A 55,678-nucleotide genomic window follows, 5' to 3' on the forward strand; every position below is an offset into this window, starting at 1 on the left:
GAAGAAAACGGTGTCCACTGGCTGCACTGATATCACATGTCGTGATGTTTGTTATTTATAATGATGATTATATTTATATCACTCGCGAATGCATGATGAGCCTCGTCAACAATATGATTCACGAGGTTCATCATGAAACAGTCCATGCAACAAAGCGCCATCGTTTGGCCAGAAGCGTATCTGCCGGGCACCACCGACAACTTTGCCTCCAATGAAATTATCGTTAGCGGCCTGACAGCCAAACAGATCTGGGCGCAGCTTGATGACACTACGCTGTGGCCTACCTATTACAGCAACGTCGCCGATATTCACTTCCACGACGGCAGCGGCCCGCGACTTAGCGCCAACGCCCGTTTCCGTTTTTCTACCTTCGGTTTCCCGATTGAAGCGCAAATCACGGAATATGTGCCGCCGGCTGATGGCCAGGCCGCGCGTATTGCCTGGCACGGTTGGGCTGAAGGGGATGCCACCACGCGTCTCGACGTGATCCACGCCTGGCTGTTTGAAGATTTACCGGGCGATCGCGTGCGTATTCTGACCCAGGAATCACAGATTGGCGTTCCGGCGCAGGAGCTGGCGCGCACCCTGCCGAATCCAATGATTAATGGTCATCAGGAATGGATTAGCGGGTTGGTCACATCGGCGCGCAGCGAGTAATTCAGTCGCCCGAATAGGTTGCAGCACCTATCCGGGCCGCTGAGAAAATGCAATACCGCGACGGCAGTTGCCAAAACGTTAAATACGTCACATCTAAAATGTTACACTGCGTGACTTTTCTACAAAAATATCTCGCAGGTAACAAAAATGAGTGAACATATCGAAGAAAAACCTCGCGCTGAGGGCGTCACGCGGCCCAACTGGTCGGCGGTTTTTGCCGTGGCGTTTTGCGTCGCCTGCCTGATTACCGTTGAGTTTTTACCGGTGAGCCTGCTTACGCCGATGGCGCAGGACCTGGGGATTTCTGAGGGCGTGGCCGGGCAGTCGGTCACCGTTACGGCGTTCGTCGCCATGTTCGCCAGCCTGTTTATTACCCAGGCGATCGGTGCCACTAACCGCCGCTACGTGGTGATCCTGTTTTCCATCCTGCTCACGCTCTCTTGTCTGCTGGTGTCGTTCTCCAACTCATTCACGCTGCTGCTGTTAGGCCGCGCTTGTCTGGGGCTGGCGCTGGGCGGGTTCTGGGCCATGTCGGCGTCGTTGACCATGCGTCTGGTGCCGGCGCGGACGGTGCCGAAAGCGCTGTCGGTGATATTTGGCGCGGTGTCGATTGCGCTGGTGATCGCCGCACCGCTGGGCAGCTTTTTAGGCGGCATTATCGGCTGGCGCAACGTCTTTAACGGTGCGGCAGTGATGGGCGTGCTGTGTACGATTTGGGTGCTCAAAGCCCTGCCTTCGTTGCCGGGTGAACCCGCACACCAGAAACAAAACATGTTCAGCCTGCTCCAGCGTCCCGGCGTGATGGCCGGAATGATCGCCATCTTCATGTCGTTCGCCGGGCAGTTTGCCTTCTTCACTTATATCCGCCCGGTATATATGAATCTGGCCGGATTTGATGTCGATGGCTTGACGCTGGTGCTGCTGAGTTTTGGTATTGCCAGCTTTGTCGGTACTTCGTTCTCGTCGGTCATTCTCAAGCGTTCGGTCAAGCTGGCGCTGGCAGGGGCCCCTTTCGTACTGGCTTTGAGTGCGCTGGTGCTGGTGCTGTGGGGCAGCGATAAAGTGGTAGCGGCGGGTATTGCCATTATCTGGGGGCTGGCGTTTGCGCTGGTGCCGGTAGGCTGGTCAACGTGGATCACCCGCTCGCTGGCCGATCAGGCGGAAAAAGCCGGCTCTATTCAGGTTGCGGTCATTCAGTTGGCGAATACCTGCGGCGCGGCGGTGGGCGGTTTTGCGTTAGATCGCCTGGGCCTGGTTTCACCGCTTATTCTCTCCGGTACATTGATGCTGCTCACCGCGCTGCTGGTGACCGTTAAGGTGAAGATTAAGGCTTAGTGCTGAGCGGCTAACCTTGCGAGCGCTTTATCCAGCCTGCAGCATTATTGCCCGGCAGGCTGGATAAAAGCCGCATTTACGGGCGCTCGCCCTTCGCCAGGCGGGTGTTAATCTCCGCAATCACGCCCGGTAAATCCGCCAGCGAATCCACCACATAGTGCGCCCCTGCGGCGTAGAGTTTCCCGGCTGCGTGCTCGCGGCGGGTGGCAATCTCCTCCGCCGTCATCGCCTGAAATTCCTCCCATGTAGCCCCAAATTCATTGCCGGATAGCGCCAGACCCACGCTCCACATCCCAGCATTCAGCCCCTCGGCAATGCCCGGTGCGGCGTCATCAACCTTCACGCAGTGGGCAACGGAATCAACGCCCAGCGCGATGACGTTTTGCAGCGCCATCCATGGGCCTGGACGGCCACCGGCGGCGAGGTCATCTGTGGCCACCCAGTGGTCCGGCGCATAGCCGTGCTGCGCTGCGGCAGGCACCAGTTTTTCCATTACCGCCCGCGGATAGCCGGAACAGGAGCCAATTTTGATGCTATCAGCGCGTAGTGCGGCGATTGTGTCGACAACACCCGCAATCGGCGCAGAAAAATCAACGACTTTGGCGATTTGCAGCGGCATAAAGGTCGCATAGATGGTATCGATATCTTCTGCCGTCATCGAACGGCCAAATTTGGCCTGCCAGCGCGCATCCACGGCCGGAAGTTTTCCCAGCGCTTCAATATGCTGCCATTTTCCCAGTCCCATCGGCACCCGCGCCTCAGCAAGGGTGATTTCCACATCAAATGCCCGACGAAAGGCTTCGACAAAGATTTGCGTCGGCGCAAAGGAGCCAAAGTCTACGGTGGTACCGGCCCAGTCGAGGATCACTGCAGTAATACGGTTCATAACGGCTCCTTATTTTGTCCAGTACATGGCATTTTTGACGGCGGTGAGCAGGGCGGAGATATCCGCATCGTAGACTTCGCCAATGTTGCCAATGCGGAAGCAATCGCTTTGCGACACTTTGCCTGGATAGATAACAAAACCCTGTTCTTTCAGTAAGCGGTAGAACTCTTTGAAGCGATACTGTGGGCTCTCCGGCGAATAAAACGCGGTGATGATCGGCGAATGCAGCTCATCGTCCAGTAGGGTGTTAAAACCCAGTTCGCGCATCCCGGCAACAAGTCGGCGCTGGTTTTGCTGGTAACGCTGATGGCGTGCGGAAACGCCGCCTTCGTCGGCCAGTTCTTTGAGTGCCTGGGCGAACGCCAGCACGGTGTGCGTCGGCGAGGTAAAGCGCCACTTGCCGTGGTTATCCTCCATACAGCGCCATTGGGCGTAGAGATCCAGCGACAGGGAACGCGAGCGGCCTTTGCATTCAGCCAGTTTATCCGCACGGGCGATCACGAAGGCAAAGCCCGGCACGCCCTGAATACATTTGTTGGCGGAGCTGATCAGATAGTCGATATTCAGCGCGGCAATATCCATCGGGATGCCGCCGAAGCTGCTCATGGCATCAACGATATAGGTTTTGCCGTACCGCTGAGCCAGCGCGCCAACCTCGGCGATCGGGTTGAGCATCCCGGTGGTGGTCTCACTGTGGACCATGGCAATATGCGTGATGGCGCGATCGGACTGCAAAATGGCCTCGATGGCCGCGACGTCAGGGCGATCGACTTCCCCACAATCATAGGCGTGGTGGGCAATATCCATCATCGTGGCCATCTCGACCATCCGGGCACCGTATGCGCCGTTGCTGACAATCAAAACCTTATCCTGCGGCGCAAGCGTGCTGCCCAGCACGGCTTCAACGGCATAGCTGCCGCTGCCCTGTAACAGCACCGAGGTGTAGCCTGCCGCTTTGGTGGCGAGCGACGTGAGCTGATGGCGGATCTCTTCAACCACGCCAAGGTTGTAATCGTCATCCCAGGTACAGCTGTCGAACAGCATCGCTTCTTTCACGGTGCGTGAGGTGGTCAATGGGCCAGGAGTCAGCAGCAGATAGTTACGCGAAGTCATGTTATTTACCTTTGGTCTATACCAGATTTGCATTTATCATGACGATCTTTCCGGCAAACGGTCAAAGGAAAAATGGCGCTGCAACAAAAAATTCATCTATCAGCGCCATCCTTCAGGCAGCATCTACGCGAGTGGTACGAAGGATTTGGCGGATTTATCTGTATAATGACGACAGGAAAAGTGACAGCGAGCGAGCATGAAATCTATCCCGGGCGATATTCCCCAGTACCTGCTAATCAAGGCGCAGCTGCAGGCGCGCATTCAGAGCGGTGCATTAAAAAGCGGCGATAAGCTGCCGTCTGAACGCGAACTGTGCGCGATCTTCAACACCACGCGCATTACGATTCGTGAAAGCCTGGCGCAGCTCGAATCCAGCGGGCTCATCTGGCGCGCCGATCGCCGCGGCTGGTTTGTGACGCCTGAGCGTCTGTGGCTGGATCCGACCCAGAACACCAACTTCCATAAGCTGTGCCGCGAACAGGGACGTGAGCCGAAAACCGCGTTGTTGAGCGGGCAGTTGACCACCGTGCCGGTCGAGGTGATGGAGCCGCTGCAATTGCAGCCGTTTGATCAAATCTATCTGCTGACGCGCCTGCGCTACGCCGATGGCCGCGCGGTTTGCTACTGTGAAAACCACTGCCTGCCAGCCCGCGTGCCGGAGCTGCTGCAGTACGATCTCAACGGCAGCCTGACCGAGGTGTATGAGGCCAACTACAACCTTGTCTATACCAGCATGCACCTGTCGTTTTATCCGACCGCGATGCCCGCGCAGGCCGCACAGGCGCTGGGCGTAATGGAAGGACGCCCGGCGCTGCTGCTGCGCCGCCTCAACTACGATCAGCATGGCCGTGTGCTCGATCTGGATATTGAGTACTGGCGTCACGACAGCCTGCGCATCGAGGTCGATACCCACTGAAAAAACCGGGGGAGCGGCACGCTCCTTCGGTGACATTCTGCACTTTTCTTCCCCCTTTCATCGTTTTGTCATAATCGGCGTTTAGCGTAAAAAGCAAATCTGGTATAGGCCAGAAAACAAAACATACGCTACGAGGCTATTACGATGAAACTCTCCCGACTTGCTCTGCTGTCTGTTTTTGCGCTCGCCAGCGCCCCTTCCTGGGCGGAATCGGTGGTTACGGTCTACTCCATCGATGGTTTGCACGATGGCGATAACAGCTGGTATCAGACGCAGTTTGACGCATTCACCAAAGCGACCGGCATTACCGTGCGCTACGTCGAAGGCGGCGGTGGCGTGGTGGTTGAGCGTCTGGCTAAAGAGCGCACCAATCCGCAGGCCGATGTGCTGGTCACCGCGCCGCCGTTTATTCAGCGAGCAGCGGCGGAAAAGCTGCTGGCGAACTTTAAAACCGAATCCGCCGCATCGATTCCAGGCGCGAACGATGCCTATTCCCCGCTGGTGAAGAACTATCTGAGTTTTATCTACAACGACAAACTGCTAAAAGCAGCGCCGGCTAACTGGCAGGAATTGCTCGACGGCAAATACAAAAACAAACTGCAATACTCCACGCCGGGCCAGGCGGCAGACGGCACCGCGGTGATGCTGCAGGCTTTCCACAGTTTTGGCAGCAAAGAGGCCGGGTTTGATTATCTGGGTAAGCTGCAGGCCAATAACGTCGGGCCATCGGCGTCAACCGGCAAACTGACCGCGTTGGTTAACAAGGGTGAACTGTACGTGGCCAACGGCGATCTGCAGATGAACCTGGCGCAAATGGAACGTAACCCTAACGTGAAGATCTTCTGGCCAGCCAACGACAAAGGCGAGCGCAGCGCGCTGGCGATCCCTTACGTGATTGGCTTAGTCCAGGGTGCGCCTGAGAGCGAAAACGGTAAAAAGCTGATTAACTTCCTGCTGAGCAAAGAGGCGCAAACCAGCGTCAGCGCGCTCTCCTGGGGGATGCCGGTACGCAGCGACGTGGCGCCGGAAGATGCTCACTACAAAGCGGCGACCGCAGCGCTTGCGGGCGTGCAAAGCTGGCAGCCAAACTGGGATGAGGTCGCAGTATCACTGTCGTCTGATATCGCCCAATGGCACAAAGCGACCGACAGCGAGTAAGCCTGATGCTGATGAAAACGACCGCCGCTCACTCCTCTGCACTGCAGGGGACATCGGGGATTATCCTCGACTCGCTGCGCGTGGCGTATCACGGCAACGTGGTACTCAAACCGCTCTCTTTAACCATTGAGCCCGGGGAAGTGCTGGCGCTGATTGGCCCCTCAGGTTCCGGAAAAACCACGGTACTGCGTGCGGTGGCGGGGTTTGCCCAGCCGGCGGGCGGTCGTATTTTGATTGGTGATACGGATGTCACCCATCTGCCGCCCTACAAACGCGGCCTGGCGATGGTGGTACAAAACTACGCACTGTTTCCTCATCTCAAAGTGGAGGATAACGTCGCGTTTGGCCTGCGGGCGCAGAAGCAGCCTAAAGCGTTGATCAATGAACGCGTGGTGCAGGCGCTCAAAACGGTAGGGATGAGCGATTACGCCACGCGCTATCCGCATCAGCTTTCCGGTGGGCAGCAGCAGCGCGTGGCGATTGCCCGCGCTATTGCCGTGCGCCCGCGCGTGCTGCTGCTGGATGAGCCGCTCTCCGCGCTGGATGCGCAAATTCGCCACAACATGGTGGAAGAAATTGCCCGCCTGCACCGGGAAATGCCGGAATTAACCATTCTTTACGTCACCCATGATCAAACGGAAGCGCTTACGCTTGCCGACAAAATCGGCATTATGAAAGACGGTTCGATGATTGCTCACGGTGAAACCCGTGCGCTGTACCAGCATCCGCCTAACCGCTTTGCCGCTGAATTCCTCGGACGAGCCAATATTCTTTCCGCTACCGCGCTGGGCATCAGCGATGCGCCTGGGCTGGTGGATGTAAGCTGCGGCGGCGCGGTGATTCGCGCATTTAGCCAGGGCAGCCATCACGGTTATAACAAACTGCTGTGCATTCGCCCGCAGCATATGAGCCTGACGCCGCGTTCGGCCAACAGCAATCGCTTCAACGCCACCCTGCAATCGGTGCACTGGCAGGGGGATTTAACCCATCTGCTGTGCGATGTTGGTGGGGAATCGGTCCGTATCGTGATGACCCATGTGAACCCGCTGCCGCAGGCCGGTGACCGGCTGGCGCTGTGGTTTGAGCCTGATGATGCTGTCCTGATTGAGGTATAACGATGTCGCTCACTCTGACGCTGGAAAAATCGACCCCGCTTTTGCGCCCGTTCCTGTGGCTGTCTCTGCCGCTGCTGGTGCTGGCAACGCTGTTCTTCTGGCCGCTGTCGCTAATTGTCGAGCAGGCGCTACGCGATAACAGCGGCAATATCGGCCTGCAAACCTTCTGGCAGGTGATGGAGTCGAAACGCTTTATGGCGGCGTTGATGAATACGCTGCAAATTGCGCTGCTGGCGACCGCCGGATGCTTAGTACTGGGCAGCGTGCTGTCGCTGATCCTGGTGTTTATTCCGTTTCCCGGCAGCGATCTGATTGGCCGGGTAGTCGATACCTTTATTGCGCTACCGACCTTTTTAATCACCCTGGCGTTCACTTTCATCTATGGCTCGGCGGGGCTGCTGAACGGCGCGTTGATGAGCCTGTTTGATTTCGAACTGCCGCCGGTCAACTTTCTTTACTCCATGCAGGGGGTGATCCTGGCGGAGATTACCGTGTTTACGCCGCTGGTGATGCGCCCGCTGATGGCCGCATTGCGGCAAATCGATAAAAGCCAGCTGGAGGCTGCCAGCATTCTTGGCGCTCACCCGCTGCGGGTGATTGCGCAGGTCATTTTCCCTGCGGCGCTGCCGGCGCTGTTGGCCGGCGGCAGCCTGTGCCTGCTGCTGACGACCAACGAATTCGGCATTGTGCTGTTTATTGGTGCCAAAGGCGTGAACACTCTACCGATGATGGTTTACAGCAAAGCGATTTTGGAGTCTGACTACAGCGTCGCCTGCATGATTGCGTTAATGAATATTCTGCTGTCGCTGGGGCTGTTCGCACTGTATCGACTGGCGGCATCACGCAGCGGGAAAAGGAGCTAACCATGTTGATTTGGTCACGCAAAGGGCGCGTTGCGGCGGGAGCGGTGGCGACGACGCTGTTTGCCATCTTCTTTTTGCTGCCGCTGGCGGTGATTTTAATGTCCAGCCTTAGCCAGCAGTGGAGCGGGATTTTGCCGAGCGGCTTCACGTTCATCCATTTCGTCAATGCCTTCCGCGGCGCCGCGTGGGATGCGCTCTTTTCCAGTTTGCTTATCGGTTTTTGTGCCAGCCTGTTCGCGCTCGTTTGTGGCGTATGGGCGGCGCTGGCGCTGCGTCAGTACGGCGTGAAGGCACAGCGCTGGCTGAGTATGCTGTTTTATCTGCCAAGTGCCATTCCTTCCGTTTCCGTCGGGCTGGGAATTTTGGTGGCGTTTAGCCAAGGGCCACTGCAAATGAACGGCACGCTATGGATTGTGCTGACGGCGCATTTCGTACTGGTATCGGCTTTCACGTTCAGTAACGTCTCAACCGGGCTGGCACGCGTGTCGGCGGATATTGAAAACGTAGCCTCAAGCCTCGGTGCTTCGCCGTGGTATCGTCTGCGGCACGTGACGTTACCGCTGTTGATGCCGTGGATGATGTCGGCGCTGGCGCTGAGCCTCTCGCTGTCGATGGGGGAACTGGGGGCGACGGTCATGATTTATCCGCCGGGGTGGACCACGCTTCCGGTCACCATATTTAGCCTGACCGATCGTGGAAATATTGCCGATGGCGCGGCGCTGACCATCGTGCTGGTGGCGATCACTTTGCTGCTGATGATGAAGCTGGAGCGGATAGCGAAGAGATTAGGGCAGAGGTAAGGCGGCCCCCCTCTCCCTGATGAAGAGAGAGGGGAACCGGCTTGCGTTTTAGCTTAGAACCAGGCTTCGAACATACCGCCGACGTTCAGCGAATCCAACTGCTGGTCTTCGGTGCCGTTCACCTTCGCCGTGCGCTTGTTGTCGACCTGACCGCCGGTCACGTAGAAGCGCAGCATTGGACGGAACTCAGGCCCCATACCGATGGCGATGTTCTGCGACAGCGTCAGCTTCCAACCGTGGTTATCACCGCCCTGATCGTAATCTACGCGCTGATAACCCGCTTCCAGCCAGGTCGAGTGCACGTCGTTCCAGAAGTACATTGGACGTACAATTGCGCCGTAGTTTTTACGGTTGTCAGTGTTGTCTTTGCTGTTGTCATAATCGTGGAAAGCCAACAGGTATTCGATCTGCGCCTGCTGCGTAAACTTATAGTTGCCCTCAAAGCTGGCGTAGATAGCTGTTAAGCCATTGGTTTTATTGTATACACTGTTATCCGAGTTATCGGAGTAGCGCAGAATAACCTTGTTCACGCCGCTGTCGTTGGTGTGGCTCAGCAACAGCCCGCCCTGCCAGGCATCCAGCTGCTCGTCGTTATCCACCGCTTTAGAATCAAAGCCGTAGTTGGCGTATACCTCAACGTCGATCGGGCCCGCTTTGATATTGTGGGTTTTGGTGGTCAATGCATAATGGCCGTCATCCCCGGTGTCGGAGCTGCCGGTACAGGTGATGCGCGATGGGTTTGATTCATCCGCCATCACTTCTGGGCTACAGGATTTCACCTGCGAGACGGTGGCCACATCAAACTGCACGCCGCCGATATCAAAGTTTTTCACCCCGGCACCCTGGCCGTCGTGGTTCATCCAGAAGTAGTCGTTGATGCCCTGTTGCGGACGCTGGTGGAAGTCGCGACCGGCCCAGATATAGGCATTCGGGTTCGATTCCAGCACGTTAGTCACGCCGACGTAGGCTTTTTTCAGGTTAACCTCGTCGCTCCAGTGATCGAACATGACGTTGATATCCCAGATGGCGCCTTTGCTGCTCTTAAAGGCTTTGGTTATCTGGAATTCGCCACCGTTGCCTTCGTTGCCCAGACGGCCTATCGCCGAGGCGCCGTTATACGAACCATCCACGCCGACATATTTCTGATCGCCGGCCTGGAAATGCGCGCCGTAGCGGGCGTAGCCGCTAAACTTCAGGCCGAATGGAATGGCCATGTCCGGCGTTTGCGCAGCCGTTTGTGGGTTGGTTTCCAGATCCACTTTCTTCGCCGCGGCGGCGTCCATTTTAGCCTGGCGGTCCGCCAGTGCTTTATCGACAGCCTTGGCCACAATGGCGTCGATTTGGTCCTGAGTAAATTCTTGTGCCATTACCGAAGAAAGCGGGCAAAGCGCGGCGATAACCGCCATAGCTAATGGAAGTTTTTTTACAGTTTTCATGGTTATCTCAAATTAATTAATTATATTTTCAGACAATAACCATCCCGTTCCGGTGAGAATGCATTAACAACACCAAAACAAGCTGATTCTATTTTTATTTAGTAGGGTACAGTTAAATAATTATCGTAATGAAGTTCTCCGTAGCCAGATAAAATAAATATTAACGTTGATACAGATGAATAATCTCTTCCGATAATTCACGCGCAAGTAAAGAGTTCATCAAATGATCCTGGGCATGCACCATAATTAACGTCATTGGCTGACGTGCCTCGCCGGCATCCTGTTCAATCAGCCTGGTCTGCATGTGGTGCGCTTGGCGGGCGTAGCCATCGGCTTCCCGCAGCAGATTTCTGGCTTCTTCCATTTCGCCCTGACGGGCGGCGTGTAATGCTTCGAAGCACAGCGATCTGGACTGACCCGCGTTAATGATAATTTCCATTACCGCGTCTTCTAATCCAACCATAATAAGGCCCCCTGACTGGTTAAAGTCATTATTCAAAAGGTCGGAAAATAATGTATTACTGCTTAATAGATAAAACGGTGGTGCTTAACTGACGGTTTCAGCCAATGGTGATGTTGCTTTTAATTTCTGCTCTTCGCTTTTCATTAATGAACGCTCGTAAGCGCGGAGGAACGGTAAATACATGGCAGCAGAAATCAGCATACAGATAATGCACATAATCACCGGACTCAATGCCCAGTTTGCCGCCCATGAAGCGCCAATCGGTGCCGGGGTGGTCCACGGGGTCAGCGAAACCACTTGAGCCAGCCAGCCGAGACGGGTAGCGGTATAAGCAATCACGGCATTGACCATCGGAATGCAGACGAACGGAATAAACATCATCGGGTTCATAATAATCGGTGCACCGAACAGAATCGGCTCGTTGATATTAAAGAAGCTCGGCACGATGCCCATTTTACCGATGGTCCGCAGGTGTGCGACGCGGCTGCGCAGCAGCAGGAACGCCAGCGGTAAAGTACAACCCACGCCGCCAATCAGCAGATAGTGATCCCAGAAACCTTGCAGATAAACGTGCGGTAACACGGTGCCCGCCGCCAGTGCGGCCTGGTTAGCGGAAAGGTTAGCCATCCAGAACGGGTTCATGATCCCGGTGACAATCAGCGAGCCGTGGATCCCGGCAAACCAGAAAATCTGGCACATCAATACCGACAGCAGAATCGCTGGCAGGGAGTCGGAGGCGGACACCAGCGGTGCCAGTACGTGCATAATCGCCTGCGGTAAAATCATTCCGGTTTGCGCTTCGATAAACAGGTTCAGCGGGTGCAGCGTACCAATCACCACCAGAACAGGGATCAGGATCTCAAACGAACGCGCCACGCCGGTTGGTACCTCTTTCGGCAGACGGATAGTGACGTTGTTTTGCTTGAGCCACGCATAAACTCGGGTGGAGTAAATGGCGGTGATAAGTGCGGTAAAAATCCCCTGACCGGAAAGATACTGGGTGGAAATTTTGCCGTCAGCGTACGGTGCAGCCACCAGCAGGAAAGCCATAAACGCCAGCAGGCCGGACATTACCGGGTCGAGATTAAACTGGCGGCCAAGACTGGCGCCAATACCCACAGAGATGAAAAACGTCATGACGCCCATGCTGAGGTTGAACGGCAACATCAGCTGGTCGCGATACTGCGCCGAGAAATCGAGCCAGCCGCGGGCAAAACCGTTGGTGGTATCCGGCGAGAATGGAGGGAAAATAAACACCAGCATGAACGAGCCGATGATCATAAACGGCAGCGCGGCGGTAAAGCCGTCACGAATGGCGATAACGTATTTTTGTTGTCCGAGACGACCGGCCAACGGGGTGATTGATTGCTCGATAATGGCAACCATGGACTGATAGAGTGAACTCATTGGGATACCCTAGTTAGTTCGCCGCGGAAATCAGCGACAGAGCATAATCCAGTACTTTGTCACCCCGTTGCATTCCGTAGTCCATGGTATCAATCGGCTGGACGGGAATATTTTGGGTGGCGGCCTTGTCTGACAAACTTTTTAACATGTACTTCACCTGCGGCCCCAGTAACACCACCTGATATTGCGGGTACTGGGTATCAAATTCGGACACACCGTAGGCATCTATTTTTACAGGTAAATCCCGCTCCTTCGCGGCTTCCAGCATCTTTCTGACCAACATGCTGGTCGACATTCCGGCGGAACAGCACAGCATAATTTTGTACATCGACGACCCTCTCCTAAATGTAAACAGTTGTTGCGAGCATGATTTGATATGAAACTGAAACCGGTTTCTATTCATAAAAATTAGAAGTGTGATACCCATCAATTTCTCCTGCTTATGGGACTGATTATTTCGCCCTGGCTCACATAATTTTCCCGCTTTCGGATGAAATGGACATCAAATGGACAATCGGTTTCCATAAAAAAGGGAAACGGATATACTACCGACAGCTATAATTTGAGCCGTTGCTGTACAGAGGATTTACAGAAGGCCTTTCAGGGGAGAAAGATGTCTACAATCAACGATGTATCACGTTTGGCCGGAGTGTCTAAGGCCACAGTTTCACGTGTGTTGAGCGGTTCACGAGGGGTGAAAGAAGCCAGTCGGCTGGCGGTGCTGCGGGCGGTTGATGAACTGAACTATCGGCCAAATGTGATAGCCCAATCGCTGCTGAGTCAATCCACCGGCTGCATTGGCGTTATCTGCGCAATGGATAACATTAATCAAACCACCGGCTATCTCTATGCGCTGGAAAAACAGTTCAGCCAGCATCAAAAACACCTGCTGCTGCGCTTTGCCAATACGCGCACCGGCGTTATGTCGGCGCTGGATGAGTTGAGCAACGGGCTGTGTGATGATGTGTTGATTATCGGCGCACGATTTCCGTTAGAGGTGGAGAGTGAAAACGTGGTGCTGATCGATTGTCCGGAGGCGGAGACCGTCAACAGCATTCAATTCGATCACGTGTTTGCCGCAGAAACGGCCTGTAATTACCTCGCCAGTCAGGGGCGGCGGCAGATTGCGCTGATCCAGCCGTTTGGCAGTGGTTTTGCCGATGATGTGCTGCTGGGCTACAAGCACGGGCTGGAGAAAAACTTCCTGCCGTTTAATCGTAACCTGGTGTTTATGAACAGCACGTCATCCACCGTGGCGCTGCAGGAGTTACTCAATAATGCCAGCCTGGTCAGCTTTAATGCGCTGCTGGTGGCCGATGAACAAGAAGCGCAGCGGGTGATCCCGCAGCTGTTGGCCTTCAACAAACGGGTGCCAGAAGATGTGATGGTATTTAGCCTTGCCGGTTCTCTGCATCTGCCCGGCATCCCGACCATTCCGGCGATTGAGTACTCTATGGACGCTATTGCCGCGCGGATCGTTCACTGGCTGGAAGAGAAAACGCAGACGCCGGGCCACACCGCGTTTCGCGGTGATTTAATCATTCCGGATATGCGTCCGCGTTAACGCTGGGCTATTTTTGGGCGCTTTCAAAACGAGGCCGGATGATGAGGCTATCTTATCCGGCCTGCGATGAGCGGGTTATTGGCTCGGGCACTGAATACGTTTAATCGCCTGCTGATAGCCTGCTTTATCGTTCTTTTCCAGCGCGCGCGTTGCACTCTGCACCGCCGTTTTATTCTCCGCAGATTCCAGAACCCGGTTGGCAAACTGGGTATCAGACAGCCCGCTGTTGGTTGGGCAGTTCAGCTTGACATCCTTTAGCACCTGCTGTTTTTGCTGCTCAAATTTTAGCCCTTCCAGCGGCGCAGCCATGGCGACGGCAGGCAAAATCAGGCAGGTCACGAGCGAAGCGGTAAGAGCGATCTTTTTCATTACGGATATCCTTATAGTTAACGCATTGGGTTAACTATAAGACGCATTTCGCGCGGAGTCATTTTGCTTCACGGTTTCCATGAAAATGAAGGCATTGCAACGGGACGCCAATCTTTATCTTCGCCACTCGAAATGCAAACCGCGGATAGCCCTGAATGACGCGATCGTGCATCGCCGCGCGTGGCCCAATCGGACCATTCTACTTAAGCCGTTTTGGTTCTGCGGCGCGAATCCAGCGAAATCAGGATAACCGACGAGAGGATCAGAAACGTGCCCAGCCAGTCCGGCAGGGTAAAGCTAATACCGAGCAGCAGCAGCGACAAAAAGGCGCTACTCAGCGGCTCAGCGCAGCTCAGGATGCTGGCTTTCGGCCCACCAATCATCTGCGCCCCTTTCAGATACAGGCTAAAGGTGAGGGAGGTTCCAATCACCACCAGGTAGAAGAATGCCAGCAGCAAATTGCCGGTAATGACCACCTGCGCGCCATCGCCCGCGTAGAACGGCAGCAGCATCGCGCCGCCCAGCAGCATACTCCAGCCGACGATAGGCAGCGTGCCGTAGCGAGCAATCAGTGCCGAGGGGTAAGTGGTGTAGAACGCGGCGGCAAACGCCGAGGCGATTCCCCAAAATAGCGCCGCGCCGGAGATGGACAGCGAAGTGGGGTCGCCGTGGGTCACCAGCAGGAATGTGCCGATCAACGAAGTACCGATAGCGGCGCATACGAAGGCTCCCGGACGTGCTTTACGCACGAGGGCAAACCAGGCCACGATGATGGTGGGCGACAGGAATTGCAGGACGGTTGCCGTCGCGGCATTAGACTTCTCAATGGCCATCAGGAAGGTTAACTGCACGGTCATTGCGCCAACGAGGGAGAACAACAGCAGGCTGAGAATATCTTTACGGTTTTTCAGAATGCGGAAAATACCGTCACCGTGCAGGAAGGAAAATGTGAGCAGGATAAAGCCACCGGAGAGCAGACGAATCATGGTCAGAAACGGCGACTGCATCTGACTGTTTTCCATAATGTACTGCGCGCAAACGCCGGAACTTCCCCACAATATTGCCGCGATCAGTACGTTTAGCATCCCTTTTCTGGTGGTGCCCATTTTTTCCTCTACCCTGTCATATGATTATATTTTGGTAGGCATCATAGCATGGTGAGAGGCTTGCCCCCAGCGGTGCGCCGGGGGCAAAAAGGGTTAGCTGAGATCGACGTTTTTACTGCCGAAAAGCCAGGTCAACAGGAAGCCGAACAGGTAGGCGACGGCCAGTCCCGCCACGTAAACCGCCATCCCGGCATAGATGCCGCTGCCGGAGGTCATCAGCGGAATCGCCACCAGGCCGGAAGGGCCAAAGACTGTGTTCAGCCCAACGGGTAGGCCCATCCAGGCCACCAGGCCGATGAAGAAGCCGCCGCAGGCGCCGCCAAGACAGGCGGTGATAAATGGCTTCATGCGCGGCAGGGTCACGCCGTAAATCAGCGGTTCGCCCACGCCCAGCAGGCCAGGAATGATCGCCCCTTTAATCTGCGTGCGCAGCAGAGAACCCTGTTTGGCGCGATAGTAAAGCGCCAGCGCCGCACCGACCTGGCCTGCGCCTGCCATGGCCAGAATGGTGAACAGGGAGTTGAATCCTTGTGCTTCCATCAGCGCGAAGTACACCGGCACAAAGCCCTGATGCACACCGAACATCACCGCCAGCAGGAACAGCCCGGCGAGCACCGCAGAGCCAAACGGGTTGCCGTTAAGATGCAGGAACAACCAGGACATGCCGGTAAACAGGTAGCCGCCGATAGGCATGATCACCACGAAGGTGATGGCGCCCATAATCAGCAGCGTGACCGCCGACGTCAAAATCATATCGAGGTTAGCCGGCATGATGCGACGAACTTGTTTTTCCACCCAGGCCCCGAGGATCGCCGCGATCAGCACGCCAATAATATTGCCGCGCGGATCGATTGAGTGACCGAAGAAATCGGAGATCCCGGAGTAGAAACCGACCGCGGCCTTCGGGTCATAGCCCAGGATAAACAGCGCGGCGATAATCGCCCCGTTGACGCCGGAGCCGCCAAAGGCCTTCTGAGTGTTATAGCCAATCAGAATGCTCAGGAAGGTGAACATGCCCTTACTGAACACTTTCATATAGCTGATGACATCAACCAGCGTGGCGTTGGGATGGGCGTTTTCCAGCACGAAGAGTTGTTCTGCCAGCGTCGCGAAGCCCAGCAGCAGGCCGACGGCGATAAAACCGGGGATCAGCGGCGTAAAGATGGTGGCAAACTTGGCGAGGAACTTCTGTACGCTACCGGTCTGCTTGCCCTTCAGCTCCTGCTTTTTGGCACTCGCAATGTCTGCCAGCGATGCTGCAGGTGCGCTCTCTTCCTGAACGACCGGAGCCTCTTCCAGCAGCTGATTCATCAGTTCAGCGGCGGTTTGCGCTTTACCCGGGCCGAGGATTATCTGGAACTGTTCGTTGCTCACCACCACGCCCATCACGCCTTCTACCTGACGGATGGCGGCGACGTCTGTCGGCTCTTCGCTGCGCAACGTCAGGCGCAGACGCGTCATGCAGTTACCCGCCTGCACCACGTTTGGCGCACCGCCAACCAGAGCGAGGAGGCGCGCTATCATCTCTTTATTTATCTTTGCCATATCACTCTACCTGTTTGACGGATTATTTTTGCAGTGCTTTGCGGATAAAGCCGTTGTTGTTCGCCAGCAGCGTTTTGGCTTCGTCGGCGTTCAGGTTGGCCAGCACCATGACGATTGCGGTTTTGCAATGGCTGCCGCAGGCGTTCAGCGCGGCCTGCGCGGTATCGCGGTCGCATTCGGTCGCTTCCATCACAATGGAAACCTGGCGTTCAATCAGCTTGGCGTTGGTGGCTTCGACATCCACCATCAGGTTGCTGTAAACCTTGCCGCTGCGGATCATCGCACCGGTGGTGATCATATTCAGCACCAGCTTCTGCGCGGTACCGGCCTTCAGACGGGTGGAGCCGGTTACGACTTCCGGGCCAACCACCGGGGTGATGGCGATATCGGCACGCTGGGCCATTTCACCGTGCGGGTTGCAGCTGACTATCGCCACGAGCGCGTTTTGCTGATGGGCGTATTCCATGGCTCCCAGCACGTATGGAGTACGGCCGCTGGCGGCGATGCCAACCAGAACGTCGTGCTGGTTAAAGTTCAGCGCCTGGAGATCGGCCGCGCCCTGAGCGGCGTTATCTTCAACGTTTTCCACCGCCTTCAGAATCGCGGTATGGCCACCGGCAATCAGGCCAACCACCTGCTCCGGACGAGTGCCGAAGGTCGGCGGGCATTCGCTGGCATCCAGGATCCCTAATCGCCCGGAGGTGCCGGCGCCGATATAGATCAGACGCCCACCCTTGCTAAAGGCGGCCGCAACGCTGTCGACCAGCTTGGCAATCTGCGGAATATACGGCGTGATTGCGTGAGCAACCAGCTGATCTTCCTTGTTAATCACCGTCAACATCTCTTCGGTGGAAAGGGTGTCAATATTGGCGCTGTTCGCGTTACGTCGTTCGGTCAGCAGTTTGCTCAGGTCGATACTCATCGGAAAACCTCATCATTCACAGTGGCGGGCAGTATAAGGAATTATTTATTCCATTCATGTGAAGGTTATCACGATTGGTGTTGAAGGGTAATGGGGAATTTGTAGATGTGGCGGGAAATGTCACGGCAATAGTAGTGGAATATTTTATTACCGTGACGTCTTTTACTGCGCAGGTTGATGCTTTTGAAGACCGAAAAACAGGGCGATAGCGTAGGAAATCGCCATCGCGAGAGACATTTTCAGCATCGTTTCGCCACCGAGGCCGGCCAGCGGAGCGGCAATACCGCCGCACACGAACATCAGCGTACCCATCAGCGCCGACGCGCTGCCCGATTGTTCACTGCTGACGGCGCTCATGGCTTCAGAGCCCGAGACGGTGCTGATGCCGCTCATGAATGAAACGGTAAAGAACAGGCCAACCAACGCCGGAATCGCCAGATGCAACGAGGCCAGCAGTACGGTCACGAGCGCACAGGCCACCGCCAGCAGCAGCCCACGGCGCAGCAGCGTTTCGGCGGCAATACGATGGGAGAGGCGGGAAAAAATCAGCGCGGCGATAATCAGACCGATGCCGTTAAGCCCAAATAGCAGACTGAACTGCATGGCGCTCATCCCATATTCGCTTTGAATAACGAACGATGAAGAGCCGATGTACGAAAACAGCCCGGCCATCATAAAGGCCTGAATCAGGCAGTAGCGCAGGAAGCGGCGGTTTTTCAGCACCGGCGTCTTCGCACGCGGTTCGCGAGCGGTGGCGCTTTTGGCGGGCAGCGTTTCATGCAGCACCACCACACTTAACAGCAGCAACACCACGCCGATACCGGCCATTGCCCAGAACAGAATGCGCCAGTTAAAGGCGGTAATAATATAGCCGCCGATCACCGGTGAAATGACTGGTGCGATGCCGTTAACGGTCATCAGCAGGGCGAAAAATTGGGTTAGCATTGCGCCCTGATAGCGATCGCGGGCAATGGAGCGAGACAGCACGGAGCCGCCGGCGCCGGCAAAGCCCTGCACGAAGCGCCAGAAGATCAGCAGGTGAATATCCTGTGTCATCGCGCACATGGCGGAGGAGAAGATAAACAGCAGTAGCGAAAGCGCGAGCGGCTTTTTACGGCCAATGCGATCGCTTAACGGGCCGAAAAATAGCTGACCGAGACCGAGGCCAATCAGCGCGGCGGTCAGCGAAAATTGCGTTTGCGTGCCGGTCGCCTGCAGCTGGTCGGTGATTTCGGGCAGCGCGGGGAGGTAAAAGTCAGTACAGAGCGGGCCGATAGCGGTCAGCAGGCCCAGCGTCAGCACCCATGAAAGGGCGATGCGTGGCATAAGATCTCCTGGATTGAATGTCGGCCGGATAAGGCGCTTATAGCCCTCTCCGGCCTACGGTGACTCTCCCAACCGGGAGAGGGGGAAAAAACTAGCTGGCTCCGCCGCCCAGCGACTGCCACAGCGTGATGCGGTTATCCAGCTCGGTCTGTTGGAGGGCAATCAGCCCCTGCTGCGCCGACCACAGAGATCGCTGTGCGGTCAGTGCGGTCAGATAATCACCCACCCCGGCCTGATAGCGCTTCATGGCAACGTCAAATGTCTGCTGTTCCGCAGCGACGTATTGGCGCTGGGCATCCAACTGCTCGTCCAGGGTTTGACGACGCGCAAGCGCATCCGCCACATCCTTAAATGCGCTCTGAATGGTTTTTTCGTAAGTGGCGATCAGCCCCTTTTTCTCCGCTTCGGCATAGCGCAGCTTCGCCATATTGCTGCCACCGCTAAACAGCGGCAGAGAAATCGATGGCGCAAATGACCACACGCTCATACCGTGGCTAAACAGCGACGACAGCGAGTCGCTGCCGACGCCGGCGCTGGCGGTCAGTGAAATCGTGGGGAAGAAATTCGCTCTTGCGGCGCCGATATTGGCGTTAGCGCTCAGCAGGTTGTGCTCGGCCTCCTGAATATCCGGGCGTTGAAGCAGCACCGACGAGGAGACGCCCGCCGGTACCAGCGTAATGGTGTTTTCACCGAGGCTTTCCAGCGTGCCCGGTAGCAGGGCGTCAGGCACCGTTTGCCCCGCCAGCAGGTTGAGGGCGTTTTTATCCTGCATCACCAGCGTTTGATAGCTGGCCACGCTGGCGCGCGCCTGCTGATAGACGCTCATCGCTGAACTCACGTCCGTCGCGGCGGCGGTGCCAATTTGCTGCTGACGCTGGACGATTTTCAGCGAGTCGGCGGCGCTGGCCATGGTCTGCTGCGCCAGCGCCAGGTTGCTGTTATCGGCCGCCAGCGTCACCCACGCGGTGGAGAGCTCGGCGATCATCGTCAGACGCGTGTTCTGCGCCGTGTATTCGCTGGCAAGCCAGGTCTCCCGCGCGGCGCGGGTGAGACTCTGGTTACGGCCAAACAAGTCCAGCTCGAAGCTGGAGACCGTGCCGTCGGCCTGCGTCGTGGTGCTGACGCCGGTAGTGGTGGTGCGGCTGCGGCTACCGGTGAGTTCCGCATTCACTGTGGGCAAAAGCGAGGCACGCGTTTCGCCAAACTGCGCGCGGGCGGCGTCGATATCGGCAATCGCTTTTTGCACATCGCGGTTGCTGTTCAGCGCCATGCTGACCACTTTGTTCAGGCGAGCATCTTTTACCACCTGCTGCCAGTTACCAATCACCGCCGTTGCCTGCCCTTGCGTACCCGGCAGCGAGGCCGGAACGGGCGCGTCGGGGCGCTGATAGTGAGGATCGAGTGACACACAGCCGACGCTCAGGAAAGCAATAAATAAAACAGAGAGACGAAACATAACTTACCCCTGACGGCGTTTACCGGCGAACAGACGTTTCACCAGCACAAAGAAGAGTGGAACAAAGAAAATGGCCAGCAGCGTTGCGGTTAGCGTCCCGCCGATAATCCCGGTACCGATGGCGATACGGCTGTTTGCGCCAGCGCCGGTCGCCACGGCCAGCGGCGTGACCCCGGCGACAAACGCCAGCGAGGTCATGATGATGGGACGCAGACGGGTTTGTGCGGCGCGCAGCGCGGCACGGGAGAGGGAATAGCCCTCGGCAACGGCGGCCTCGGCGAACTCGACAATCAATATGGCGTTCTTCGACGACAGCCCGATGGTGGTCAACAGCGCCACCTGGAAGTAGACGTCATTGCTCAGTCCGCGCATCCAGGCTGCCAGCGCGGCACCCAGCAGGCCGAGCGGGATAACCATGATCACCGAAATCGGCACCGACCAGCTCTCATACAGTGCCGCCAGGCAGAGGAACACCACCAGAATGGAGATGGCGTACAGGCTCATCGCCTGACCGCTGGCCAGTTTTTCCTGTAGCGACAGCCCGCTCCATGCCCAGGTTGACCCGGCAGGCAGATTGTTGGCAAGGGTTTCCATGGTGGTCATCGCGGTGCCGGAGCTGGCGCCGGTGGCATTTTCCCCTTGAATTTCATAAGCCGCGGCGCCGTTGTAGCGTACCAGGCTCTCCGGGCCGTATTCCCAACGCGTCGTGGCGAAGGCGGAGAACGGCGTCATGCTGTTATCGCTACCGCGCACGAACCATTTGCCGAGATCGGATGGTGCGGATCGGGAGTCGCTATCGCCCTGGATATAGACTTTTTTCACGCGCCCACGGTCGATAAAGTCATTCACGTAGGTGCCGCCCCAGGCACTGGAAAGCGTCGAGGTGACATCGCTTAGCGACAGGCCCAGTGAGACGGCTTTACTGTTGTCGATATCCACCTGCAGCTGCGGCGTTTGCGGCATATCGTTGGCTCGCACCGCGTGCAGCGTGGCGTCCTGGTTGGCTTTGCCGATCAGCTCATCGCGCATTTTCAGCAATTCAGCGCGATCGGTGCCGCCGCTGGCCAGTAGTTCGAAGGTGAAACCGTTGCTCTGGCCCAAACCATCGACCGACGGTGGCGTCATGGCGAACAGAGTGGCATCACGAATCGCCCCCAGCTCTTTGGTTGCTCGCAGCGCAATCGCCTGCGCGGTGTTTTCTGCCCCTTTACGCTCGGACCAGTTTTTCAGCGATACGAAGGCCATCCCGGCGTTCTGCCCGCTGCCGCTGAAGCTAAAGCCGTTAACGGTGAAGATAACGTTGGTGTTGTCTTTTTCGTTGTTGAGGAACCAGTTCGTGACCTGCTGGCTAACCTCTGCGGTGCGCGAGTTCGTCGCCCCCGCCGGCAGGGTGTACTGAACCATAATTTCGCCCTGATCTTCGACGGGCAAGAAGCTGCCGGGCAGTTTCCACATCGCCAGCGCCATGCCGCCGCAGATGGCCAGATACACCACCATCACCAGCCCGGAGCGGCTCAGGGTCTTGAGAACCTTGTGTTTATACTTGCGCTCGCTGGCGCCGTAAAAACGGTTAAACGCGCCGAAGAAGCCTTTTTTGTGCGGTGGGGTATGGCTGAGAATCGAGCCGCACAGCGCCGGCGTCAGGGTTAACGCCACCACCACTGACAGCATCATTGCTGAAATAATGGTGACCGAGAACTGACGGTAGATAACGCCGGTTGAACCGCCGAAGAAGGCCATCGGCAGGAATACCGCAGAGAGCACCAGCGCGATAGCGACCAGCGCACCAGAGATTTCCCCCATCGATTTTTCGGTGGCCTCGCGGGCGGGCAGCCCTTCGTCGCGCATAATACGTTCGACGTTTTCCACCACCACGATGGCGTCATCCACCAATAGGCCGATGGCGAGCACCATCGCAAACAGCGTCAGGGTGTTAATTGAATAGCCGAACAGCGCCAGGACGCCAAAGGTCCCCAGCAGTACGACCGGTACCGCCAGCGCCGGAATCAGCGTTGCGCGGATGTTTTGCAAGAACAGATACATCACGCACACCACGAGGATGATGGCTTCAAACAGCGTTTGCACCACGTCCTCGACCGAGATTTTAATAAACTCGGTGCTGTCTTTCGGATAGGCGACATCATAGCCCTGCGGCATGTTGCGCTTGTACTCGTTGATTTTATCTTTGACCAGCGTCGCGGTGCTCAGGGCGTTGGCGCCCGGTGCCAGCATCACCGCCATCCCGGCCGCTGGGTGGCCGTTGAGTTTCGCTACGGCGGTGTAATCTTCGCTGCCCATCTCGACGCGGGCGATATCGCCAACGCGAACCACTGCGCCGTTCGACTGGCTTTTGACGATAATATCTTTGAACTGTTCAACCGTTTGTAGGCGGGATTGGGCGCGAACGGTGGCGGTCAGTTGCTGGGTATCCGGCGATGGCAACGCCCCGATTTTACCGGCAGAAACCTGCACGTTTTGCGCCTCAATCGCCGTTTGCACGTCAGATGGCATCAGGGAGTAAGAGGCCAGCTTGGCTGGATCCATCCAGATGCGCATCGCGTATTCCGCGCCAAACACCTGCAGACTGCCCACGCCGTTGAGACGGGCCATCGGGTCCTGCATGTTGCTGACCAGCCAGTCGGCAATATCCGAACTGCTGGCTTTATCGGTTTTGTCGTAAACCCCCATGATCAGCAGGAAGTTGCTCTGGGATTTGACGACGGTGACGCCGGCCTGCTGAACTTCGCTCGGCAGGCGTGATTCCGCCTGCTGGACTTTGTTTTGCACCTGCACCTGCGCGGTATCCGGATCGGTTCCCTGCTCGAAGGTCACGGTGATGCTGACCGAACCGTCGGAGCTGCTGGTGGAGGTGAAGTAGAGCAGATTATCCAGCCCGGTCAACTGCTGCTCGATCACCTGGGTGACGCTGTTTTCCAACGTCTGGGCCGACGCGCCGGTATAGGTGGCGGAGATTTTAATCGACGGTGGCGCGACGTCAGGATACTGCGCGACCGGCAACGTTTTGATGGCCAGCATCCCGGCCAGCATGATCAGAATCGCGATAACCCAGGCGAACACCGGGCGCCGCACGAAGAAGCTGGAAAACATCAGGCTTTTCCTCCGTTGCTCGACACTTCAACGGGTTTGACCTGCTGCCCAACCATCACTTTCGCCGAGCCTTCGACAATCAGCTTATCGCCAGCCTCTAAACCGCTTAACACCAGCCATTTGTCGCCGTAGGTTTCGCCGGTTTCCAGCTCGCGCTGTTCGACCTTGTTATCGGCACCCACCACCAGCGCGGTGGCCGTGCCTTTGGCATCGCGGGTGATCCCCTGCTGCGGTGCCAGAATGGCGTCGTTCATGATGCCTTCGTCCACTTTGGCGCGTACGAACATCCCCGGCAGCAACTGCTGTTTCGGGTTCGGGAATACAGCGCGCAGCGTCACGGAGCCGGTCGACTCATCTACCGCCACTTCGGTCAGCGCCAGGCGACCTTTTTCGCTGTAGGTTGAGCCATCTTCCAGCATCAGCGACACGTTCATGGTGTCGCTGTTGCTCGCCAGCGACTGTTTGCGCAGGCGCAGCAGGTCAACGCTGGAACGGGTAAGATCAACGTACATGGTGTCGAGCCCGCGAATGGTGGCCAGCGCGGTGGTTTGCTCGGCGGAGACCAGCGCCCCCGGCGTGACCGACGAGATACCAATACGCCCAGCGATGGGGGCAGTGATGGTGGTCCAGTTCAGGTTGATACGAGCGCTCTCCAGCGCCGCTTTTTTCGACTCCACGCTGGCCCGGTCCTGCGCACAGGTGGATGCCGCGTCGTCGGCATCCTGACGGGAGACGCCGTTTTCTTTGACCAACTGTGCATAGCGCTGGGCTTTTGCACAGTCTGCGGCAACCAGCGCCTGCGCCTGTTTCAGCGCGGCGGCGGCTTCATTGTAGGCGGCGCGGAAGCTGTCCGGCTCAATTTGGTATAGAGGCTGGCCGGCCTTTACGTTATCGCCTTCATTAAAAAGCCGTTTCTGAATGATGCCGGTCACCTGCGGGCGGACTTCGGCGCTTAGGGCGGCGGAGGTGCGTCCGGTCAGTTCACTGACGATGGAAACGGGTTGGCTTTTTAATGTCACGATCCCGACTTCCTGCGCAGGAAGCTGCGAAGGGGCGGTGGGGGCATTATCGCATCCGCTCAGGAGAAATAATGCAGCGATGGTGGTTGTGATGTATTTCATATTTTTCTCAGGGTGAACGAAGTCCTCCTCGCGAATTAATGCGAGGATTTTAAGGGTAAACAGGCCCACGCTTCCGGAAAGCCGGAAACGACAAAAGGGGGAAAAATATTCCCCTGGAGATTAAAAGGTATTAATTATTTTGCAGTCACAAGCATATTAATAATTTCCTGATAGATTTTTTCCATCTCTTCCGGCTGTACCTGCTGTGGGACATGCCGACGATAAATGGTTCCTTCCACCATCACCGCCATCACCTCGACGCAGCTGCGAATGCGCGCCTGGCTTAGGTTCGGGTACTCTTTACTCATGTGCGCGCAGGCGTTGTTGAACATGCGTTCGTCCGCTTCTGCCAGCCAGGCCGCCACCTGCGGGTTTCGTGTGGCTTCGGCTGACATTTCCAGCATCAGGCTGTCATCGTCTTCGCTGGGGGTCATACGCCACGCCAGCATGTGCGGCATCAGATGGGTATGGGTTTTCCCTTCCATCTCGGCGATGCGATAGTCGATGATGCGGCGGATCATCTCTTCAATGATTGCGTCTTTGTTATTGAAATAACGGTAGATTTGACCAACGCTGAGTTTGGCTTCTGCCGCAATCTGCGACATGCTGGCAGCATGAAATCCGCTCTGACGGAAGCAGCGCCGCGCGGCGGCAATAATGTCGTCCTGTCGGGCTTTCTGCCGGGCTTCCAGCTTGCTGGTCATGCATCTCTCCGCATTTTGAAACAGTGAGAACGATCGTTCTCATTTTTCGCTCATTATACGTCGCTGAAGGCCGATGAAAAGCATTTTTTGAGATGATTTTTTATTTTTGAGTTTGTTCAGAAAATAATGGAGGAAAAAAGGATTTTCTGTGAAATTAATAAGTGTGGCGGGTAAAAATAATGGAGAAAATATGCCTTTTGAAATTAAAGAAGTTATTACTCTGGAAGATAAAGAAGAATTACTTGATGGGCTCCGAGCGTACAATCGTCAGTTTGTTGATACTCGCGAGTGGGGCGATGTATGCGTGTATCTGCGTGATGCGCAGGGCACCATGCAGGGCGGATTGATTGGTCAACGTAAAGGCCAGTGGTTGAGCATCGATTATTTGTGGGTGAGCGATTCGTCTCGCGGGAGCGGTGTTGGCAGCCAGCTTATCCGCACCGCTGAACAGACTGCACGGCAGAAAGGCTGCCAGTTTGCGCTGGTGGATACCATTAGTTTCCAGGCGCTGCCGTTCTATCAAAAGCAGGGATATGTGTTGAAAACGACGCTGGATGATTTCCCGCTTGAGGGGATGGCGCGCCACTATTTGACGAAGGCGCTGTAAACCCGTTGCCGGATGGCAGCGATGCCACCCGGCTTTTCCTGCTACTCATGCTTTGTTTTCAGTGGCGCCTCTTTGAGTAGCCACGACAGCACAAATGCCAGCACCATAATGCAGGCCGCCATAATAAACGCCGCGTGGATCGCCGAGCCAAAGGCGTTGAGATAATCAGTACGAATCGCCTCAGGGAGCTGGTGAATGGCCACCGGATTCATCCCTTTGGGGATCCCGGCGCCTTCCGGTAACAGCGTGGTCAGGCGCGATTGCAAGACTGAGGTAAATACCGCACCAAACAGCGCCACGCCGATGGAACCGCCTATTGAACGGAATAGGGTTACTCCGGATGTCGCCACGCCGTTCAGATTGGCGCTTACCGTGTTTTGCACTGCCAGCACCAGCACCTGCATGACCATTCCCAACCCCATTCCCAGCACGGCAGTAAACACATACAGCTGCCAGGTTGGCGAATCAATGGTAATCCGCGTCAGTAAAAGCATGCCGATAAAGCCCATCAGGGTACCGACGATCGGGTAGATACGATATTTCCCGCTGCGGCTAATCGCCCTGCCGCTAATAATCGAGGTCAGCAGCAGCCCGCCCATCAGAGGGATCAGCTGCAACCCGGCTTCGGTTGGCGTGGCGTTTTTCACCACCTGCAAATAAAGCGGCAGGAAGGTGACCGAGCCAAACAGCGACATACCGATGATAAAGCCAATCAGGCTGCACAGCAGAAAGCTGCGGTTGCGGAACAACGACAGCGGGATAATCGGTTCCCACGCCAACCTTTCTTCATAGATAAAGCCGGCGATACCGATAAGACCAAAGGCCAGAATGCACCATAGCTGCGGGTCGCTCCACTCGCGCACCGTGCCGCCTTCGGTGGTGAACAGGATGATGCACACCAGCGCCATCGTTAGATACAGCGCCCCCAGCCAGTCAATTTCATGCTGGCTTCGCTTGTTGCTGGAGTGGAATACGGCGCCTATCACAAATAGCGCGAACAGCCCCAACGGCAGATTGATGTAGAAAATCCAGCGCCACGAGGCGTGCTGTACGATAAAGCCGCCGATCAGTGGGCCAATCACCGTTGCCAGGCCGAATACGCCGCCAAACAGCCCCTGATAGCGGCCGCGTTCGGCGGGCGGGATGACGTCCGCGACCGCCGCCATGCTGATAACCATCAGGCCGCCGCCGCCAAGGCCTTGCAGGGCTCGCATCAGCACCAGTTGGGTCATATTCTGCGCCAGGCCACATAACGCGGAACCGACGAGGAACAGAATAATGGCGATTTGCAGCACGCGCTTACGGCCAAACAGATCGCCAAATTTGCCGTACAGCGGTACGACGATAGTGGAGGTCAGGATATAGGCAGTGACCACCCACGAGAGCTTGTCGAGGCCGCCCAGCTCGCCGACAATGGTCGGCAGCGCGGTCGAGACGATAGTCTGGTCGAGCGCGGAGAGCAGCATCACCAGCAGCAGAGCGCTAAACAGCAGGCGGACTGAAGTCACGCCGGTGTGCTGCGCGGTCGTCGAAGTTTCGGACGCCATCATGTTCTCACTTGAAATTAATTAAATGCATAATTAATATTTATTGAAGATCATTCAGAGGTCAAGAGATCCCGTTTCTATGCCAGCACAAAAAGACAATCTCAAACCGCGTAAGCCGGGTCGCCCACGCGGCAGCAAACCGAATGCCGCCAACCGCGAACAGCTTATCGATATTGCGTTACGGCTGTTCTCTCAGCAGGGCATCGCGCGCACATCGCTGAACGCGATTGCCCGCGAAGCAGGCGTCACTCCCGCGATGTTGCATTACTATTTCAATTCACGGGAGCAATTACTCGACGTGATGATTGAAGAACGTTTTTTGCCGCTGCGGGCTGAAATTGGCGGCGTGTTCGCCGATCATCCCGACGATCCGGTCAAAGCGCTGACCGAGATGGTGAAGACGCTGGCCGCGATCGCCGCGCAGCATGAGTGGTTTGCGCCGCTGTGGATGCAGGAGGTGATTGGCGAAATGCCGGTGCTGCGCCAGCATCTGCATGCCCGTTTTGGTGAGGAAAAATATCATGCGACGCTGGCGACGATAAAAGGCTGGCAGGAAGCGGGCAAGGTGAATCCGCATCTGACGGCGGAGCTGCTGTTTACCACGCTGCTGAGCATGGTGCTGGTGCCGTTTTCCCGTATGCGCAATGACGAGCGGCTGGCGATGCTGACGCCGGAAATTATCGTCAATAACGCGCTGGCGCTGCTGCGCCAGGGGATTGGCCCGGCATAAATCGCGCTAAGGGATATTCGATGCGCATCGGTCGCCGATATTAGCTAAAACGCGTTACGGCGGTGAGAAATATTATTCTCACCGCGCAAGGTGCTATGTGTATTTAAATAATTCAATGAGTGAAACAATAGTTAAATATTAGATCTCCACTTCCTGATTTAAATCATATTCAATGAGCGCCCACGCCGCAGGTTTACCCTGGTAATAAGGCATGATATCCCCTCGTCGGAGGCTTATCACTGCGGATACAGTGCTGTCGGAGAGCTGCCAGTGTCCACCCTGAGGGCTGTACTGGCCGCTGTTGCGGATGGTGCCTAGCGGTTTCCGCTCGGTGTTTTCCTGAGAAGTGAACGAAGAAAGTACCGAAAGCGTGTAATTGCTACTATCTATCTTCATAACGTGATAATCCAAAAATGAACACACATCACAAACAAGCGACAATATTTCGCTACAACTTAAGCAGCAGTTTAATTATTTGATATGTGAATAATTCAAAGCGTTTTATTGCAATGAAAGTCTGTTTTAGACAAAATAAGCCTTCATATCGGTCAAAAAGTATTCTAAATGATTAAGCGCCTGATTCATTCATGCATTCTTATTATGGCATTTGCCGCTTCCAGCGCCTTTGCCGTGGACTGCCAACGTGCCGCGACGCCGCTTGAAAACACGATTTGCAGCAATGACAACCTGAACTGGCTGGATGACACCATGGAGAGCGTGTATCGCGCGATGCTGGTGCGCCGTGATGCCAGTACCGTCCATCAGGAATATGAAGCGTGGGAAAAATCGCTGAAAAGCTGTTCATCCGATGAGTGTATCGAACGCGCCTATTATACCGGGATCAGTAAAATTGCTGATTCGCCCGCGGACTTCGACTGGGAAGGGCGCTGGTGGAACTCCAGTGCGGCCAACATGAGCGGTGGGGTGGTGCAGTTCAGCCACAGCGCAGATTGGTCGATCACTACCGACATCCGTATTTGGGCTGGGCTGAATAAAGATGAGTTCACCGCGGAGGCGCGCAAGCTCAATAATATGGTGCTTATCGACAACATGGTCGACAGCAAGCATTGCAAAGTGCTGTTTATTCCCCGTAAAAGCGGGGCTGTCCAGGTCTACAGTAATGCGGATTTTGGCTGCCGACTGTCGTTACCCAATGGCGCCTTTATCGATGGCCGCTATCTGAAGTCGGATGTCGATCCGCGGCCGAAAGCCACGCTGCTATCGCTGGCAATTTTTGCCGATCCGAAAATGGATGAACGCTTCCGTAAGATGGTGGGTGAGGATTACCAGAAGTTTGTCGATACCGCGAATATTTATATCTATCAGGAAGATATCGATAATATTGGCGCCACGGTTGTGTCGATGTGGGTTCGGGGTGCGGCCAATGTGCGCACGGCCATTATCATGTACACCGCCAGCGATATTTGGGCGGCAAGGGTGGAACCGGATGCCAACGGCAAGCTGGCTTTCTCCTACTTCAGCACCCAGGGCAATGATGTGGCCAAAATGCCGCGCACTTTGGCAGGCTGGAAGCTGCGCTTCCTTGACCAATAACATCATACGCCGAACGGGCTGTATCACTTCGGCCCGTTCGGCGTGAAGCTTTTACGCCAGCGTCCCCACCACGTTCAGGTCGGCATCGTCCGGCACTTCATTGTACGAAAGCACGTGCAGACCACTGGCGAATAGACGCCCATAGCGCGAGATCACCGGGCGTAGCTGCGGGGTCACCAGCAGCAGCGGCGGCAGGCTTTTCGCTTTCATCTGCTCATAAATCATCGGCATCGTATTTTGCAGCTGGGTCAGGATATTCGGGTCAACCGGGAAACTGTCCAGTGCGACTTTGCCTGCCTGCTGAGCCTGATTCAGCGCGCCCAACAGCATATTTTCCAACTGATTATCGATGGTATAGGCCGCCAGCTGCGGGCGATCGCCATTGATGTTGTGCACGATAGCCCGGCGCAGCGCGTAACGCACGTCTGCCGTTAGCAGCACCGGATCTTTGGTCACTGCAGCGCTTTCCAGCAGCGTGGAGGCGATGGTGACGATATCCTTCAGCGAGACCTGTTCCAGCAGCAGTTGGCGGTAAATACGCAGCAGCTGGCTGTAGTTGAGTGCAGCATTTAAATCTTCTGCCAGCTTCGGTGCCTGTAGCGCCAGGCGGGCATGCAGATGGGTGATGTCATCGTAGTTAAACAGATCCGGTAAGTGTTCGCGGGCAACCTTGTTCACATGGGTTGCCACTACGCTTGCGCAGTCCACCACCTGATAACCGAGATTCAGCGCTTTGGCTTTTTGGTCCTGGTCAATCCAAACGATAGCCATCCCGTAGGCCGGATCGGTATCCAGCACGCCGTCGATTTCTCCGTACAGCTCTGTGCCGGGGATCGCCATCAGTTTTTCGGCATTCACTTCACCCATTGCCGTGCGGATACCGTTGATGTGAATCGCGTATTGCGCAGGCTTCAGGCGGAAGTTTTCCCGAATGCGGATTTCGGGCAGCAGCACGCCGCACAGTTCGGAAATCACCTGACGCACCCCGCGCACGCGCAGCGACAGCGGGCTGCCTTTGGCTTCATCGACCATGGTGACAAGCTTATAGCCGAGGTTCAGGCCAATTGGCTCAACCAGCGGAATGCTGTCCCAGGTAATCGCCGGATTGGCGTCAGGGGCCAGCGCTTCGGTGATGGCCTCCATATCCGTCTCTTGCGGCGCAGGCTGCACCACCTTACTTTGGCGCCAGGCGGCGAACAGCAGCAGGGCGGTAAAGCTCAGGAAGGCGATGTGCGGCATTCCCGGTACGATCGCGAGGATGAACATCACGAACGCGGCGGTATAGAGGATTTTCGGCTTGGAGAGCAGCTGGGTTTTGATTTCGTCGCTGACGTCGTTCCCTTCGCTGACGCGGGTTACGATAATTGCCGCGGCGGTGGCCAGCAGCAGTGACGGGATCTGGGCGACCAGACCGTCACCGATGGTCAGCAGTACGTACTGACGGAAGGCGTGACCGGCATCGAGATCGTATTTGAAGATACCAATACAGATACCGCCGATCACGTTGATGATAAGCACCATGATCCCGGCGACGGCGTCACCACGGACAAACTTTGATGCACCATCCATCGAACCGTAGAAGTCGGCCTCTTTGGCCACTTCCTGACGGCGGGTTCGCGCCTGCTGTTGGTTAATCAGGCCGGCGTTGAGGTCGGCATCGATCGCCATCTGTTTACCCGGCAGGGCATCCAGCGTAAAGCGAGCTGATACCTCGGAAATACGTTCCGCCCCTTTGGTGACCACCACAAAGTTGATGATCATCAGGATAATAAACACCACGAAACCGACGACGAAGTCACCGCCGATCACCACCTGGCCGAACGCTTCGATGACCTTACCGGCTGCTCCTTCGCCTTCATGCCCTTTGAGCAATACCACGCGCGTTGACGCCACGTTCAGCGTCAGTCGCATCAGCGTGGTGATCAGCAGCAGCGTGGGGAAAATCGCAAAGTCCAGCGGACGCTGCATGTTGACCGCAACCAGCAGCACGATAACCGCCAGCACGATATTGAATGTAAACAGAATATCCAGCATCAGCGGCGACAGCGGTAGGATAACCATTGCCAGCACGCAGAGAAGCAGGATAGGCACAGCAATCTGCCCCTTGCGGAGCACGCTGAGCGCGTTGCGCATCTTACTGTTCGCCATTGGCTTTTAATACCTCTTGAGGAATGTCTATGTGCCTGTTCAGGCGGGGTTTTTGTTCTGCACGGCCTTCACGCCAGGATTTCAGCTGCATCACGTAGGTCAAAACGTGAGCGATGGCGCGAAACAGCTGGGCCGGAATTTGTTGGTTGACGCGGGTGGTGTAATAGACCGCGCGCGCCAGCGGCGGAAACTCCACCACTTCGATGTTGTGGCTGGCGGCCACCTCACGGATCCACAGCGCCACATCATCAATACCCTTGGCGACGATATACGGTGCTTCCGCCTTTTGCGGGTCGTATTTCAGCGCCACTGCGTAGTGGGTCGGGTTGGTAATGATGACGTCCGCCTCCGGGACGGTACGCGAGATCTGCCCCATTGCCATCTGGCGCTGAAGCTGGCGAATACGGCCTTTAATCTGCGGGTTACCGTCGTTGTTTTTATGCTCTTCCTTCACTTCCTGCTTGGTCATGCGCATTTTTTTGGTGAACATGAATTTGCTCAGCGGCACATCCAGCAAGGCAAAGATGACGATAACGGCAACAAAATAGCTGATAACGTGCTTGAAAATACCGAAACCGTGGCCGATCGCCTGCGTCAAATACAAGCGCTGGAGGTGCAGCAAATTATCCATTTCGCCGTGCACCATGGTGTAGATCACCGCGAGGATAGTGGCGCACTTCAGCATCATCTTGCCTACTTCGGTGTAATGGCTGGCTGAAAACATACGCTTCACGCCGCTAATCGGGCTGAGCTTTTTAAAGTCCGGTTTGAGCTTGCTGGGGGTAAAAATCCAGCCGCCCGGTACCAGGCTTGCGATGATGCAGGCAATCGGAATGGGGATGAGCGTAGCGATAAAGCGCAGCAGCACCCACAGATTAAGCATCAAAAACTGATTAAGGATATTTGGGTTATCGAGATCCTTTGCCATCTCACCGACGGCGGCAAACGACTCGCCAATCAGCTGGCGGTAATACGGCAAAAAGGTCGCCATCGTAAAGAACGAAGCCACCAGGCCTACTGCCATGGTTAAATCTTTTGAGCGGGGGATATCCCCTTTTTCCCGCGCTTTGCGCAGTTTCCCGGATGTGGGTTTTTCGCTTTTATCGCCGCTGGAAGAGGACATTACTGCACCCTTATGGCGTCGAGTTTCGCCAGAATTTCGTTGGTCAGATTGATGTAGTGGTCAGGAATGTTGGTGACCAGCATCGAAATACACAGCAGGCCAAACAGCATGCTGATAGGAAAACCGAGAGAAAACAGGTTCAGCGTCGGCGAAACGCGGTTAAGCAGACCAAAGCCGCCCTGCACTATCAGCATCACGAAGGTGGTGGGGAGTGCAATCAGCGTGGCAGCAGACATAATCCACCCCAGACCTTGTCCGACGAGCATCAGCGTCGGCTGGTTAATCGCCTGGCCGATGGGCCAATAGCTGAAACCCTTGAACAGAATCGTCACCAGCAGCAGGTGCCCGTCCATGATGAAAAACAGCAGGGCGCAAAAGACGTAGATAATCTGTGAGATAACCGTGGTTGAGCTGCCGTTGACCGGGTCGTTCATCATCGCCATCCCCAGCCCCATGTTCATCGACAGGATATTGCCCGCCGTTTGCAGCGCGACAAACACCAGCTGCAGCGCGGTGGCGAAAAGAAAGCCCCACAGAATCTGTTCGCCAATGAGCAAAATAGTGCGCATCGACAGCAGTTCACTGAGTACCACGTTATTGGGCAGCATGGGGGTGATGATAACGGCCAGCGCCATGGCGGTACCGATTTTGATGCGGCGTGAAAAGACGCGGTTATCAAGCACCGGCACAAACTGTAAGAAGGCCAGAATGCGGAAAAAAGGCAGCACCAAAGCCAGGATTGGCGCCCACAGCGTCTGAATATCGATTCCCATAATGACTTAGCCGACCAGCGCCGCCGCCTGGTGAAAGATCTGCACGGTAAAATCAACCAGCTGCGTCAGCATCCACTTCCCGGCAAAAATGAGCACGCCGAGGGTGACGACCAGGCGCGGCAGGAAGCTCAGCGTCTGTTCGTTAATTTGGGTGGTGGCCTGGAAAATACTCACGCACAGGCCAACCAGCAGGCTGGGGATAATCGCCACGGCGGAAATCAGCAGCACCAGATGAATACCGGATGCCATGATGTCGCCGGCGGTGTCCATATTCATCATGGCTATAATCCTTGTACGCTGGAGGTGAGCGTACCGACAATCAGCGTCCAGCCATCGCACAGCACGAACAGCATCAGCTTAAACGGCAGCGAGACGATCAGCGGCGACAGCATCATCATCCCCATTGCCATCAGGATACTGGCGACAATCAGGTCGATAACCAGGAACGGGATGTAAATCATAAAGCCAATCTGGAAGGCGGTTTTCAGTTCGCTCAGCAGATAGGCCGGGGTGACAATAGTCAGATCCTGCTCGCGGGCATCGCCTTCAATACCGGCGATGGTCATAATCTGCTCCATCGCTTTATTGTTGGTTTGCGCCAGCATGTATTTCTTCAGCGGCGCTTCGGCGTTCACCAGCGCTTGCTTAAGCGTAATCTGGTCGTTCTGGAACGGTTCTACGGCATCAGAATAGACGGTCATCCACACCGGGCGCATGACCAGCAGCGTCAGCGCCAGCGCAATCCCGGTGAGGATTTTGTTGGGTGGACTTTGCTGCAGGCCCAGCGCCTGGCGCAAAATCGCCAGCACGATGATGAAGCGCGTGAAGCAGGTCATCATCAGCACCATGATCGGCAGCAGGCCGAGCAGGGTCATCAGGATCAGAATTTCAATCTTAACGTTGTAGTCCTGACCCGCGCCGTTGGCGGTGGTGCTAAAAAGCGTGATGTCGCCATTTGCCGCCAGAACCGGCTGGGCAAACAGCAAGCCAATGAAGAGCAGCAGCGCGACGCCGCTGCGGTAGAACGAGCGGTTCATCGCGTTAACTCACCCAGTTCTTTCGCGTTGAACTCGATGATACGCAGACCGTACTTGTCGTTCAGCACCACGACCTCTGCTTTACCGAACGCAATGCCGTTCACTTTGATATCCAGTGGTTCACCGGCCATCTTATCCAGTTCGATAACCGAGTCGCTGTTGACGGCCATCAGCTCAGCCAGTGAGATATTCACCGAAGAAACTTCCAGCGTTAGCGTCACAGGGATACGGCTAAACAGCGCCATGCGGCGCACGTCGGTCAGCGGCGCATTGCGCGTTTCCGGCTGTAAATCGAGGCGGATATTGCCTTCAACGGTGTCATCCTGTGTCATATCGCTGAGGTTCAGGTCGTCCAGATCCAGGGACTGGCTCAGCTCATGTTGCAAATCACTCATATTGCTTCTCGGTTGTTTTGTCATGGATATCGCACAAGAAAAGCTTGCTGCGATCTTCGGCAATAGCCGCTTCAAAAATCTGTTCTTTGCCGATAAATACCGGCAAAGGTTCGTTAATCGCGATAGGGATGATGTCCCCAGGTTTAATGTCGGCAACCTGCGCGACGGTTAAATTCAGGCTGGCGAGGCGGCCGTTGAGCTTCAGCGGCAGGCTGTCGAACAGCCGTTCGATCTGCCCAGGGCTTAAGGTGACGCTTTTTTCGATGGCCCGTTCATTGGCATCTGGCGTACGCAGTGCGGCCAGCATTTGGTCAACGTGGTAGTTATCGAGCAAAATGGTAAAGCTGCCGTGGCTATATCCTTCAAGGGTGAAGGTAATACACCATGACCACTGGTTAATAACCGTGGAATAATCCACTTTGATATCCAGTTCTTCGCCAAAAGTCTCTTTGCAAATAATCAGAGATGTTAATTCCTGACCTAATTTGCTTTTCAGTCGCTCTTCCGTTTTGGTGATCGGAAGGGAGTCGTCTGGCTCCACGTGGTTACTGTCTTTGCTTAGTCCATAATAATCATGAAGGATATTCAGCAATAAAATACGGTCAATGACGAAAGCAATGTTTCCGTACGGAGTTGAGAATATTTGCGCATTCTTATAATGCTGATCAATGGCAAAGGTCATCGATTCTAACGCCGCGTTAACACGTAATTTCTTCAGAAAGTAAATGCCAAGGCGGGCATCAAGAATGTCAAAGCTATCATTCATGAGCTTTGGCAGTTTGTGCCAGGGGCGTCCGAGTTTACTGACGTCAAGTTTCACCAGTTCCGGAAGGTCATCCTGCTGGTGGATTCTGATTCGGTGTGAAGCAGGGTACATAATTATTCCAGTTCTATAGTCATGGCTGGTGGAACAATAACGTGTTCGTTTCGCTGACGGTAACGTGCACGAAAATTTTTACTGAAAACATTTGAGTTTTGGAAATGTTGTGACGCTTTACATCAACATCGAAGAATCTTCGGTAAAAGAAAATTCAAGCACTCTTTTATTCAGACTGTGGATTAGACCTTTCTGGCCATTTTATTGCAAGTGGTAGAGAGTTATTAATCCATTATTTTTCCGCCTGCCTGCTGATTAAGAACTCCTGTAACTTATTGATATATATAGATTAATGTTTTAATATCCATTAAAAATGAGACAATTATTGCTCGCTGGGTATACTAGGCGTCATATTTTCACGGAAACAGAATTTCCCGTGGTGATATCAGAGTCTTTAATTTTTATTAACATTATAAAAACGCCTTTAATCCTCCATGTAGAAGGTGCCTTTTTATTACGTAGTTAATAAAGATATAGCGTATTTTCTTTTTAGTCTTTTTTACTGGTACTCCAAAATGAACATTATCATTGAACGTGAAGACCGTAATGGTGATGGCTTTGTCGCCGTTTCCCCTGCCAGCGTGGGCGTGATTTCATTGGCCCGCCGCGTTGCTAAATATAATGTTTCAGTATTGGTGACTGGTGAAACTGGAACCGGAAAGGAATGCGTGGCCAAATATATCCACGAGCACGCCTGTGGTAGCGACGCTCCGTATGTCGGAGTGAACTGTGCGGCTATTCCAGAAAGTATGCTGGAAGCGATTTTATTTGGTTATGAGAAAGGCGCGTTTACCGGTGCGGTAGCAAGCGTGGCCGGTAAATTTGAGCAGGCAAATGGCGGGACGCTGCTATTAGATGAAATTGGCGATATGCCTTTAGCATTACAGGCAAAATTATTACGCGTATTACAAGAGCAGGAAGTTGAGCGTTTAGGTAGCCATAAACGTATCCCTCTAGATATTCGACTGATCGCTTCGACTAATAAAGACTTGCAGCAAGAAATTGCCGAAGGACGTTTCCGTCAGGATCTGTTCTACCGTATTTCTGTGGTGCCGATTCACATCACACCGCTGCGCGAGCGCAAGCAAGATATTTTGCCGTTAGTCCAGCGTTTCATCGCTAAATACCGCTCATTCCATAAGGGCGATGTTCGCCTGAGCGATGATGCCCGTAACGCGCTGCTTGGCTATGACTGGCCAGGTAACGTGCGTGAGCTGGAGAACGTTATCCAGCGGGGCATGATCCTCGGAAACGGTGACGAAATTAAGGCCGCCGATTTTGGTCTGATTGCCCGCGTCCCTTTGCCGGAAAGCCCGGTGGTTGGCGTGATGCCAGCCTACCGTGAACAGGACGCCAGCAGCCTGGCAATCCGTGACGTCAAACTGCACGGCCGTCTGGCGGAATACCAGTACATCATCGACCTGTTAAAACGCCATAAAGGCAACAAATCCAAGACCGCGGAATTCTTAGGCATTACTCCGCGAGCCCTGCGTTACCGCCTTGCGTCAATGCGCGACGAAGGCATTGATATCGAATGTTATTCCTGAGGCCAGGAAGGAAGACTTAATGGACAAAATAGCTGCCGCAGGTATGAACACCGCGCAACAGGCGATGCTCAATCGGATGCACCAGACGGCCTCGTTGGCCTCTGCCGGTTCGATAAACGCCTCACAAACCATAGCGCCTTCAAATATGGCGTTTAGCACGACGGATTCGGTTTCTTTCTCTCGGGTGCTGAACAACGCTATCGACAATGTCGACGCGTTACAGCACAGCGCGGGCGCAAAGCAGACCGCAATTGAGATGGGTCAGAGTGACGATTTAGCCGGCGCGATGATTGAGAGCCAGAAAGCCAGCGTGGCTTTTTCGGCCATGATGCAGGTGCGCAATAAGCTCAACAGCGCGCTGGACGAAGTGATGAATATTTCGCTGTAAGGTCTGTACCGTGTTAAACAAAATCAAAGATCGTCTCCCCGCCCTCCCTATGCCCGCTGGCGTCATCAATCCTAAACTGCTGGCCATCGCCGGCGGAGCGGTATTGGCGCTGGCGATTATTGCCTCGCTGTGGAAAAGCAATCAGGGATATGTGGCGCTGTACGGCGCGCAGGAAAGCATCCCGGTCTCCCAGGTCGTTGAAGTTCTGGGAGCGGAAAACATCGCTTATCGCATCAACCCGGATAATGGGCAGGTGCTGGTTACCGAGAACAAACTGTCGCAGGCGCGCATGGCGCTGGCGGCGAAAGGCATTACCGCAGCGACGCCTGACGGCTATGAGCTGATGGATAAAGAAGAGATGCTGGGCAGCAGCCAGTTCATCCAGAACGTGCGCTACAAGCGCAGCCTGGAAGGTGAGCTGGCAAAAAGCATTATGGCGTTAAACCCGGTTGAAAGCGCTCGCGTTCATCTGGGGTTGAGCGAATCCAGTTCATTTGTCCTGACCAACAAACCTAACAGCAGCGCTTCGGTGGTGCTGCAGTTGCGCTATGGCAAACAGTTGGATGAACAGCAGGTCGCGTCGATTGTACAGCTGGTTTCCGGCTCGGTGCCGGGGATGAACGCCAGCAGCGTTCGCGTCGTCGATCAGGCGGGTAACTTGTTGTCAGATGGCGTTGCCGGGCCCGACGGCAGCATCGCAGGCAAGCGCCTGGGTGAAGACGTGATGCAGCGCATCCGTGAAGATACCAACAAAAACATCTCGACCCTGCTGACCTCTCTGGTTGGCGCCGGTAATTACCGTATTAGCGTCGCTCCAACCGTGGATTTAAGCCGCGTGGAAGAGACGCAGGAGCGCCTGGGTAAAGATCCGCTGGTCAGCGATGAACAGCTGAGCCAGGAAAATACCACCAATGAAATGGCGTTTGGGATCCCGGGTTCGCTGAGCAATCGCCCGGTGAACCAGAATCCACAGGCCGCGGCTGCGCAAGCGGCGGGGAGCCCAGCGGCAAACCCACCTGCCGCCGCGGCCGACAACGCAACCAGCGACCCGCGCGCGCTCACCAGCCGCAGCCAGTCACAGCGTAAATACGCGTTTGACCGCGACATTCGCCATATCCGTCACCCCGGCTACAAGCTGGAGAAACTGAACGTCGCCGTGGCGCTGAACCAAACCGCACCGGCGCTTGCCAACATCACCCCGGAACAGCTGACCTCCATTACCCGTCTGGTTGAAAGCGCCGCCGGAATTGATAAGCAGCGCGGTGATGCGCTGACGCTTGATGTGCTGGCCTTCAGTGTCCCAGTGAGTGATGGAATTCTGCCGCAGCAGTGGTGGAAAGACCCGGATATGCAGTACTGGGGGCAAAACGGCGGCATTGGCCTGTTAGCACTGCTCACCCTGCTGTTTGGCGTCCGCCCGCTGGCGCAACGCTTTGGCCGCCGTGAACGCATTGTCAAAGAGGCCGAGCCACAAGAACAGGATCTGCTGACTGACGCGACGACCGAGAAGGAAGACACGCTGTCCGCGCTGCCGAATATCGGCTTCAACACTAATGACGACATGCTGCCGCCGCAGAGTTCGGGTCTGGAAACCAAAGTGGAGTATCTCCAGGTTCTGGCCCAGAACGAAACTGAACGTGTAGCAGAAGTTCTGAAACAATGGATTAACAGCAATGACCGAAGCAATCGCAAGCAGGACTAATCAATCCGGTGGCCGTAGCCGCCTGGAGCAGGCGGCTATTTTGCTGCTGAGCGTGGGCGACCAGGCTGCTGCACAGGTAATGCAGAAGCTCAACCGTGAAGAGGTGGTGCTGCTGAGTGAAACCATGGCGCGTTTACATGACGTCAAGGTGAACCAGGCGCGTCAGGCGATGAACAACTTCTTCTCCGACTACAGCGAGCAGAGCGGCATCAACGGCGCATCACGTTCCTACCTGCGCAGCATTCTGGAAAAAGCGCTCGGCGGCGAAATTGCCCGCAGCGTGATTAACGGCATTTATGGCGATGAGATCCGCTATCGCATGGCGCGCCTGCAGTGGGTGGATACCCCGCAGCTGGCGGCGCTTATCGATCAGGAACACTTGCAGCTTCAGGCCGTGTTCCTCGCTTTCCTTCCGCCGGATATCGCGGCCAGCGTGTTAAGCGTGCTGCCGCGCGAACGTCAGGATGAAATCATCTACCGCGTTGCGCGCCTGGATGACATTAACCGCGACGTGATCGATGAACTGGACCGCCTGATTGACCGCGGTATCGCGGTGCTTTCCGAGCACGGTTCCAAAGTGGTGGGCATTAAGCATGCCGCTAACATCGTCAACCGTATTCCGAGCAACCAGCAGGAGCTGCTGGATCAGCTGCGCGAGCGTGACGAAGGCGTGGTGGATGAGCTGCAGGATGAAATGTATGAGTTCTTCATCCTGAGCCGCCAGACGCCGATTACGTTGCAGCGCCTGATGGACGAGATCCCTATCGAAGAATGGGCGATTGCGCTTAAAGGCACCGAACCGGTGCTGCGTCAGGCGATTTTCGACGTGATGCCAAAGCGCCAGGTCACCCTGCTGCAAAGCACCACCACGCGTCTTGGGCCGCTGCCGGTCAGCCGTATTGAACAGGTGCGTAAAGAGATCATGCAGACGTTACGCCAACTGGTGGATGAAGGTGAGATCCAGGTGCAGCTGTTTGCTGAGCAGACGGTGGAATAAGCCATGTTTAAGAAACGGAGTTTACCGCTGGATAAGCTGACGGCTCGCCGCCAGGGCGTTGTAAAACCGCGGCTGCATAAGTTTCCTCCGTTACGTAAACGCTGGGCGGCATCCCATGAGCCGGTAGAAGATGATGCGGTCGCGGCGCCAGACCCTGCGGAGTACCAGAAGCAGCTGCAGGAAGGGTTTAGCGAAGGTGTAAACCAGGGCTTCGCGCAGGGGATGGAAGAAGGTAAAGAAGAAGGCTACCAGGAAGGGGCGCGCCTGGGGTTCGAGGACGGGATGCGTAAAGGCCTGGCCGAAGGTAAACAGCAGGCGCGTCAGCAGTTTCTTGACGCGGCAGAACCGTTCGAACACATCACCGCTAACGTGCAGCGTTTTCTCGAAAGCTATGAACAGCGACGCCGTGAAGAACTGCTGCAACTGGTGGAGAAAGTGACGCGGCAGGTTATTCGCTGCGAGCTGTCGCTACACCCAACGCAGCTGCTGGCGTTGGTGGAAGAGGCATTAACCAGCCTGCCGCAGCCGCCGGAACAGATCCGCGTGCTGCTGAATAGCGAAGAGTTCCGTCGCATCAGCGAAGCCGAACCGGAGAAAGCCCGCGAATGGGGCCTGTCCGCCGATCCGGCGCTGGCGCTGGGCGAGTGCCGGGTAGTGACCGATACCACCGAGATGGATGTCGGTTGCCAGCACCGCCTCGATCAGTGCGTCGCGGTACTGAAGGACAATCTGTTACCGGAAGATGTCCATGAGTAATCTCGATTTCGAGCAGGCCTTACGCTCCATCGAACAGATTGACCTGGCGCGCGTCGCTGGGCGTCTGGTGCGGGTGAACGGCATTTTGCTGGAGTGCGTGGGCTGCCGTCTGGCGATAGGCCAGCTGTGCCACGTCGAAAGTGTCGAACAAGAGATGATGGAAGCGCAGGTGGTGGGCTTTGACCGTGAAGTGACCTACCTGATGCCCTTCAAGCAGCCGTCCGGCCTGATTGCCGGTGCGCGCGTTTTCCCTGCCGGGAAAAGCGAAGGCGTGATGATTGGCGATCAGTGGCTGGGGCGCGTGGTGAACGGCCTCGGCGAACCGTTGGATGACAAAGGCAAACTCGGCGGCGACACGCTGTTACCGCAGCAGCTGCCGCAGGTTCACCCTCTCAAACGCCAGCCGGTGGAAGCCCCGCTGGACGTTGGCGTGCGCGCGATTAACGGCCTGCTGACCATCGGCAAAGGCCAGCGCGTTGGCCTGATGGCGGGCAGCGGCGTGGGTAAAAGCGTGCTGTTAGGCATGATCACCCGCTACACCCAGGCCGAAGTGGTGGTGGTGGGGCTGATTGGGGAACGCGGTCGTGAGGTGAAGGAGTTCATCGAGAACTCGCTGCAGGAAGCGGGGCTGGCGAAATCAGTGATTGTCGCCGCGCCCGCGGACGAGTCGCCGCTGATGCGTATCAAGGCCACCGAACTGTGCCACACCATCGCGAGCTACTACCGTGATAAAGGCAAAGATGTCCTGCTGCTGGTTGATTCCCTGACCCGCTACGCCATGGCGCAGCGTGAAATCGCCCTCTCGCTGGGTGAACCACCGGCCACCAAAGGCTATCCACCTTCAGCGTTTAGCATGATCCCTCGATTGGTTGAGAGCGCGGGTAACAGTGAAAGCACAGGCTCGATGACGGCGATTTATACCGTCCTGGCGGAAGGTGACGATCAGCAGGACCCGATTGTCGACTGCGCGCGAGCGGTACTCGACGGCCATATCGTGTTGTCGCGCCATCTGGCGGAAGCCGGGCACTATCCGGCGATTGATATCGGCCAGTCGATCAGCCGCTGTATGAGCCAGGTGACGGCCCGCGAACACCAGTTGGCGGCGCGATCGTTAAAACAGCTGTATGCCGAATACCAAAGTATTAAACCGCTGATCCCATTGGGCGGATATGTCGCCGGTGCCGATCCGCTGGCTGACAAAGCCGTGCGTCTCTCGCCGGCGATTACGCAGTTCTTACAACAGGAAGTTCAGGACGCGGCGTTGATTGATTCAACCATTAACGATCTGCGAACGTTAGCGCAAGCAGGGTAATGCACCATGAGCAAACTCATTTCCACACTCGAACAGCTTCACCTGATGCGCACGCGCGCGGTGGACGATTTGAGCCTGAAGCTGGCCTCGCAAAAGCAGGTCTGTCAGCGTTTTGAAAAGAACATCGATGCGCTGACGTCACTGGCATCCGGTCTGGCGGCGCAAACCGCAGACAATGCGGTGATGATGATTAATCAGTCGAAATATAAGCAGAATATTCAACGCGTTATTAACTGGCAGAAGCAAGAGCAGGCGCTGGCCAGCCTGGAAGAGAAGAAGATCCAGGGCAACCTGTTGGCGGAAGCCAAGCGTGAGAAAAGCCTCGAACTGGTGCTGGACGCCAAACGCAGCGACCGACGGATGGAGATGAACCGTCGGGAGCAAAAGATGACTGATTCTGTTTCTGCCCAGTGCTGGCTGCGTCAACAGCTGGCCAGCGCACGCCAACGATAGATGCTATGAAGACGACCAAAAAGAAAGCGCCACCCTCGCTGATGTCAGCCCTTCTGCAACGCCAGAAGCGTGCGCAGGCGTTACCGACGCCGTTTGTTAGCGTGGTCTGCCCAACCTATAACCGCCGCGAGTTTCTCCCTTATCTGCTCTACATTTGGCAGTACCAGGACTACCCGGCGGATAAGCGCGAGCTGATCATTCTTGACGACTCGCCGGCCAGTAACGCCGACCTTATCGCCATGATGAGCGACCCATCACAGCCGAATGTGCGCTATATCCATAGCCCAGAGCGGCTGGTGCTGGGGCAAAAACGCAACATGCTCAACGAGCTGGCGACCGGGGAATACATCATCTGCTTTGATGATGATGACTATTACGCGCCGAATAAAATTTCCCATCAGGTGGCTGAGATGCAGGTGAACAACGCCCTGTTCTCGGGCAGCGACCAGATTTATATCTGGTACAGCCATCTGGATAAAATCTACCTGACCCACCCGTTTGGTGAGCGCCATGCGCTTAACGGGACTTTTGGCTATCACCGCAACCTGCTGAAAAAGCATCGTTATGAAGATAGTGCGACCAAGGCGGAGGAGGTGGGCTTCCTCAAGGAATTTACCACGCCGGTACAGCAGATTGACCCGAAGCAGACCATTTTGTGCATTTCGCACAGCAACAACACCTACGACAAGGATTTTATCCTCGACAGCTCCACGCCGGTGGATCTGGTGCTGGAGGATTTTGTCAGCGACGCGAATCTGCTAGCGCACTACCGCCGACTGAGTTCTGCCCCGCTTAGCGTTCAGGTGAACTGGTCGGTATTTGAAAAAATCGCCGTCATCTATGATCCCCAGCATGAAGCCGCGCTGCCCGAACGCTGCGAAGCGCTGCTGGCACTAGGCGTGCAGGCCGGGCAAATCTGGCCGGTGGCCATCGCTCAGGCCGACTCCGCTCAAGCGGCGGAATTGCGCACGCATTCTCTGGTGGTGGAACAGGCCAAAGAGCAGGGCTGGAAGAACGTGCTGCTGCTCGATTCAACGCTGAGCTTCGTCAAAAAAGAGAACGTGGTCAACAACATCAACAAACTGCTCAACGGTCTGGATCAGGTTGGCTGGCAGATGTTGCTGCTAGGTGGGCGCTACGAAAACTTTACGCCAACTCAGGCCCTACAGGGCGTAGCGCGTATTCATAACGCCGGCTGTGCGTGCGCCTATGCGGTGAACGCCAGCTATTACGACGTGCTGCTGGATGCCTACCGGCAGGCCAGTGAACAGGATGTCAGCCTTGACCGCTGCTGGACGGCGCTGATGCGCCAAAGCGCGGCGCTGTGGCTGGGCTTTAGCCCGAGCTTCGCCTTCTTACAGCACTATCCTCACCCGACTAGCGGTGAGCTTATCGACTGCACGCACTGGTTCTTCCGTAAACACCGCGAACCCGAGCCTGCTTAAGAGACTAAACATGGAATTGATTGAACATTACCAACCTGAATTTGTTTCTCGCTTTGATGCGCGGGAAACACCCTGCGCTTGTCCTGCGTGCCAGAGAGCCGAACCGACGTGGCCGCACATCAGCGTGAAGCTGAAAAACCAGCAGCGCGAGAGCCTGGATATTGGCTGTGAAACGGCGGCCAAAGAGATGCTGTTTAACCCGGAAGCCTTTCTTTTGCATATCGAGCAGGCTGCGCCACAGAGCGATGAAATACTGCCGGCATGGAGTGAAGTGCTGAACCAGCAATGCATCAATTTAGCCGTCCACCCGGCGCTGCCGTTGGAGGTGAGCCTGTACGGCATTGGCGTGCTGTTGAGTAAAGCGCAGCAGCATCGAGATAACGGGGAAACCGATCCGGAGCTGCTAACTACCATGACGGAGCAGTTAGCTGAGCTCGCAGAGCAAGGCGTGCTGGAACAACAGTTTGCCATGCTGCCGCCGATTGTTGAGAACCGTATTGCGGCATTAAAAGAGATGGGGGCGATGCGCCTGAACCTGAATCTGCCGATGGTGGAGAAAATGGGTCTGGCGTTGAAATTGAGCGAGCTGTCTATCATGCAGGCGCCCCGCCTGGCGGAGCGCTTACAGACGCTGGAATCGGTGTGGTCCGGTATTGCACTGTTTAACGAACAGCCGCATACGCTGCGCAACATTCTGATTTATCAGCTGTACAGCGACATTTTCCCCGGCGTGAACTGCACCAACTACGGCGAAGTGCTGCTGGGCCTGGCGCGCCAGTTCTTCCAAATCAAAATGCTGTGCGCGATTCGCGCCGAGCAGGGTGAATTAACCCAGGATGATGTGGCCATGTTGGTCAGCGCACTGCGCGGTTGGCAGCAGCAGAATCCGTTCGCGGCTGAAGCGGAGAATACGTCGGATTATAGCCTGCTGAGTGGGTTGTCGTTGCTGTAAGAGGCCCAGCCCTGCGTCGATATGTAGCTTATTGCCTTAAAGAAGATGAGTTAACAAGCACACGCCAGGGCTGTGATTTCCCTCCCGAAAACAGGGTCAGGTTAAATGAAAGTCTCCGGGCTTTTATTTAATTTCCTGTGGAGCATGGCACGGGAAAAAAAGTCTCTCTGATTTAGCCCTGCACTGTTTTTGCAGAATGCACAGACGCGCCGTAGGCAGATTACCTTCTGCGAAACGTTCTACATCTATTATGAAATTAAAATCTGGCCAGGTTCATGAGTTTACAACGTGTTATTACGGCGAATATGCCGATGGAATCTATACTCGCGATTATTGATGAGAATGCGGAAGTTCGGGCGCCATTGACGCTTGAAGGCGCAAACCCAGACAGGTTTTCCATACTTTCAAGATATTTGAATCAAAAGGGCTATGTTTGTATCGGGCAAACAGACCAGCCCTGCACTCATTATTTTGTTGTATTAGATGCAGATAAACAGCGCATTGTGGTTAATGCTACCAATGATAACTTCCATTTTATGCAGCCAGTGATGCAACTGATGCGCGAAAATGGGCATGTCGTCACTGAACTCCCGAGTGCCAACCTCACCAAGGATGCGTTGATTAACGCGCTACGCCATTGTGATGTCGCATGGTTTGAATGGGGCGATACGGCAATCGTTGCGGCCAGTAAACTTCCTAAGTATTGTCGAATCGTGTGCCGAATCCATCGGTATGAACTGTATGGCAATACGATACTGCATACAAACTGGGCCAACGTTGATGAAGTCGTTTTAGTCAGTCAGGCGATGAAGAAACGCTTTATGTCGCTGTTGGGATCTAAACTTCCCCCACACCTTAAAGTGACGGTACTCGCCAATCTGACCGATCATCAGCCGGTTTCGCGGATATCCAAAAAACGGAATCCTTTTTATATTGCTTGTGTAGCCCGTTTTGCTCCACAAAAAAATCTGGTGATGCTATTACCTATTTTACAAGAGCTGGTAAAACAGGATTCACGCTATAAGTTATTTATTGCTGGGCGAATTGAAGATCAGTGTCTGTACGATAGTTTTTGTCAGCTTGTTGATATCTATGGTTTAAGTCGTAACGTGGTGATTTCCGGGAATATTGCATCATCAGAAATGGCGAAGTGGTATTCGGATAAGACATTCTTATTATCGACAAGCTATCATGAATCTCAAGGCATGGGGATATTTGAGGCCATGCTCGCTGGGTTAAAACCAGTCGCCTTCCATGCTCCCGGCGGTTTAAGTGAGTATTTGCCTGAGCAATATTTGTTCACCTCTATTAGTGAAGCGATTACCCTTATAAGCAACGGCAACCAGACGCCAGAAGTCTATATGCAGGAGGCGCAAGCACTGTTGCGCCAGCATGAATTGCCTGAGGAATATATTAAGATATGGCAACCGAGCACAGCGCCGACGCCGTTATTTTCTATTGTTATCCCCTGCTACAACAGAGAGCGATACATTCTTTCGGCGGTGAGTTCAGCGCTTAACCAACGCGACCATCATTTTGAAGTTATCGTTGTTGATGATGGTTCGTCAGATACCAGCCTGGAATTACTGGTGAACATCAAAGATGCCAGATTACGTATTGTTGCTAAACAACATACCAATGCTCCAGACACACGTAATCGTTGTATTACAGAGGCCAATGGTGAGTACTTGGTATGGTTGGACAGCGATGATATTCTGCATGAGAATACGCTGTCTCACTACCGCGATATTTTGCAACGTTTCCCGACAACGGATGTGATTTCTTGCGGGATGGAATTGCTTGGCGGCGATAAACAATATTATTCAATTTACAATCATCCACCGGCAAACTGGTTATCACAATTACCGAATGGTAACTTTATTGCTAACCCTGGGAGCTGTGTCCGCCGTTCACTTTATGGTGAAGTTGGTGGCTATGACGTTACCTATTTACGCGCCCACGACTATGAATTTTGGTCCCGTGCAGTAGGCAATGCCAGCGTAGTGTTTACGCCGCATTGCAATATCTCTTATCGTTTGCACGACGATAATCTTACCGGCATGGGTAAACCGACAAACACAGTGTATGAATATCGTATCTTTGAAAATATTCTGAAGCGCTATCACCTTGATAAGTTATTCCCTGGGAAAACCCGAAAAGAAATAGATGCCTTCATTCATGACCGCCGCAAGATGCTTTATGCTAATACGGGTATCGATAATTTGACGATTGTTTTGGATGCAATAAATACCTCACTTGATATTCTTCTTGAGCAAATTCAAGTATTGGGTATCCAGGATGACAATAAATTCAATATAGTGGTGGTGGCAAATACAGAGCTGCCTCTTTCCAGTATTCCTGTTTTGATTGCGGACTCTCTGGACTCGCAACATATTAAACGCTACCTGGATGAAAGATCACCCGATATCTATCACCGTGCTTTTGTACTACAGCCGAATGCTCCTCTCAGCCCTACTCTGACCGCTGAGCTAAAACACGGAATATTACATGGCGTTCAAATCGCAGAATCTTTTCGCCATATCCATTTTTAAATCATTGGAATAAGTAATGATAAACAACCCATTAGTCTTTAAAAACTCAGAACAATATTGGGACGATCGTTATCGTTTACAGGGAAACTCCGGTGCGGGTTCATATGGCTGTCTGGCTGATTTTAAAGCAAAATCCATTAATCAATTTGTTGCTGATAACAATATCCAATCGGTAATGGAGTTTGGTTGCGGGGATGGTAATCAACTGTCGCTCGCACAATATCCGCGATATACCGGGTTTGACGTATCTGAACATGCCCTACAACGGTGTAAAAAAAGGTTTGATAGCGATCAGACAAAAGATTTTTACCCTGTCAATAAATGGGAAGGGCAGCAGGCTGAGCTAACGCTGTCGCTCGATGTGCTTTATCATCTTATTGAAGATAGTGTTTTTGATAAGTATATGAAAACATTGTTTGACGCGGCAAAACTCTTCGTCATCATTTATAGCTCTAATGATGAGCAGCTGAATCAGTTACTGGGTGGGCATGTTAAGCATGTTCGTCACCGAAGATTTACCGATTGGGTCATGAGTAATATGGCTGACAAATGGGACTTCCACGATCTTATCCCTAACCAATATCCCTTTAATGTTAATGATCAAAATAACACATCATTTTCTGACTTTTATATTTTCCGTCGCGTGGCAGAGTCACTTTAACAAGCGGGGTAAAAAATAGCGATTTGCAGACCTGATTTTTACTCAATTGCTATTTATAACTTATGACACTGAAGCAGAACACGGGAACTATGATGACAGATAACCAGGCATTACTTAACGAAATTATTGAAAAGTATATGGTCATTGCTCAGCGACAAAAAGAGCAATATGAACAAACAATACCCAAGATGAAACTGGAGCAAAGGAATATTGCAAACTGCAAGATTCTACTGGATCGTAAGGTTTTGCTGGAAAACTTACCCAAAGATGCAATTGTTGCAGAAATAGGGGTTGATAAAGGCGATTTCAGCGAACAAATACTGGATATCTGCACTCCAGCCAAACTCTATTTGGTTGATGCATGGCACTCCGAACGTTACCATGATGGCCTTTTCCATCAAGTAACCGAGAGATTTAGCAAAAGAATAGACTCCGGTGAAATTGAAATAAAACGAGGTTTGTCCATTGAGATGGCTGGCGACTTTGCTGATCAATCATTGGATTGGGTTTATATAGACACCGATCATTCTTATGAAACGACTATTCGTGAATTATGTCTTTATGCATCCAAAGTTAAAGTTGGTGGGATTATTTCTGGTCACGATTACACCATGGGTAATTTTATAAAATGGTATCGCTATGGCGTCATTGAGGCCGTCCATCAGTTTTGCGCTACCTTTGACTGGGAGTTGATTTTTATAACTGCAGAAACTATTGAGAATCAAAGTTTTGCGATCAGGAAAATAGGGTAAAATCAGCTACTATACGGATTGTGTCGGGTCAGAAATAAAATCTTCGTGAATATAGATAATCAATGTGACAGTTCATTATTGAGTTTTAAAGATTTATTTCTGACATTCCGTTTTCGTCAGTGTAAGCTTTGCTCTCAGTATTCAACAATTGAGAGATCATCGTTCTAATCGCCATTCCCAATGGTTACTATCCGACTGCCAGGCGATAAATATGTTAGAACAGCCTCGAAGGTATTTATATAACACACTCATCCACGATATTAATATTTTTTGATGTCGTCAAAAGTGATTGATAGACGAAAGATTCACAAAAATGAATGCGGCCAGAACACTAACTTTAATAAGTTGTCCGGCCACACTTATGTTCAGTGTGGTATCATATGTTACTTAATATATCTGATACTAGATTTCTTTTCGCTGATTGACATACATCGTTAAATATTCTGCCAGTTTATCGATGTGTTTATTGTTATGTTCAAGACGCTGAGTAAATATTTTGCTGACCAGACGTTTCTCTTTTGGCATATCTGATAATCATGCAGATACTGAGTGGCATCAGCCATGCACTGCCTGTTTTGGTGTTATATGCAACCTGTGGTAGCGCTTCCGGGATTTAGTCGGCTGACAACGCGGGGCGCTGGCCATATAAGAGAACATCAAGAATGAGAATGGCATCTTAAAATCAACAAGATGTGCTCGTCACCGGCAATAAATTGCCGGGTGGAGATGCTTACTATCCCTGCTGATACAACCAATTCTCAGGTTCACTGGTATTCAACATATTGTTGAGGATGTCCTGCTGCATGCTCAGCAGTGCGCCATTGTATTCGTTGGCGGTTTGGCAGTCAGACGCCTGCTGCTGCAGCCCTTGCCACAGTGCGGAAACAGAAGCGCGATGGGCTTCTGGCAAGCGGGCGATAAGCGCTTGCATGCCTTGGGTATTGGCATCAATCCCTAGCTGACTGAGGATTTGGTAGCGCTGCTGGCTGCTTTGCGACAGCAGTTGATACTGCGCCATGATTTGCACGTTGAGTGCGTCCAGCGCCGCCGCATCGCGGGCAACGATGTGATGGCGCTGTTTTTCGAGTAGCGTGGTCAGGGTATGGTAGTGTTTACGATCTTCCGCCATATCCTGAATCAGTGTTTTAACGCGCTGGGTGGCGTTAGTCATATATTACCTCTGGAAATACTTCTGCATCGCATCAGTTAGCGAGTCTATGTTTACGGCGATCTTGCCGCTGCTGATCGCATCTTTCATCTCGGCAACGCGCGCCATATCCACTTCCGGCAGCGTGCTCAGCTGCGTTTGTGCATCGCCCAGTACCGGGTCGATGGCGGCGCTGCGCGTTACGCTGGTTCCTTCCTGCGCCACGGTGCGAGTTTGCTCCGCGCTGCTGGCTTTATTGATTGCCGTCGTCAGGTTGTACTGTGTAGGTGCTACTTTCATCGCGTTGCCCTCGTTCTCATATGTTGTTGTGGTTGCGTATGAACCTTGCCATGCGGAAGACCGACTTCCTATGCCCTTGTGAGTAAAGAGCGGCCAGGGAGAGGGGCAACTTAAACGGCGATGAAAGATTTTTACTGGCCACTGGCATACACCATGTTGACCACCCCGGTATCCGCGACGATGGCGCTCACGATGCGGCCACTGCTTTCATTTTTCACTTTGATGATCTCACCCTTACGTCCTTTCTTCATGGCTTCACCCATGGTGCGCGCCTCAACGCCGTTTTGCTCGGCAATCATCAGCACGCGCTGCCCGCGATCGACCAGCGTTGGGGAGTCGAGTTGGTTGGTGGTAATGGGCTGTCTGTCGCGAATACGGCGTTTTACCGTCATCCCCATCACATCATCCGGTTTGGTGATGTATTCGCCGCGAGTGCTGCTGATATTGATTTTCTTCAGCGTGATGCTGCTGGCGGAAATGACCTGGCCGCGTTCCAGCGTGTTATTGGCGACGACCACCGGCAGATAGATATCCGGTTTTACGGTCACCGAAATATCCCAACCGTTCGCGCCCTCGCAGCGGACATCAAAACGCAGCCGGTTGATATCAAGGCGATCGCCGCCGGGAATCGAAACGGCAGGTTCCTGATGGCAGACAGCGTACTGCGACGCCTCGGAAGGAATAAACAGATTCATCTTCGCCTGGTAGTCAGGCCACTGACGACGTTTGGCTTCCTGGCGAATGATATCCGCGGCGTGAAGCTGCACGGCGACATAGATTTGTTTGCGGGCGCTGGCCGGGGCTGGGGTGTTGGCAGATACCGTTGATGCGCCGCACAGGACCAGCAGGAAAAAGCCGATGAGGAAGCGGAAATGCCGTTTCACCCTGGCGTGAAGAAAATTCACAAAACCGTTATTAATCATGTAATTAAAACCTTGGCATGAATATTGCTATAAGAATTCGCAGATCATGCAGGTTTAGCATCACGAGGGTGTGAATTGTGAGTATTACTTTTGACAAAGCATTGGGCGTTCATCCACAGGCTGTAGCACTTCGACTTTCCCGAGCAGAGTTGCTGTCAGCGAACCTGGCGAACGTAGATACCCCCAACTTCCAGGCTAAAGATATTGATTTTGCCTCCGAGATGCAACGTTCACGTTCGAGTTTTTCAATGGGAGCGATGCCGTCGGCACCGGAGGAAATGTATCGCGTGCCTTACCAACCTTCTTCGGACGGCAACACCGTTTCGTTGAACGTTGAGCAGGCTGAGTTTGCGAAAAACACCCAGGACTATCAGATGAGCCTGGCATTTTTAAACATGAAGTTCACTGGTCTGAAAACGGCCATTGAAGGCAAGTAATCGACGTAGGTAACCACGGAATATGGCTTTTTCAGATATCTACCGCGTTTCAGGCTCGGCGATGACGGCGCAAACCGTACGTCTGAACACCATCGCCAGTAACCTCGCCAACGCGGAAACCGCCTCGGCGACGGAAACCGGCACCTATAAAGCTCGTCGCCCGGTATTCGCGGCGGTTTATAAGAACGATGAGTTGATGAATGACCGTGCCCTGACCGGCGCTCGCGTTCAGGTGATGGACGTGGTTGAGACCGGAAACGCGGTACAGCGTTATGAACCGAACAACCCGATGGCCAGCGATGACGGCTATGTCTACTACCCGGATGTGAACGTGGTGGAAGAGATGGCGGACATGATGTCGGCCTCACGTGGTTTTGAAACCAACGTGGAAGTTCTTAACAGTATTAAAAGTATGCAGCAAAGCCTGCTGCGACTCGGAGAAGCGTAAGCATGAACGTAGATACCTCATATACCGATAGCCGCAACGGCAGCTCAACCAGCGGTGTGGCTAGCAATAGCACGGCTTCTGGGATGAACACCATGTTTATGCAGCTGTTGGTGGCGCAGATCCAAAACCAGGATCCGCTGAACCCGACGGACGGTACGGAATACGTCAGCCAGCTGGCACAGCTGACGCAGGTGCAATCGATGGAAACCATGTCGCAGCTGATGGCCAACAGCTCGGTGCTGATGGACAACCTGCAAACGCTGACCACCGGCAATCTGGTGGGTCAGCACGTGATGGTGCAGACCGATTCAATTCAGAGCGATGGTGAAACCGCGCTGGATGGACGTATTACGCTGGATCACGCCGCTAACGTGGTCACCGTTATCGTCAAAGATTCTGCCGGCGTTGAGCACAAAATTGAGTTGGGCAAACAGGAAGCCGGTCAGGTGGACTTCAACATCGACCCGGAGGAACTGGGCCTGAGCGAAGGGAAATACACGCTGAGCGTGGTGACCGATACCGGTGAAGAGAACGTGCCTATTGAAATTGGTGGCGTGGTCAGCAACGTGCGTATCCCGCTGGATGGCAGCTCTACCGTGCTGAATATCAACGGATTGGGCGAAATCGCCTACAACAACATTACCCAGTTTGGCTCTGCCTCAAAGAACAAAGCCTGAAGTGAATCAGGTCTCTACATTTAACAGGAATGATTTATGAGTTTTAGTATTGCAACTTCCGGCCTGAATGCCGTTACCGAACAGCTCAACGCGATCTCCAACAACATTGCTAACTCCGGCACCGTTGGCTTTAAATCTGGCCGCGCTGAGTTCTCCGCGCTGTATGCCGAAAGTCAGCCGCTGGGCGTGGGCGTGACGGGGATTACCCAGAGCATCACGAAAGGGGGAAGTATCGCTTCCACCGGTACCGCACTGGATCTGGCGATTAACGGCAACGGCTTCTTTATGGTTCGCGACAGCGCGGGCACCACGGCCTATACCCGTGCGGGCTATTTCGGCACCGACAGCAACGGCAACCTGATCAACAACCAGGGCATGTACATGCAGGGCTATCCGGTGGATGCCAACGGCACGTTGCAGGTGGGTACCATCAGCAACCTGACCATCAGCAGCGGCTCTATTCCAGCGCAGGCGACCAAAAGCATCGACTTCACGGCGAATATGGATGCGCGCGCGGAAGTGCCGGCAACCTCCCCGTTCGACCCGAAAGATAACACCAGCTACAACAACTCCTATACCACCCAGGTGTATGACTCGCTGGGTCGTGAGCACACCCTGAATCAGTACTTTGTGAAAACGGGTGATAACACCTGGCAGGTTCACTATTACATGGATGACGCGGAAGTGCCTGGATCGATGAAGGATCTGACGTTTAACACCCAGGGGATTTTGACCGACCCAACCAGTGCGGTGAAGTTAAATGCAGCTATTCCAGGTGCCGAGGCAATGGAAATTGCTCTGACCTACAACAACACCACCCAGTACGGTTCCGATTTCTCCGTCAGCAAAAATAAAGGCGATGGCTATGCCTCCGGAGAGCGTACTGGGCAGGCTATCGATCAAGACGGCAGCGTCTATGCCACCTTCTCTAACGGCGAACGTCTGCTGCAGGGACAGCTGGTTCTGGCGAACTTCACCAACCCGAACGGCCTGCAGTCGCAGGACGGCACCACCTGGGCGCAAACCGCCAGCTCCGGTGCGCCGCTGACCGGGGCGCCGGGCACCGGCCTGCTGGGTTCTATCGTCTCCGGGGCGCTGGAATCTTCAAACGTCGATCTGACCTCCGAACTGGTGGGCCTGATGACCGCACAGCGTAACTACCAGGCGAACACTAAAGTGATCAGCACTAACGACAGCATGATGAACGCGCTGTTCCAGGCCGTGTAATGGATCGCTTAATTTTTACCGCCGTCAGCGGTGCGTCGCGGAGCCTGTCTCAACAGGAGATCCACGCCAACAACCTGGCGAACGTCAACACCGAAGGTTTTCGCAGCGATCTCGACAACGCGCTGACCCAGCAGGTTAACGGGGAAGGCTACGCCTCCCGTTATCTGGCTGAGCCGACGCAAGGTGGCGTGAATATGGCGCCGGGCGCGGTGCGGGAAACCGGACGCGACCTGGATATCGCCGTTAAAGGCGATGGCCTGATTACGCTGCGCAGCGGCAACCGTGAGGTCTATACCCGTAATGGGCAGATTGATGTGAATGCGGAAGGCGAACTGTCGGTTAACGGTCTGCCGCTGGAAGGCGACAACGGGCCGATCGTACTGCCGCCGTTTTCCTCGGTTGCCATTGGCGAAGACGGGGTGATCACCATTGTCCCTGATGACGGGGATATTGCTGCACCGATGGACGTAGACCGCATCAAGCTGGTGAATATTCCCGCCGACGCGCTGCGTAAAAATGAAGCCGGCTACCTGGTCACCAACGCCACGGTCAACCCGCGTGATGAAGACGTCACGGTCGCCGCTGGGCATCTGGAGTCGGCCAACGTGTCGGCTATTAATGAGATGGTCTCCAGCATTGCGTTAAACCGCCAGTTTGAAGCGCAAATCAAGATGATGAAAGCGGCGGAAGACCTTGCCACCGCCGGTAACCGCTTGATTCGCGGCTCCTGATAATACGATTAAGGAACACAGATGAATCCCGCTTTATGGATCAGTAAAACTGGGTTAGCGGCGCAGGACGCCAAAATGACCGCCATTTCCAACAACCTGGCGAACGTTAA

At 54.5% G+C, this 55,678-nt stretch carries 57 protein-coding genes (2 of these 57 only partly in view); 30 read left to right on the forward strand and 27 right to left on the reverse strand.

Annotated features, from left to right (window positions below):
- From KCR01S_RS05110 to nepI, 3 genes are all read left to right on the forward strand, one after another.
- A protein-coding gene (locus tag KCR01S_RS05110) for a DUF1198 domain-containing protein (RefSeq protein ID WP_061280508.1) crosses the window boundary here: on the forward strand, positions 1 to 30 show its final stretch. It extends 423 nt beyond the left edge of the window; the window shows 30 of its 453 coding nt (coding positions 424-453); the start codon falls outside the window, past its left edge; its stop codon occupies positions 28 to 30.
- Positions 31 to 144: 114 nt separating this feature from the next.
- The gene (locus tag KCR01S_RS05115) at positions 145 to 657 is read left to right on the forward strand and encodes an SRPBCC family protein (RefSeq protein WP_061280511.1); all 513 of its coding nucleotides are present in this window, start codon (positions 145 to 147) and stop codon (positions 655 to 657) included.
- 147 nt (positions 658 to 804) lie between these two features.
- Positions 805 to 1,992, forward strand: a complete 1,188-nt coding sequence (gene nepI, locus KCR01S_RS05120; protein ID WP_061280514.1) for a purine ribonucleoside efflux pump NepI — start codon at positions 805 to 807, stop codon at positions 1,990 to 1,992.
- 76 nt (positions 1,993 to 2,068) lie between these two features.
- Here the strand turns inward: nepI and phnX are convergent, their stop codons facing one another.
- Both phnX and phnW read right to left on the reverse strand, forming a co-directional pair.
- Positions 2,069 to 2,878 (reverse strand): phosphonoacetaldehyde hydrolase, encoded by an 810-nt coding sequence (gene phnX / locus KCR01S_RS05125; protein WP_061280518.1) that lies wholly within the window; start codon positions 2,876 to 2,878, stop codon positions 2,069 to 2,071.
- A gap of 9 nt (positions 2,879 to 2,887) precedes the next feature.
- On the reverse strand, positions 2,888 to 3,991 hold the full coding sequence (phnW, locus tag KCR01S_RS05130) for a 2-aminoethylphosphonate--pyruvate transaminase (RefSeq protein WP_061280522.1): 1,104 nt from the start codon (positions 3,989 to 3,991) through the stop codon (positions 2,888 to 2,890).
- A 196-nt stretch (positions 3,992 to 4,187) separates the two neighbouring features.
- Here phnW and phnR point away from each other — a divergent pair, with 196 nt between their 5' ends.
- The 5 genes from phnR (at position 4,188) to phnV (ending at position 8,843) form a co-directional block, all read left to right on the forward strand.
- A complete protein-coding gene (phnR, locus tag KCR01S_RS05135; protein ID WP_061280525.1) occupies positions 4,188 to 4,907 on the forward strand; it encodes a phosphonate utilization transcriptional regulator PhnR in 720 nt (239 codons plus the stop codon).
- Positions 4,908 to 5,051: 144 nt separating this feature from the next.
- Complete coding sequence (phnS, locus tag KCR01S_RS05140; RefSeq protein WP_061280528.1) at positions 5,052 to 6,065, forward strand: 2-aminoethylphosphonate ABC transporter substrate-binding protein; 1,014 nt, start codon at positions 5,052 to 5,054, stop codon at positions 6,063 to 6,065.
- A gap of 5 nt (positions 6,066 to 6,070) precedes the next feature.
- Positions 6,071 to 7,180: a 2-aminoethylphosphonate ABC transport system ATP-binding subunit PhnT gene (gene phnT / locus KCR01S_RS05145; protein ID WP_061280530.1), complete on the forward strand. Its 1,110-nt coding sequence runs from the start codon at positions 6,071 to 6,073 to the stop codon at positions 7,178 to 7,180.
- Between the two features lie 2 nt (positions 7,181 to 7,182).
- On the forward strand, positions 7,183 to 8,043 hold the full coding sequence (phnU, locus tag KCR01S_RS05150) for a 2-aminoethylphosphonate ABC transporter permease subunit (protein WP_061280533.1): 861 nt from the start codon (positions 7,183 to 7,185) through the stop codon (positions 8,041 to 8,043).
- A 2-nt stretch (positions 8,044 to 8,045) separates the two neighbouring features.
- Complete coding sequence (gene phnV, locus KCR01S_RS05155) at positions 8,046 to 8,843, forward strand: 2-aminoethylphosphonate ABC transport system, membrane component PhnV (protein ID WP_061280536.1); 798 nt, start codon at positions 8,046 to 8,048, stop codon at positions 8,841 to 8,843.
- 53 nt (positions 8,844 to 8,896) lie between these two features.
- Here the strand turns inward: phnV and KCR01S_RS05160 are convergent, their stop codons facing one another.
- From KCR01S_RS05160 to KCR01S_RS05175, 4 genes are all read right to left on the reverse strand, one after another.
- Positions 8,897 to 10,279, reverse strand: a complete 1,383-nt coding sequence (locus KCR01S_RS05160) for a carbohydrate porin (protein ID WP_061280540.1) — start codon at positions 10,277 to 10,279, stop codon at positions 8,897 to 8,899.
- A gap of 160 nt (positions 10,280 to 10,439) precedes the next feature.
- On the reverse strand, positions 10,440 to 10,742 hold the full coding sequence (locus KCR01S_RS05165) for a PTS lactose/cellobiose transporter subunit IIA (RefSeq protein ID WP_146751502.1): 303 nt from the start codon (positions 10,740 to 10,742) through the stop codon (positions 10,440 to 10,442).
- 84 nt (positions 10,743 to 10,826) lie between these two features.
- A complete protein-coding gene (locus KCR01S_RS05170; RefSeq protein ID WP_061280543.1) occupies positions 10,827 to 12,149 on the reverse strand; it encodes a PTS sugar transporter subunit IIC in 1,323 nt (440 codons plus the stop codon).
- A 13-nt stretch (positions 12,150 to 12,162) separates the two neighbouring features.
- Positions 12,163 to 12,477, reverse strand: a complete 315-nt coding sequence (locus tag KCR01S_RS05175) for a PTS sugar transporter subunit IIB (protein ID WP_061280995.1) — start codon at positions 12,475 to 12,477, stop codon at positions 12,163 to 12,165.
- A gap of 285 nt (positions 12,478 to 12,762) precedes the next feature.
- Between KCR01S_RS05175 and KCR01S_RS05180 the strand changes: the two genes are divergently transcribed.
- Positions 12,763 to 13,713 carry a LacI family DNA-binding transcriptional regulator gene (locus KCR01S_RS05180; protein WP_061280544.1) on the forward strand — a complete coding sequence of 317 codons (951 nt, stop codon included), beginning with the start codon at positions 12,763 to 12,765 and terminating at the stop codon, positions 13,711 to 13,713.
- 75 nt (positions 13,714 to 13,788) lie between these two features.
- Here KCR01S_RS05180 and KCR01S_RS05185 read toward each other — a convergent pair whose 3' ends face one another.
- From KCR01S_RS05185 to KCR01S_RS05225, 9 genes are all read right to left on the reverse strand, one after another.
- A complete protein-coding gene (locus tag KCR01S_RS05185) occupies positions 13,789 to 14,082 on the reverse strand; it encodes a YicS family protein (protein WP_061280547.1) in 294 nt (97 codons plus the stop codon).
- Between the two features lie 203 nt (positions 14,083 to 14,285).
- Positions 14,286 to 15,188 carry an EamA family transporter gene (locus KCR01S_RS05190; protein WP_061280549.1) on the reverse strand — a complete coding sequence of 301 codons (903 nt, stop codon included), beginning with the start codon at positions 15,186 to 15,188 and terminating at the stop codon, positions 14,286 to 14,288.
- Positions 15,189 to 15,281: 93 nt separating this feature from the next.
- Complete coding sequence (gene murP, locus KCR01S_RS05195) at positions 15,282 to 16,733, reverse strand: PTS N-acetylmuramic acid transporter subunit IIBC (protein WP_061280552.1); 1,452 nt, start codon at positions 16,731 to 16,733, stop codon at positions 15,282 to 15,284.
- 22 nt (positions 16,734 to 16,755) lie between these two features.
- Positions 16,756 to 17,655, reverse strand: coding sequence for an N-acetylmuramic acid 6-phosphate etherase (gene murQ, locus KCR01S_RS05200; RefSeq protein ID WP_061280555.1), 900 nt, complete (start codon positions 17,653 to 17,655; stop codon positions 16,756 to 16,758).
- Between the two features lie 162 nt (positions 17,656 to 17,817).
- Positions 17,818 to 18,981 (reverse strand): multidrug effflux MFS transporter, encoded by a 1,164-nt coding sequence (locus KCR01S_RS05205; RefSeq protein WP_061280560.1) that lies wholly within the window; start codon positions 18,979 to 18,981, stop codon positions 17,818 to 17,820.
- 91 nt (positions 18,982 to 19,072) lie between these two features.
- Positions 19,073 to 20,437, reverse strand: coding sequence for an efflux transporter outer membrane subunit (locus tag KCR01S_RS05210; protein ID WP_061280565.1), 1,365 nt, complete (start codon positions 20,435 to 20,437; stop codon positions 19,073 to 19,075).
- 3 nt (positions 20,438 to 20,440) lie between these two features.
- Complete coding sequence (locus KCR01S_RS05215; RefSeq protein WP_061280568.1) at positions 20,441 to 23,545, reverse strand: efflux RND transporter permease subunit; 3,105 nt, start codon at positions 23,543 to 23,545, stop codon at positions 20,441 to 20,443.
- Positions 23,545 to 24,666: an efflux RND transporter periplasmic adaptor subunit gene (locus tag KCR01S_RS05220; protein WP_061280571.1), complete on the reverse strand. Its 1,122-nt coding sequence runs from the start codon at positions 24,664 to 24,666 to the stop codon at positions 23,545 to 23,547. Before KCR01S_RS05220 ends, KCR01S_RS05215 begins: the two co-directional genes overlap by 1 nt.
- 134 nt (positions 24,667 to 24,800) lie before the next feature.
- On the reverse strand, positions 24,801 to 25,370 hold the full coding sequence (locus KCR01S_RS05225; protein ID WP_061280573.1) for a TetR/AcrR family transcriptional regulator: 570 nt from the start codon (positions 25,368 to 25,370) through the stop codon (positions 24,801 to 24,803).
- Between the two features lie 190 nt (positions 25,371 to 25,560).
- Here KCR01S_RS05225 and KCR01S_RS05230 point away from each other — a divergent pair, with 190 nt between their 5' ends.
- Positions 25,561 to 25,977: a GNAT family N-acetyltransferase gene (locus KCR01S_RS05230; protein WP_061280577.1), complete on the forward strand. Its 417-nt coding sequence runs from the start codon at positions 25,561 to 25,563 to the stop codon at positions 25,975 to 25,977.
- A 41-nt stretch (positions 25,978 to 26,018) separates the two neighbouring features.
- Here the strand turns inward: KCR01S_RS05230 and KCR01S_RS05235 are convergent, their stop codons facing one another.
- Positions 26,019 to 27,524 carry an MDR family MFS transporter gene (locus KCR01S_RS05235; protein WP_061280580.1) on the reverse strand — a complete coding sequence of 502 codons (1,506 nt, stop codon included), beginning with the start codon at positions 27,522 to 27,524 and terminating at the stop codon, positions 26,019 to 26,021.
- 79 nt (positions 27,525 to 27,603) lie between these two features.
- On the opposite strand from KCR01S_RS05235, the gene KCR01S_RS05240 reads away from it, so the two are divergent.
- Complete coding sequence (locus KCR01S_RS05240; protein WP_061280583.1) at positions 27,604 to 28,254, forward strand: TetR/AcrR family transcriptional regulator; 651 nt, start codon at positions 27,604 to 27,606, stop codon at positions 28,252 to 28,254.
- 138 nt (positions 28,255 to 28,392) lie between these two features.
- Here the strand turns inward: KCR01S_RS05240 and KCR01S_RS05245 are convergent, their stop codons facing one another.
- Positions 28,393 to 28,650 carry a hypothetical protein gene (locus KCR01S_RS05245; RefSeq protein WP_061280587.1) on the reverse strand — a complete coding sequence of 86 codons (258 nt, stop codon included), beginning with the start codon at positions 28,648 to 28,650 and terminating at the stop codon, positions 28,393 to 28,395.
- Positions 28,651 to 28,854: 204 nt separating this feature from the next.
- Between KCR01S_RS05245 and KCR01S_RS05250 the strand changes: the two genes are divergently transcribed.
- The gene (locus tag KCR01S_RS05250; RefSeq protein ID WP_233269654.1) at positions 28,855 to 29,808 is read left to right on the forward strand and encodes a lysozyme inhibitor LprI family protein; all 954 of its coding nucleotides are present in this window, start codon (positions 28,855 to 28,857) and stop codon (positions 29,806 to 29,808) included.
- 51 nt (positions 29,809 to 29,859) lie between these two features.
- Here the strand turns inward: KCR01S_RS05250 and KCR01S_RS05255 are convergent, their stop codons facing one another.
- The 7 genes from KCR01S_RS05255 to KCR01S_RS05285 are packed head-to-tail and all read right to left on the reverse strand — an operon-like array spanning position 29,860 to position 36,161.
- Positions 29,860 to 31,956 (reverse strand): flagellar biosynthesis protein FlhA, encoded by a 2,097-nt coding sequence (locus KCR01S_RS05255; protein ID WP_061280592.1) that lies wholly within the window; start codon positions 31,954 to 31,956, stop codon positions 29,860 to 29,862.
- Positions 31,943 to 33,079 (reverse strand): flagellar biosynthesis protein FlhB, encoded by a 1,137-nt coding sequence (gene flhB, locus KCR01S_RS05260; protein ID WP_061280594.1) that lies wholly within the window; start codon positions 33,077 to 33,079, stop codon positions 31,943 to 31,945. The genes KCR01S_RS05255 and flhB overlap by 14 nt, the downstream gene beginning before the upstream one ends.
- Positions 33,079 to 33,852, reverse strand: coding sequence for a flagellar biosynthetic protein FliR (fliR, locus tag KCR01S_RS05265; protein ID WP_061280597.1), 774 nt, complete (start codon positions 33,850 to 33,852; stop codon positions 33,079 to 33,081). The genes flhB and fliR overlap by 1 nt, the downstream gene beginning before the upstream one ends.
- Before the next feature lie 6 nt (positions 33,853 to 33,858).
- The gene (gene fliQ, locus KCR01S_RS05270) at positions 33,859 to 34,131 is read right to left on the reverse strand and encodes a flagellar biosynthesis protein FliQ (protein WP_061280600.1); all 273 of its coding nucleotides are present in this window, start codon (positions 34,129 to 34,131) and stop codon (positions 33,859 to 33,861) included.
- Between the two features lie 2 nt (positions 34,132 to 34,133).
- Entirely contained in the window at positions 34,134 to 34,889 is a 756-nt protein-coding gene (gene fliP / locus KCR01S_RS05275; RefSeq protein ID WP_061280603.1) for a flagellar type III secretion system pore protein FliP, read from the reverse strand.
- The gene (fliN, locus tag KCR01S_RS05280) at positions 34,886 to 35,284 is read right to left on the reverse strand and encodes a flagellar motor switch protein FliN (protein ID WP_061280605.1); all 399 of its coding nucleotides are present in this window, start codon (positions 35,282 to 35,284) and stop codon (positions 34,886 to 34,888) included. The genes fliP and fliN overlap by 4 nt, the downstream gene beginning before the upstream one ends.
- A complete protein-coding gene (locus KCR01S_RS05285) occupies positions 35,277 to 36,161 on the reverse strand; it encodes a FliM/FliN family flagellar motor C-terminal domain-containing protein (RefSeq protein ID WP_061280610.1) in 885 nt (294 codons plus the stop codon). Before KCR01S_RS05285 ends, fliN begins: the two co-directional genes overlap by 8 nt.
- A gap of 515 nt (positions 36,162 to 36,676) precedes the next feature.
- On the opposite strand from KCR01S_RS05285, the gene KCR01S_RS05290 reads away from it, so the two are divergent.
- From KCR01S_RS05290 to KCR01S_RS05345, 12 genes are all read left to right on the forward strand, one after another.
- Positions 36,677 to 37,708, forward strand: coding sequence for a sigma-54 interaction domain-containing protein (locus KCR01S_RS05290; RefSeq protein ID WP_061280613.1), 1,032 nt, complete (start codon positions 36,677 to 36,679; stop codon positions 37,706 to 37,708).
- Positions 37,709 to 37,727: 19 nt separating this feature from the next.
- Positions 37,728 to 38,096 (forward strand): flagellar hook-basal body complex protein FliE, encoded by a 369-nt coding sequence (fliE, locus tag KCR01S_RS05295; protein ID WP_061280616.1) that lies wholly within the window; start codon positions 37,728 to 37,730, stop codon positions 38,094 to 38,096.
- Positions 38,097 to 38,106: 10 nt separating this feature from the next.
- The gene (gene fliF, locus KCR01S_RS05300) at positions 38,107 to 39,798 is read left to right on the forward strand and encodes a flagellar basal-body MS-ring/collar protein FliF (RefSeq protein WP_061280619.1); all 1,692 of its coding nucleotides are present in this window, start codon (positions 38,107 to 38,109) and stop codon (positions 39,796 to 39,798) included.
- Entirely contained in the window at positions 39,770 to 40,795 is a 1,026-nt protein-coding gene (locus tag KCR01S_RS05305) for a flagellar motor switch protein FliG (protein ID WP_061280622.1), read from the forward strand. Before fliF ends, KCR01S_RS05305 begins: the two co-directional genes overlap by 29 nt.
- Before the next feature lie 3 nt (positions 40,796 to 40,798).
- The gene (gene fliH / locus KCR01S_RS05310) at positions 40,799 to 41,551 is read left to right on the forward strand and encodes a flagellar assembly protein FliH (RefSeq protein WP_061280998.1); all 753 of its coding nucleotides are present in this window, start codon (positions 40,799 to 40,801) and stop codon (positions 41,549 to 41,551) included.
- Entirely contained in the window at positions 41,544 to 42,863 is a 1,320-nt protein-coding gene (gene fliI, locus KCR01S_RS05315) for a flagellar protein export ATPase FliI (protein ID WP_156478745.1), read from the forward strand. Before fliH ends, fliI begins: the two co-directional genes overlap by 8 nt.
- A gap of 6 nt (positions 42,864 to 42,869) precedes the next feature.
- The gene (gene fliJ, locus KCR01S_RS05320; protein WP_061280628.1) at positions 42,870 to 43,316 is read left to right on the forward strand and encodes a flagellar export protein FliJ; all 447 of its coding nucleotides are present in this window, start codon (positions 42,870 to 42,872) and stop codon (positions 43,314 to 43,316) included.
- 5 nt (positions 43,317 to 43,321) lie between these two features.
- Positions 43,322 to 44,761 (forward strand): glycosyltransferase family 2 protein, encoded by a 1,440-nt coding sequence (locus tag KCR01S_RS05325; RefSeq protein ID WP_244886192.1) that lies wholly within the window; start codon positions 43,322 to 43,324, stop codon positions 44,759 to 44,761.
- A gap of 10 nt (positions 44,762 to 44,771) precedes the next feature.
- Positions 44,772 to 45,713, forward strand: coding sequence for a hypothetical protein (locus KCR01S_RS05330; protein ID WP_061280631.1), 942 nt, complete (start codon positions 44,772 to 44,774; stop codon positions 45,711 to 45,713).
- Between the two features lie 275 nt (positions 45,714 to 45,988).
- Positions 45,989 to 48,265, forward strand: coding sequence for a glycosyltransferase (locus KCR01S_RS05335; RefSeq protein ID WP_082767939.1), 2,277 nt, complete (start codon positions 45,989 to 45,991; stop codon positions 48,263 to 48,265).
- A 16-nt stretch (positions 48,266 to 48,281) separates the two neighbouring features.
- Positions 48,282 to 48,926: a class I SAM-dependent methyltransferase gene (locus KCR01S_RS05340; RefSeq protein WP_061280637.1), complete on the forward strand. Its 645-nt coding sequence runs from the start codon at positions 48,282 to 48,284 to the stop codon at positions 48,924 to 48,926.
- Positions 48,927 to 49,015: 89 nt separating this feature from the next.
- Positions 49,016 to 49,678: a class I SAM-dependent methyltransferase gene (locus KCR01S_RS05345; RefSeq protein WP_061281003.1), complete on the forward strand. Its 663-nt coding sequence runs from the start codon at positions 49,016 to 49,018 to the stop codon at positions 49,676 to 49,678.
- A gap of 733 nt (positions 49,679 to 50,411) precedes the next feature.
- Here KCR01S_RS05345 and KCR01S_RS05350 read toward each other — a convergent pair.
- The 3 genes from KCR01S_RS05350 to flgA form a co-directional block, all read right to left on the reverse strand.
- A complete protein-coding gene (locus KCR01S_RS05350) occupies positions 50,412 to 50,849 on the reverse strand; it encodes a flagellar protein FlgN (protein WP_061280640.1) in 438 nt (145 codons plus the stop codon).
- A 3-nt stretch (positions 50,850 to 50,852) separates the two neighbouring features.
- Positions 50,853 to 51,125 (reverse strand): flagellar biosynthesis anti-sigma factor FlgM, encoded by a 273-nt coding sequence (gene flgM / locus KCR01S_RS05355; RefSeq protein WP_061280643.1) that lies wholly within the window; start codon positions 51,123 to 51,125, stop codon positions 50,853 to 50,855.
- Between the two features lie 131 nt (positions 51,126 to 51,256).
- A complete protein-coding gene (gene flgA, locus KCR01S_RS05360; RefSeq protein WP_072277098.1) occupies positions 51,257 to 52,048 on the reverse strand; it encodes a flagellar basal body P-ring formation chaperone FlgA in 792 nt (263 codons plus the stop codon).
- Positions 52,049 to 52,125: 77 nt separating this feature from the next.
- Here flgA and flgB point away from each other — a divergent pair, with 77 nt between their 5' ends.
- The 6 genes in view from flgB to flgG are tightly spaced (at most 36 nt apart) and all read left to right on the forward strand, a layout consistent with a single transcriptional unit that may run on beyond the window.
- Positions 52,126 to 52,485 (forward strand): flagellar basal body rod protein FlgB, encoded by a 360-nt coding sequence (gene flgB / locus KCR01S_RS05365; protein WP_061280646.1) that lies wholly within the window; start codon positions 52,126 to 52,128, stop codon positions 52,483 to 52,485.
- A gap of 22 nt (positions 52,486 to 52,507) precedes the next feature.
- The gene (flgC, locus tag KCR01S_RS05370; RefSeq protein ID WP_052285048.1) at positions 52,508 to 52,933 is read left to right on the forward strand and encodes a flagellar basal body rod protein FlgC; all 426 of its coding nucleotides are present in this window, start codon (positions 52,508 to 52,510) and stop codon (positions 52,931 to 52,933) included.
- A gap of 2 nt (positions 52,934 to 52,935) precedes the next feature.
- On the forward strand, positions 52,936 to 53,610 hold the full coding sequence (gene flgD / locus KCR01S_RS05375) for a flagellar hook assembly protein FlgD (protein WP_061280650.1): 675 nt from the start codon (positions 52,936 to 52,938) through the stop codon (positions 53,608 to 53,610).
- A 36-nt stretch (positions 53,611 to 53,646) separates the two neighbouring features.
- Positions 53,647 to 54,837 carry a flagellar hook protein FlgE gene (flgE, locus tag KCR01S_RS05380; RefSeq protein WP_061280653.1) on the forward strand — a complete coding sequence of 397 codons (1,191 nt, stop codon included), beginning with the start codon at positions 53,647 to 53,649 and terminating at the stop codon, positions 54,835 to 54,837.
- Positions 54,837 to 55,568, forward strand: coding sequence for a flagellar basal body rod protein FlgF (locus KCR01S_RS05385; protein ID WP_061280656.1), 732 nt, complete (start codon positions 54,837 to 54,839; stop codon positions 55,566 to 55,568). The genes flgE and KCR01S_RS05385 overlap by 1 nt, the downstream gene beginning before the upstream one ends.
- Positions 55,569 to 55,589: 21 nt before the next feature.
- Positions 55,590 to 55,678 carry the 5' portion of a flagellar basal-body rod protein FlgG gene (gene flgG, locus KCR01S_RS05390; RefSeq protein WP_061280659.1) on the forward strand. It continues 697 nt past the right edge of the window, so only the first 89 of its 786 coding nucleotides appear in the window; the start codon lies at positions 55,590 to 55,592; its stop codon lies beyond the right edge, outside the window.

This window comes from Kluyvera cryocrescens NBRC 102467 (assembly GCF_001571285.1).
Classification (GTDB): Bacteria; Pseudomonadota; Gammaproteobacteria; order Enterobacterales; family Enterobacteriaceae; genus Kluyvera; species Kluyvera cryocrescens.

What these genes read in the sequence shown, in the direction of transcription:
- phnW (WP_061280522.1), bottom strand. Translation starts at nt 3,991, where the DNA reads ATGACTTCGCGTAACTATCTGCTGCTGACTCCTGGCCCATTGACCACC.
- phnV (WP_061280536.1), top strand. Translation starts at nt 8,046, where the DNA reads ATGTTGATTTGGTCACGCAAAGGGCGCGTTGCGGCGGGAGCGGTGGCG.
- KCR01S_RS05225 (WP_061280573.1), bottom strand. Translation starts at nt 25,370, where the DNA reads ATGACCAGCAAGCTGGAAGCCCGGCAGAAAGCCCGACAGGACGACATT.
- KCR01S_RS05285 (WP_061280610.1), bottom strand. Translation starts at nt 36,161, where the DNA reads ATGTACCCTGCTTCACACCGAATCAGAATCCACCAGCAGGATGACCTT.
- KCR01S_RS05115 (WP_061280511.1), top strand. Translation starts at nt 145, where the DNA reads ATGCAACAAAGCGCCATCGTTTGGCCAGAAGCGTATCTGCCGGGCACC.
- fliH (WP_061280998.1), top strand. Translation starts at nt 40,799, where the DNA reads ATGTTTAAGAAACGGAGTTTACCGCTGGATAAGCTGACGGCTCGCCGC.
- KCR01S_RS05165 (WP_146751502.1), bottom strand. Translation starts at nt 10,742, where the DNA reads ATGGTTGGATTAGAAGACGCGGTAATGGAAATTATCATTAACGCGGGT.
- KCR01S_RS05220 (WP_061280571.1), bottom strand. Translation starts at nt 24,666, where the DNA reads ATGAAATACATCACAACCACCATCGCTGCATTATTTCTCCTGAGCGGA.
- KCR01S_RS05190 (WP_061280549.1), bottom strand. Translation starts at nt 15,188, where the DNA reads ATGGGCACCACCAGAAAAGGGATGCTAAACGTACTGATCGCGGCAATA.
- flgC (WP_052285048.1), top strand. Translation starts at nt 52,508, where the DNA reads ATGGCTTTTTCAGATATCTACCGCGTTTCAGGCTCGGCGATGACGGCG.
- flgM (WP_061280643.1), bottom strand. Translation starts at nt 51,125, where the DNA reads ATGAAAGTAGCACCTACACAGTACAACCTGACGACGGCAATCAATAAA.
- KCR01S_RS05340 (WP_061280637.1), top strand. Translation starts at nt 48,282, where the DNA reads ATGATAAACAACCCATTAGTCTTTAAAAACTCAGAACAATATTGGGAC.
- flgD (WP_061280650.1), top strand. Translation starts at nt 52,936, where the DNA reads ATGAACGTAGATACCTCATATACCGATAGCCGCAACGGCAGCTCAACC.
- KCR01S_RS05170 (WP_061280543.1), bottom strand. Translation starts at nt 12,149, where the DNA reads ATGAGTTCACTCTATCAGTCCATGGTTGCCATTATCGAGCAATCAATC.
- KCR01S_RS05205 (WP_061280560.1), bottom strand. Translation starts at nt 18,981, where the DNA reads ATGCCACGCATCGCCCTTTCATGGGTGCTGACGCTGGGCCTGCTGACC.
- fliQ (WP_061280600.1), bottom strand. Translation starts at nt 34,131, where the DNA reads ATGATGAATATGGACACCGCCGGCGACATCATGGCATCCGGTATTCAT.
- KCR01S_RS05350 (WP_061280640.1), bottom strand. Translation starts at nt 50,849, where the DNA reads ATGACTAACGCCACCCAGCGCGTTAAAACACTGATTCAGGATATGGCG.
- KCR01S_RS05160 (WP_061280540.1), bottom strand. Translation starts at nt 10,279, where the DNA reads ATGAAAACTGTAAAAAAACTTCCATTAGCTATGGCGGTTATCGCCGCG.
- nepI (WP_061280514.1), top strand. Translation starts at nt 805, where the DNA reads ATGAGTGAACATATCGAAGAAAAACCTCGCGCTGAGGGCGTCACGCGG.
- KCR01S_RS05305 (WP_061280622.1), top strand. Translation starts at nt 39,770, where the DNA reads ATGACCGAAGCAATCGCAAGCAGGACTAATCAATCCGGTGGCCGTAGC.
- KCR01S_RS05210 (WP_061280565.1), bottom strand. Translation starts at nt 20,437, where the DNA reads ATGTTTCGTCTCTCTGTTTTATTTATTGCTTTCCTGAGCGTCGGCTGT.
- fliI (WP_156478745.1), top strand. Translation starts at nt 41,544, where the DNA reads ATGAGTAATCTCGATTTCGAGCAGGCCTTACGCTCCATCGAACAGATT.
- KCR01S_RS05385 (WP_061280656.1), top strand. Translation starts at nt 54,837, where the DNA reads ATGGATCGCTTAATTTTTACCGCCGTCAGCGGTGCGTCGCGGAGCCTG.
- flgA (WP_072277098.1), bottom strand. Translation starts at nt 52,048, where the DNA reads ATGATTAATAACGGTTTTGTGAATTTTCTTCACGCCAGGGTGAAACGG.
- phnT (WP_061280530.1), top strand. Translation starts at nt 6,071, where the DNA reads ATGCTGATGAAAACGACCGCCGCTCACTCCTCTGCACTGCAGGGGACA.
- murQ (WP_061280555.1), bottom strand. Translation starts at nt 17,655, where the DNA reads ATGAGTATCGACCTGAGCAAACTGCTGACCGAACGACGTAACGCGAAC.
- phnS (WP_061280528.1), top strand. Translation starts at nt 5,052, where the DNA reads ATGAAACTCTCCCGACTTGCTCTGCTGTCTGTTTTTGCGCTCGCCAGC.
- KCR01S_RS05345 (WP_061281003.1), top strand. Translation starts at nt 49,016, where the DNA reads ATGATGACAGATAACCAGGCATTACTTAACGAAATTATTGAAAAGTAT.
- KCR01S_RS05250 (WP_233269654.1), top strand. Translation starts at nt 28,855, where the DNA reads ATGGCATTTGCCGCTTCCAGCGCCTTTGCCGTGGACTGCCAACGTGCC.
- KCR01S_RS05255 (WP_061280592.1), bottom strand. Translation starts at nt 31,956, where the DNA reads ATGGCGAACAGTAAGATGCGCAACGCGCTCAGCGTGCTCCGCAAGGGG.
- KCR01S_RS05245 (WP_061280587.1), bottom strand. Translation starts at nt 28,650, where the DNA reads ATGAAGATAGATAGTAGCAATTACACGCTTTCGGTACTTTCTTCGTTC.
- phnX (WP_061280518.1), bottom strand. Translation starts at nt 2,878, where the DNA reads ATGAACCGTATTACTGCAGTGATCCTCGACTGGGCCGGTACCACCGTA.
- KCR01S_RS05175 (WP_061280995.1), bottom strand. Translation starts at nt 12,477, where the DNA reads ATGTACAAAATTATGCTGTGCTGTTCCGCCGGAATGTCGACCAGCATG.
- KCR01S_RS05325 (WP_244886192.1), top strand. Translation starts at nt 43,322, where the DNA reads ATGAAGACGACCAAAAAGAAAGCGCCACCCTCGCTGATGTCAGCCCTT.
- flhB (WP_061280594.1), bottom strand. Translation starts at nt 33,079, where the DNA reads ATGTCCTCTTCCAGCGGCGATAAAAGCGAAAAACCCACATCCGGGAAA.
- murP (WP_061280552.1), bottom strand. Translation starts at nt 16,733, where the DNA reads ATGGCAAAGATAAATAAAGAGATGATAGCGCGCCTCCTCGCTCTGGTT.
- phnU (WP_061280533.1), top strand. Translation starts at nt 7,183, where the DNA reads ATGTCGCTCACTCTGACGCTGGAAAAATCGACCCCGCTTTTGCGCCCG.
- KCR01S_RS05180 (WP_061280544.1), top strand. Translation starts at nt 12,763, where the DNA reads ATGTCTACAATCAACGATGTATCACGTTTGGCCGGAGTGTCTAAGGCC.
- KCR01S_RS05185 (WP_061280547.1), bottom strand. Translation starts at nt 14,082, where the DNA reads ATGAAAAAGATCGCTCTTACCGCTTCGCTCGTGACCTGCCTGATTTTG.
- KCR01S_RS05230 (WP_061280577.1), top strand. Translation starts at nt 25,561, where the DNA reads ATGCCTTTTGAAATTAAAGAAGTTATTACTCTGGAAGATAAAGAAGAA.
- KCR01S_RS05240 (WP_061280583.1), top strand. Translation starts at nt 27,604, where the DNA reads ATGCCAGCACAAAAAGACAATCTCAAACCGCGTAAGCCGGGTCGCCCA.
- fliR (WP_061280597.1), bottom strand. Translation starts at nt 33,852, where the DNA reads ATGGGAATCGATATTCAGACGCTGTGGGCGCCAATCCTGGCTTTGGTG.
- fliJ (WP_061280628.1), top strand. Translation starts at nt 42,870, where the DNA reads ATGAGCAAACTCATTTCCACACTCGAACAGCTTCACCTGATGCGCACG.
- fliN (WP_061280605.1), bottom strand. Translation starts at nt 35,284, where the DNA reads ATGAGTGATTTGCAACATGAGCTGAGCCAGTCCCTGGATCTGGACGAC.
- flgE (WP_061280653.1), top strand. Translation starts at nt 53,647, where the DNA reads ATGAGTTTTAGTATTGCAACTTCCGGCCTGAATGCCGTTACCGAACAG.
- phnR (WP_061280525.1), top strand. Translation starts at nt 4,188, where the DNA reads ATGAAATCTATCCCGGGCGATATTCCCCAGTACCTGCTAATCAAGGCG.
- KCR01S_RS05290 (WP_061280613.1), top strand. Translation starts at nt 36,677, where the DNA reads ATGAACATTATCATTGAACGTGAAGACCGTAATGGTGATGGCTTTGTC.
- KCR01S_RS05335 (WP_082767939.1), top strand. Translation starts at nt 45,989, where the DNA reads ATGAGTTTACAACGTGTTATTACGGCGAATATGCCGATGGAATCTATA.
- fliP (WP_061280603.1), bottom strand. Translation starts at nt 34,889, where the DNA reads ATGAACCGCTCGTTCTACCGCAGCGGCGTCGCGCTGCTGCTCTTCATT.
- KCR01S_RS05215 (WP_061280568.1), bottom strand. Translation starts at nt 23,545, where the DNA reads ATGTTTTCCAGCTTCTTCGTGCGGCGCCCGGTGTTCGCCTGGGTTATC.
- KCR01S_RS05330 (WP_061280631.1), top strand. Translation starts at nt 44,772, where the DNA reads ATGGAATTGATTGAACATTACCAACCTGAATTTGTTTCTCGCTTTGAT.
- KCR01S_RS05235 (WP_061280580.1), bottom strand. Translation starts at nt 27,524, where the DNA reads ATGGCGTCCGAAACTTCGACGACCGCGCAGCACACCGGCGTGACTTCA.
- fliE (WP_061280616.1), top strand. Translation starts at nt 37,728, where the DNA reads ATGGACAAAATAGCTGCCGCAGGTATGAACACCGCGCAACAGGCGATG.